Origin of the sequence: Pseudomonas sp. UM16, assembly GCF_050312595.1 — a bacterium.
Lineage (GTDB): Bacteria > Pseudomonadota > Gammaproteobacteria > Pseudomonadales > Pseudomonadaceae > Aquipseudomonas.
In genome coordinates this window covers 276,241-333,911 of record NZ_JBNPJT010000004.1, presented here as the reverse complement: position 1 = coordinate 333,911, position 57,671 = coordinate 276,241, and the positions used below count along the sequence as shown (strand labels likewise).

General features: G+C 60.0%; 46 protein-coding genes (2 of these 46 only partly in view). 29 read left to right on the top strand and 17 right to left on the bottom strand.

Annotated features, from left to right (window positions below; translation table 11 throughout):
- The 3 genes from ACQRAX_RS06915 to ACQRAX_RS06905 form a co-directional block, all read right to left on the bottom strand.
- Window positions 1–579: the 5' portion of a peptidoglycan DD-metalloendopeptidase family protein gene (locus ACQRAX_RS06915; RefSeq protein ID WP_412037834.1), read on the bottom strand. The gene continues 246 nt to the left of window position 1, outside the view; only the first 579 of its 825 coding nucleotides appear in the window; the start codon lies at window positions 577–579; its stop codon lies off the left edge, out of view.
- A gap of 3 nt (window positions 580–582) precedes the next feature.
- The gene (gene xseA / locus ACQRAX_RS06910) at window positions 583–1,962 is read right to left on the bottom strand and encodes an exodeoxyribonuclease VII large subunit (RefSeq protein ID WP_412037835.1); all 1,380 of its coding nucleotides are present in this window, start codon (window positions 1,960–1,962) and stop codon (window positions 583–585) included.
- Between the two features lie 65 nt (window positions 1,963–2,027).
- On the bottom strand, window positions 2,028–2,948 hold the full coding sequence (locus ACQRAX_RS06905; protein WP_412037836.1) for a LysR family transcriptional regulator: 921 nt from the start codon (window positions 2,946–2,948) through the stop codon (window positions 2,028–2,030).
- Window positions 2,949–3,067: 119 nt separating this feature from the next.
- Here ACQRAX_RS06905 and ACQRAX_RS06900 point away from each other — a divergent pair, with 119 nt between their 5' ends.
- From ACQRAX_RS06900 to guaA, 4 genes are all read left to right on the top strand, one after another.
- Complete coding sequence (locus ACQRAX_RS06900) at window positions 3,068–3,838, top strand: TSUP family transporter (RefSeq protein ID WP_412038421.1); 771 nt, start codon at window positions 3,068–3,070, stop codon at window positions 3,836–3,838.
- An 18-nt stretch (window positions 3,839–3,856) separates the two neighbouring features.
- Entirely contained in the window at window positions 3,857–4,414 is a 558-nt protein-coding gene (locus ACQRAX_RS06895; protein ID WP_412037837.1) for a sugar ABC transporter ATPase, read from the top strand.
- Between the two features lie 84 nt (window positions 4,415–4,498).
- Window positions 4,499–5,968 (top strand): IMP dehydrogenase, encoded by a 1,470-nt coding sequence (gene guaB / locus ACQRAX_RS06890; RefSeq protein WP_412037838.1) that lies wholly within the window; start codon window positions 4,499–4,501, stop codon window positions 5,966–5,968.
- Window positions 5,969–6,047: 79 nt separating this feature from the next.
- Window positions 6,048–7,625: a glutamine-hydrolyzing GMP synthase gene (guaA, locus tag ACQRAX_RS06885; protein WP_412037839.1), complete on the top strand. Its 1,578-nt coding sequence runs from the start codon at window positions 6,048–6,050 to the stop codon at window positions 7,623–7,625.
- 64 nt (window positions 7,626–7,689) lie between these two features.
- Here guaA and ACQRAX_RS06880 read toward each other — a convergent pair whose 3' ends face one another.
- Window positions 7,690–10,365 (bottom strand): dermonecrotic toxin domain-containing protein, encoded by a 2,676-nt coding sequence (locus ACQRAX_RS06880; RefSeq protein ID WP_427867731.1) that lies wholly within the window; start codon window positions 10,363–10,365, stop codon window positions 7,690–7,692.
- Between the two features lie 249 nt (window positions 10,366–10,614).
- Between ACQRAX_RS06880 and ACQRAX_RS06875 the strand changes: the two genes are divergently transcribed.
- Together ACQRAX_RS06875 and tadA are read left to right on the top strand one after the other, a co-directional pair.
- Window positions 10,615–11,994 (top strand): multicopper oxidase family protein, encoded by a 1,380-nt coding sequence (locus ACQRAX_RS06875; protein WP_412037841.1) that lies wholly within the window; start codon window positions 10,615–10,617, stop codon window positions 11,992–11,994.
- The gene (gene tadA, locus ACQRAX_RS06870; RefSeq protein WP_038614197.1) at window positions 11,994–12,476 is read left to right on the top strand and encodes a tRNA adenosine(34) deaminase TadA; all 483 of its coding nucleotides are present in this window, start codon (window positions 11,994–11,996) and stop codon (window positions 12,474–12,476) included. Before ACQRAX_RS06875 ends, tadA begins: the two co-directional genes overlap by 1 nt.
- Before the next feature lie 23 nt (window positions 12,477–12,499).
- Here tadA and mltF read toward each other — a convergent pair whose 3' ends face one another.
- A complete protein-coding gene (gene mltF, locus ACQRAX_RS06865) occupies window positions 12,500–13,960 on the bottom strand; it encodes a membrane-bound lytic murein transglycosylase MltF (protein ID WP_412037842.1) in 1,461 nt (486 codons plus the stop codon).
- A gap of 232 nt (window positions 13,961–14,192) precedes the next feature.
- Between mltF and purL the strand changes: the two genes are divergently transcribed.
- A complete protein-coding gene (gene purL, locus ACQRAX_RS06860; RefSeq protein WP_412037843.1) occupies window positions 14,193–18,092 on the top strand; it encodes a phosphoribosylformylglycinamidine synthase in 3,900 nt (1,299 codons plus the stop codon).
- A gap of 2 nt (window positions 18,093–18,094) precedes the next feature.
- Entirely contained in the window at window positions 18,095–18,406 is a 312-nt protein-coding gene (locus tag ACQRAX_RS06855) for an NGG1p interacting factor NIF3 (protein WP_412037844.1), read from the top strand.
- 98 nt (window positions 18,407–18,504) lie between these two features.
- On the opposite strand, the gene ACQRAX_RS06850 is transcribed toward ACQRAX_RS06855, so the two are convergent.
- From ACQRAX_RS06850 to ACQRAX_RS06835, 4 genes are all read right to left on the bottom strand, one after another.
- Window positions 18,505–23,064: a hemagglutinin repeat-containing protein gene (locus ACQRAX_RS06850; protein ID WP_412037845.1), complete on the bottom strand. Its 4,560-nt coding sequence runs from the start codon at window positions 23,062–23,064 to the stop codon at window positions 18,505–18,507.
- Window positions 23,065–23,130: 66 nt separating this feature from the next.
- On the bottom strand, window positions 23,131–24,846 hold the full coding sequence (locus ACQRAX_RS06845; RefSeq protein WP_412037846.1) for a ShlB/FhaC/HecB family hemolysin secretion/activation protein: 1,716 nt from the start codon (window positions 24,844–24,846) through the stop codon (window positions 23,131–23,133).
- A 178-nt stretch (window positions 24,847–25,024) separates the two neighbouring features.
- Window positions 25,025–25,582: a L,D-transpeptidase family protein gene (locus ACQRAX_RS06840; protein ID WP_412037847.1), complete on the bottom strand. Its 558-nt coding sequence runs from the start codon at window positions 25,580–25,582 to the stop codon at window positions 25,025–25,027.
- Window positions 25,583–25,601: 19 nt separating this feature from the next.
- Entirely contained in the window at window positions 25,602–26,156 is a 555-nt protein-coding gene (locus ACQRAX_RS06835; protein WP_412037848.1) for an NUDIX hydrolase, read from the bottom strand.
- 132 nt (window positions 26,157–26,288) lie between these two features.
- Between ACQRAX_RS06835 and ACQRAX_RS06830 the strand changes: the two genes are divergently transcribed.
- The 5 genes from ACQRAX_RS06830 to purT all read left to right on the top strand — a co-directional run bounded on the left by ACQRAX_RS06830 (window position 26,289) and on the right by purT (window position 29,465).
- Window positions 26,289–26,888: a CoA pyrophosphatase gene (locus ACQRAX_RS06830; RefSeq protein WP_412037849.1), complete on the top strand. Its 600-nt coding sequence runs from the start codon at window positions 26,289–26,291 to the stop codon at window positions 26,886–26,888.
- A 43-nt stretch (window positions 26,889–26,931) separates the two neighbouring features.
- Complete coding sequence (locus ACQRAX_RS06825; RefSeq protein WP_412037850.1) at window positions 26,932–27,456, top strand: gamma carbonic anhydrase family protein; 525 nt, start codon at window positions 26,932–26,934, stop codon at window positions 27,454–27,456.
- The gene (locus tag ACQRAX_RS06820; RefSeq protein WP_412037851.1) at window positions 27,456–27,656 is read left to right on the top strand and encodes a DUF1289 domain-containing protein; all 201 of its coding nucleotides are present in this window, start codon (window positions 27,456–27,458) and stop codon (window positions 27,654–27,656) included. The genes ACQRAX_RS06825 and ACQRAX_RS06820 overlap by 1 nt, the downstream gene beginning before the upstream one ends.
- A 63-nt stretch (window positions 27,657–27,719) precedes the next feature.
- Window positions 27,720–28,187 (top strand): VUT family protein, encoded by a 468-nt coding sequence (locus ACQRAX_RS06815; RefSeq protein WP_412037852.1) that lies wholly within the window; start codon window positions 27,720–27,722, stop codon window positions 28,185–28,187.
- 96 nt (window positions 28,188–28,283) lie between these two features.
- Entirely contained in the window at window positions 28,284–29,465 is a 1,182-nt protein-coding gene (gene purT, locus ACQRAX_RS06810) for a formate-dependent phosphoribosylglycinamide formyltransferase (protein WP_412037853.1), read from the top strand.
- A gap of 55 nt (window positions 29,466–29,520) precedes the next feature.
- Here purT and ACQRAX_RS06805 read toward each other — a convergent pair whose 3' ends face one another.
- The 3 genes from ACQRAX_RS06805 to ACQRAX_RS06795 all read right to left on the bottom strand — a co-directional run bounded on the left by ACQRAX_RS06805 (window position 29,521) and on the right by ACQRAX_RS06795 (window position 33,129).
- On the bottom strand, window positions 29,521–30,825 hold the full coding sequence (locus ACQRAX_RS06805) for an MFS transporter (RefSeq protein ID WP_412037854.1): 1,305 nt from the start codon (window positions 30,823–30,825) through the stop codon (window positions 29,521–29,523).
- 266 nt (window positions 30,826–31,091) lie between these two features.
- The gene (locus tag ACQRAX_RS06800) at window positions 31,092–32,303 is read right to left on the bottom strand and encodes a transporter associated domain-containing protein (RefSeq protein WP_412037855.1); all 1,212 of its coding nucleotides are present in this window, start codon (window positions 32,301–32,303) and stop codon (window positions 31,092–31,094) included.
- A 13-nt stretch (window positions 32,304–32,316) separates the two neighbouring features.
- Entirely contained in the window at window positions 32,317–33,129 is an 813-nt protein-coding gene (locus ACQRAX_RS06795; protein WP_412037856.1) for a cytochrome C assembly family protein, read from the bottom strand.
- Window positions 33,130–33,325: 196 nt separating this feature from the next.
- Between ACQRAX_RS06795 and ffh the strand changes: the two genes are divergently transcribed.
- The 6 genes from ffh to ACQRAX_RS06765 all read left to right on the top strand — a co-directional run bounded on the left by ffh (window position 33,326) and on the right by ACQRAX_RS06765 (window position 37,382).
- On the top strand, window positions 33,326–34,702 hold the full coding sequence (ffh, locus tag ACQRAX_RS06790; RefSeq protein WP_412037857.1) for a signal recognition particle protein: 1,377 nt from the start codon (window positions 33,326–33,328) through the stop codon (window positions 34,700–34,702).
- A gap of 236 nt (window positions 34,703–34,938) precedes the next feature.
- Window positions 34,939–35,190 (top strand): 30S ribosomal protein S16, encoded by a 252-nt coding sequence (gene rpsP / locus ACQRAX_RS06785; RefSeq protein ID WP_045189508.1) that lies wholly within the window; start codon window positions 34,939–34,941, stop codon window positions 35,188–35,190.
- A gap of 5 nt (window positions 35,191–35,195) precedes the next feature.
- A complete protein-coding gene (gene rimM, locus ACQRAX_RS06780; protein ID WP_412037858.1) occupies window positions 35,196–35,732 on the top strand; it encodes a ribosome maturation factor RimM in 537 nt (178 codons plus the stop codon).
- A 3-nt stretch (window positions 35,733–35,735) separates the two neighbouring features.
- The gene (gene trmD, locus ACQRAX_RS06775; protein ID WP_045189511.1) at window positions 35,736–36,488 is read left to right on the top strand and encodes a tRNA (guanosine(37)-N1)-methyltransferase TrmD; all 753 of its coding nucleotides are present in this window, start codon (window positions 35,736–35,738) and stop codon (window positions 36,486–36,488) included.
- A gap of 42 nt (window positions 36,489–36,530) precedes the next feature.
- Complete coding sequence (rplS, locus tag ACQRAX_RS06770; RefSeq protein ID WP_128322500.1) at window positions 36,531–36,881, top strand: 50S ribosomal protein L19; 351 nt, start codon at window positions 36,531–36,533, stop codon at window positions 36,879–36,881.
- Between the two features lie 93 nt (window positions 36,882–36,974).
- Window positions 36,975–37,382: an acyl-CoA thioesterase gene (locus ACQRAX_RS06765; RefSeq protein WP_412037859.1), complete on the top strand. Its 408-nt coding sequence runs from the start codon at window positions 36,975–36,977 to the stop codon at window positions 37,380–37,382.
- A gap of 15 nt (window positions 37,383–37,397) precedes the next feature.
- Here the strand turns inward: ACQRAX_RS06765 and ACQRAX_RS06760 are convergent, their stop codons facing one another.
- On the bottom strand, window positions 37,398–39,200 hold the full coding sequence (locus ACQRAX_RS06760) for a cation:proton antiporter (RefSeq protein ID WP_412037860.1): 1,803 nt from the start codon (window positions 39,198–39,200) through the stop codon (window positions 37,398–37,400).
- Window positions 39,201–39,276: 76 nt separating this feature from the next.
- On the opposite strand from ACQRAX_RS06760, the gene xerD reads away from it, so the two are divergent.
- The 6 genes from xerD to ACQRAX_RS06730 all read left to right on the top strand — a co-directional run bounded on the left by xerD (window position 39,277) and on the right by ACQRAX_RS06730 (window position 49,066).
- Window positions 39,277–40,173 carry a site-specific tyrosine recombinase XerD gene (gene xerD, locus ACQRAX_RS06755; protein ID WP_412037861.1) on the top strand — a complete coding sequence of 299 codons (897 nt, stop codon included), beginning with the start codon at window positions 39,277–39,279 and terminating at the stop codon, window positions 40,171–40,173.
- A 137-nt stretch (window positions 40,174–40,310) separates the two neighbouring features.
- A complete protein-coding gene (gene dsbC, locus ACQRAX_RS06750; protein WP_045189520.1) occupies window positions 40,311–41,045 on the top strand; it encodes a bifunctional protein-disulfide isomerase/oxidoreductase DsbC in 735 nt (244 codons plus the stop codon).
- 81 nt (window positions 41,046–41,126) lie between these two features.
- Window positions 41,127–42,431, top strand: a complete 1,305-nt coding sequence (locus ACQRAX_RS06745) for a homoserine dehydrogenase (RefSeq protein WP_412037862.1) — start codon at window positions 41,127–41,129, stop codon at window positions 42,429–42,431.
- 105 nt (window positions 42,432–42,536) lie between these two features.
- Window positions 42,537–43,946, top strand: coding sequence for a threonine synthase (gene thrC, locus ACQRAX_RS06740; RefSeq protein WP_412037863.1), 1,410 nt, complete (start codon window positions 42,537–42,539; stop codon window positions 43,944–43,946).
- A 211-nt stretch (window positions 43,947–44,157) separates the two neighbouring features.
- Window positions 44,158–47,760 carry an ATP-binding protein gene (locus tag ACQRAX_RS06735; protein WP_412037864.1) on the top strand — a complete coding sequence of 1,201 codons (3,603 nt, stop codon included), beginning with the start codon at window positions 44,158–44,160 and terminating at the stop codon, window positions 47,758–47,760.
- Between the two features lie 85 nt (window positions 47,761–47,845).
- Window positions 47,846–49,066 (top strand): EAL domain-containing response regulator, encoded by a 1,221-nt coding sequence (locus ACQRAX_RS06730; RefSeq protein ID WP_412037865.1) that lies wholly within the window; start codon window positions 47,846–47,848, stop codon window positions 49,064–49,066.
- A gap of 8 nt (window positions 49,067–49,074) precedes the next feature.
- On the opposite strand, the gene ACQRAX_RS06725 is transcribed toward ACQRAX_RS06730, so the two are convergent.
- A complete protein-coding gene (locus tag ACQRAX_RS06725) occupies window positions 49,075–49,737 on the bottom strand; it encodes a response regulator (protein WP_412037866.1) in 663 nt (220 codons plus the stop codon).
- A 154-nt stretch (window positions 49,738–49,891) separates the two neighbouring features.
- Between ACQRAX_RS06725 and ACQRAX_RS06720 the strand changes: the two genes are divergently transcribed.
- Entirely contained in the window at window positions 49,892–50,179 is a 288-nt protein-coding gene (locus ACQRAX_RS06720) for a DUF3509 domain-containing protein (protein WP_412038422.1), read from the top strand.
- Between the two features lie 150 nt (window positions 50,180–50,329).
- Here the strand turns inward: ACQRAX_RS06720 and ACQRAX_RS06715 are convergent, their stop codons facing one another.
- Entirely contained in the window at window positions 50,330–51,217 is an 888-nt protein-coding gene (locus ACQRAX_RS06715) for a TIGR02285 family protein (protein ID WP_412037867.1), read from the bottom strand.
- Between the two features lie 47 nt (window positions 51,218–51,264).
- Entirely contained in the window at window positions 51,265–52,464 is a 1,200-nt protein-coding gene (locus ACQRAX_RS06710; protein ID WP_412037868.1) for a CaiB/BaiF CoA transferase family protein, read from the bottom strand.
- 130 nt (window positions 52,465–52,594) lie between these two features.
- Between ACQRAX_RS06710 and ACQRAX_RS06705 the strand changes: the two genes are divergently transcribed.
- From ACQRAX_RS06705 to ACQRAX_RS06695, 3 genes are all read left to right on the top strand, one after another.
- Complete coding sequence (locus ACQRAX_RS06705) at window positions 52,595–53,137, top strand: YaeQ family protein (RefSeq protein ID WP_412037869.1); 543 nt, start codon at window positions 52,595–52,597, stop codon at window positions 53,135–53,137.
- A 54-nt stretch (window positions 53,138–53,191) separates the two neighbouring features.
- The gene (gene recJ, locus ACQRAX_RS06700; protein WP_412037870.1) at window positions 53,192–54,901 is read left to right on the top strand and encodes a single-stranded-DNA-specific exonuclease RecJ; all 1,710 of its coding nucleotides are present in this window, start codon (window positions 53,192–53,194) and stop codon (window positions 54,899–54,901) included.
- A 117-nt stretch (window positions 54,902–55,018) separates the two neighbouring features.
- Complete coding sequence (locus ACQRAX_RS06695; RefSeq protein ID WP_412037871.1) at window positions 55,019–56,125, top strand: NADH:flavin oxidoreductase/NADH oxidase; 1,107 nt, start codon at window positions 55,019–55,021, stop codon at window positions 56,123–56,125.
- Window positions 56,126–56,265: 140 nt separating this feature from the next.
- On the opposite strand, the gene ACQRAX_RS06690 is transcribed toward ACQRAX_RS06695, so the two are convergent.
- On the bottom strand, window positions 56,266–57,671 hold the 3' portion of the coding sequence (locus ACQRAX_RS06690; RefSeq protein ID WP_412037872.1) for a gamma-aminobutyraldehyde dehydrogenase. The gene runs 19 nt beyond the window's last position; the window shows 1,406 of its 1,425 coding nt (coding positions 20–1,425); the start codon falls outside the window, past its right edge — the gene reads right to left on this strand; it ends in the stop codon at window positions 56,266–56,268.

The following is a 57,671-nucleotide window of genomic DNA, read 5'->3' as shown; positions in this document are numbered from 1 at the left end:
CACTTTGCCGTTGGCCGGGGTCTTGATCGGCGTGCCGGCAGGCACAGCGAAATCCAGGCCGGCATGCGGGTTACGTTCTTCGCCATTGAAGAAGCGGCGTACGCCGAACTTGCTCGACAGCGGGCCGCTGACCGGTTTGTCGAGGATCAGGTTGCTCGGCAGGTTGGGGCTGAAGCTGCGGTAAGCGCTGATCTGCTCGGCAAGCTCGGCATCGATACGCTTGAGATCCGCCGGGTTGGGGTTGACCTGGCGCTTGTTCTTCAGGGTGATGCGCTGCTCCGGGTATTTCTTGCTGCCGACATTGAAGGTCAGCGTGCGCGTGCCCTGGGTGAGCTGCGCCTGGCCAGGCTTCTGGGTCAGCGGCAGGCCGACAATGGCCAGCCAGTTGTCTTGCTCCTTGACCACCAGCACCGGCTTGCCGTCAAAGCGGGCGCTTGGTGCCTGGGTAGCAGGGCCGAGATTGATGACGGCAACGCCGCCAGGGACGGGCTTGTTCAGTTGGCGGGTGATGTAGCTGGCCTGGGCGCTGCTGGCGAACATCAGGCACAGCAGCAACAGCGGGGCAAACAGACGGGGCATGGTTCAATCCAGTAATGAAAGCGTGACCGGGGTCAGGTGGTTGTCTTCAACGCGTACTTGCAGCTCGCCTTCGCCCAGGCGGGCAGTCAGGCGCTGGCCATTTTGTGTCTGGGTGGCGCTACGGATGGCCTGGCCGCGTTCGTCGAGGAGGATGCTGTAGCCTCGCCCCAGGGTCGCTAGCGGGCTGACCACATGCAGGGTCTGCACTTGGGTCAGCAGGCGTTGGCGGCGGTCTTTGAGGGTTTCACGCATGGCCCGCGGCAAGCGCTCGGCCAGGCTGTCGAGGCGCTGCTTGAGCAGCATCAGGGTGCGTCCCGGATGTTGCGCGGCCAGGCGCGTGTCGAGGCGTGCGAGGCGCTCACGGCGCTGGTTCAGGCGTTGTTCGAAGGCGCGGCGCAGGCGCATGTCGAGGTCGTCGAGGCGCTGGGCCTGTTGGCGTAGACGCTCGCCAGGGTGACGTAAGCGTCGGGTCAAACTATCCAGGCGCAGGCGATCGTGGCTGAGGCGGCTCTGGATGCGCAGCAGCAGGCGGCGCTTGAGGCTGTCGATACGCCGCTGCAAGTCGCTGCTGTCCGGAGCCAGCAGTTCGGCGGCGGCAGACGGCGTTGGCGCGCGCACGTCAGCGACAAAGTCACTGATCGAAACATCGGTCTCATGGCCGACAGCACTGACGATTGGCGTGACGCAGGCGGCGATGGCGCGGGCCACCGCTTCTTCGTTGAAGCACCAGAGGTCTTCCAGCGAACCACCGCCACGGGCCAGGATCAATGCATCAAAACCACGGCTGTCGGCCAGTTGCAGGGCGCGGACGATCTGATTGATCGCTTCGCGACCCTGTACAGCAGTTGGGATCAGCGTCAGCTCGACCTGTGGCGCACGGCGGCGGAACACGCTGATGATGTCGCGGATCACCGCGCCGGTGGGCGAACTGATGATACCGATACGCTGCGGGTGGGCGGGCAAGGCAATCTTGTGTTCGGCGCTGAACAGGCCTTCGGCGCCGAGCTTTTCCTTGAGCGCTTCGAACGCCAGGCGCAGGGCACCGTCGCCGGCCGGCTCGACGGTGTCGAGGATCAGTTGATAGTCACCACGCCCCTCGAACAGCGAGACCTTGCCGCGCACTTTGACCGCCAGGCCATCGCGCAAGGCCTGGCGCACGCGCACGGCGTTCTGCCGGAACAATGCGCAACGCACCTGAGCACCGCTGTCTTTGAGGGTGAAATAGACATGCCCGGAGGCTGGGCGGGCGAGGTTGGAAATCTCGCCTTCAACCCAGACATTGCGGAACACGTCTTCGAGCAGCACCCGGGCGCGGCCGTTGAGCTGGCTGACGGTGAGGACTTCGCGGTCCAGACCGAGTCTTTCGAAGGGGTCTTTGATCATGGGCTGCATCATAAAGGATTGTGGTGCCGGGGTGGCAAGACCAGCCACTGGCTCCGGCGCATGCACTACCTGTAGGCGCCGGCCTTACCGGCGATGGGCTGCACTGCAGCCCGCATATGCGTGATGAAGGTCTCCACCAAAGGCCCTGCATCGCGGCGAAAGGCCAATGCTACCGTGCTACTACAGCCCTCATCGGCCAACGCGATGAACTTCAGCGACGCAGGTGCGATGTCCTGCATGCACTGCGGCAACAAGGCCAGCCCAAATCCGGCTTGAATCAGCTGCATCTGCGTGGTTTTGCGCGACATCACCCGCGCCGCTCTGGGAAAGAACCCGGCCCTCATACACAGCTCGGCGGACAGGTAACTCAAGCCACCGCGCTGGCGATGGGGAATGGAGATAAAAGGCTCGTCACGCAACTGGGCCAAACAGACGCTGGTTTCCCCGGCCAATGGATGATCCTCGGCGACCGCCAGTAATAAAGGCTCTTCGAACAGCGGTTGCACCCAAAGCCCTTCATGTTGACGCAGCACCGGCAGGCGCAACAGGCCGACTTCCAGGCGTCCATGTGCCAGCGCTTCAAGCTGCGCCTCAGACGACTGCTGAGCGATCTCCATGGAAATGCCGGGATGATCGTGCAGGTATCCACTGAGGCGCTTCAGCAGTTGGCCAGTCAACGGCACCGTACTGGAATGATTGAGGCGCAGGTTGCCGCGCACACCCTGGCCGACTTCCCGGGCCAGGCATTGGGCTTTTTCCAGGTCGACCAGCAAGGTTCGCGCCCGTGGCAGAAAGGCCTGGCCGGCAGCACTCAGGCGCGGCTGGCGAGCAGTACGTTCGAACAACAGGGTATCGAGGTGTTGTTCCAGCTCCTTGATCTGTCGACTCAAGGCGGACTGAGCGATATGCAACTGTTCGGCGGCAGCGCTGAAGCTGCCGCTTTCGGCGATTTCAACGAAGTAGCGCAACTGTCGGAGAGAGATCATTGGTGCTATGCCGTTTTGAGATGACTGTTAGCGAAATTGCATATTAGTCGGCATGGCTGGTGACTGGCTAAGGTTTCCATATTCCTCTCTGACGGCCATCATTCGCCATGCTCTCAACCTTGTTTGCCGAATTACCCTTTAGCACCCTCGACTGGTTGCCGATCCTGCTCGGCATTGGCGTGGCTTATATCGTCTTCGGCATCGCGGGCTTCGGCACCGCATTGGTGGCCGGGCCGGTGCTGATCAACTTCATGCCCTTGTCTCGGATCATTCCCTTGCTCGTGTTGCTGGATTTTGTCGCGGCCTTTGGCAACTGGCTGCCGGCACGCAAGGCGGTGGCACGCGCTGAGCTGTTGCGGCTGTTGCCGTGCATGGCGGTGGGGTGCACCCTCGGCGTGGTGTTCTTGCTCAACCTTAAGTCAGACCTGCTGCTGTTGTTGATGGGCCTTTTTATCAGTGCCTATGCCCTGTACAGCCTGGCAGTGAAGGTCAAGCCCGCTCGGTTGGGCGCTGGCTGGTCGGTGCCGATGGGGACAGTGGGCGGGCTGTTTGGCGCGTTGTTCGGCAGTGGTGGCTTTCTTTATGCGATTTACCTCAGCGCCCGCCTGCCGTCCAAGGAGCAGGCGCGGGCGACCCAGGGCGCGTTGATCAGTTGCAGTACCGTTGTCCGCCTGAGCTTGTTCCTGTTGGCCGGAGTCTATGCCGACTTACCTTTGTTGTTACTGGCGCTGTGTCTGTTGCCAATGATGGTCGCGGGCTTGTACCTGGGGCGGCGCCTGACCCTGAACATGTCCAGAGAGGCTTTTGTGCGTCTGGTCAGCTGGCTGGTCCTGGCCAGTGGCATTGCCCTGATCGGTCGCTACCTGAGTGAGGTAAACTGGCAGTTTTGAGCATGTTTGGCTGCCGTCATGATTACCCAGAGCATCATTGTCCCGAAGATCTCCACTGTTCCTGTGCATGAACCGCGTGCGCGGGCGATCCTGCGCTGGTTGGTGCGCGAGAAGGTCATTGAGGAACAATTGAGCACCTGCGGCAGCACCGGTAACCGCATGGCCTATGCCATTGGCGAAGGCGCGCGCAAGGTCGCGGAGCGACCTGAGTTGTTGCCGTACGGTCAGTCGGTCAACGGCCTGGAAGTGATTACTAAGCGCTGCATCTATACCCCGCTCGAGGATTTTCACGAAGAAGCGGGCTGCGCCGAATGCCGTCGTGAAGTGGGCGTGGCGCTGTTCGAAAGCCTGGAGGAGTGGATGCCCGGGCAGACCGACAATTTTATTTGCCCGTTGTGTGGTCACGAAGACGATATCAACGGTTTTCTGTTCCTGCAGCCGTGCGCCTTTTCCAACCTGGGTTTCATCTTCAACAACTGGGGCGCAGCGGGTTTCAAGCAGCGTTTTCTCGATGACTTCGCTGACTGGCTGGATCAGCCGGTGGCTGTGGTGCAGGTAACCCGCGCAGGTAACTGACCGAAGGCCCATCTTTGCATTGAGTGAAGGGCTCAGGATGAGTATAATGGCGCGCTTCCATTTTCCCGCCCGGGAGCCCCCGCGATGCTGCGTATCAGCCAAGAAGCCCTGACCTTCGACGACATTCTCCTAGTGCCTGGTTATTCAGAGGTACTACCCAATGAAGTCAGTCTCAAGACCCGTTTGACCCGTGGCATCGAGCTGAATATTCCGTTGGTTTCCGCCGCCATGGATACCGTGACCGAAGCCCGCCTGGCCATTGCCATGGCTCAGGAAGGCGGCATTGGCATCATCCACAAGAACATGACCATCGAGCAGCAAGCTGCCGAAGTGCGCAAGGTCAAGAAGTTCGAAGCCGGCGTGGTCAAGGATCCGATCACCATCGAGGCTGACGCCACGGTCCGTGAACTGTTCGAGCTGACTCAGCAGAACAACATCTCCGGTGTTCCGGTGCTGCACAATGGCGACCTGGTCGGCATCGTCACCTCCCGCGACATCCGCTTCGAAAGCCGTCTGGATGCCTCCGTCCGTGAAGTGATGACGCCTAAAGAGCGCCTGGTCACGGTAATGGAAGGCGCCGACAAGAACGAAGCGCGTGAACTGCTGCACAAGCACCGCATCGAGCGCGTGCTGATCGTCGACGACAAATTTGCCCTCAAAGGCATGATGACCGTCAATGACATCGAGAAGGCCAAGGCCTACCCGCTGGCCAGCAAGGACGACCAGGGTCGTCTGCGCGTTGGCGCTGCAGTCGGTACCGGCAAAGACACCGGTGAGCGCGTTTCCGCACTGGTTGCCGCTGGCGTTGACGTGGTGGTGGTCGACACCGCTCACGGTCACTCCAAAGGTGTGATCGATCGCGTTCGCTGGGTCAAAGAGAACTTCCCGCAGGTTCAGGTCATCGGTGGCAACATCGCCACTGGCGCCGCTGCCAAGGCCCTGGCCGAAGCCGGTGCTGACGCGGTCAAGGTCGGTATCGGCCCGGGCTCGATCTGCACCACCCGTATCGTTGCTGGTGTTGGCGTGCCGCAAATCAGCGCCATCGCCAATGTTGCCGCTGCCCTCGAAGGCACCGGTATCCCGCTGATCGCCGACGGTGGCATCCGCTTCTCCGGTGATCTGTCCAAGGCTATCGTTGCCGGTGCCTCGGCAGTGATGATGGGTTCGATGTTTGCCGGTACTGAAGAAGCACCAGGCGAGATCGAGCTGTTTCAGGGTCGCTCCTACAAGGCTTACCGTGGCATGGGCTCGCTGGGTGCCATGTCTCAGGCCCAGGGTTCCTCGGACCGCTACTTCCAGGACTCCTCGGCCGGTGCCGAGAAGCTGGTGCCGGAAGGTATCGAAGGTCGTGTGCCGTACAAGGGCACCCTGACCGCGATCATCCACCAACTGATGGGTGGCCTGCGTTCCTCGATGGGTTACACCGGCAGCGCCAACATCGAAGAGATGCGCACCAAGCCTGAGTTCGTGCGTATCACCGGTGCCGGCATGGCCGAGTCCCACGTGCATGACGTACAGATCACCAAAGAAGCGCCAAACTACCGCGTAGGTTGATGCTTCTGGCAACACTTGCTAGCGGGGCTGTTATCGACAGCCCCGCGTCGTTTCCGATTTCCACTGACGAGATTGAGTCATGGCCCTCGACATTCACGCTCACCGAATCCTGATCCTCGACTTCGGTTCCCAGTACACCCAGCTGATCGCTCGCCGCGTGCGCGAAATCGGTGTGTACTGCGAACTGCACCCGTTCGACATGGACGACGAAGCGATTCGCGAATTCGCCCCGCGCGGCATCATCCTGGCTGGCGGCCCTGAGTCTGTTCACGAAGCCGACAGCCCGCGCGCACCACAAGCCGTCTGGGACCTGGGCGTACCGGTATTCGGTATCTGCTACGGCATGCAGACTATGGCCGAGCAACTGGGCGGCAAGGTTGAAGGCTCCGAACTGCGCGAGTTCGGCTATGCCCGTGTTGATGTAGTCGGCAAGAGCCGCCTGCTCGATGGCATTGAAGACCACGTCGATGCTGATGGCGTATTGGGCCTGGACGTGTGGATGAGCCACGGTGACAAGGTCACCCGCATTCCACAAGACTTCCACATCCTGGCCAGCACCCCGAGCTGCCCGATCGCCGGCATGGCCGACGACACCCGTGGCTACTACGGCGTGCAGTTCCACCCGGAAGTGACCCACACCAAGCAGGGCGGTCGCATCCTCTCGCGCTTCATCCTCGACATCTGCGGCTGTGAAGCGCTGTGGACCCCGTCGCACATCGCTGAAGACGCCATCGCCCAGATCCGCGCCCAGGTCGGTAGCGACAACGTTCTGCTCGGCCTGTCCGGTGGTGTTGACTCCTCGGTGGTTGCAGCCCTGCTGCACAAGGCCATCGGCGACCAGCTGACCTGCGTCTTCGTCGACAACGGTCTGCTGCGTTTGCACGAAGGCGAGCAAGTGATGGCCATGTTCGCCGAGAACATGGGCGTCAAGGTAATCCGCGCCAACGCCGAAGAGCAGTTCCTGAACAACCTGGCGGGCGAGTCGGACCCTGAGAAGAAGCGCAAGATCATCGGCCGCACTTTCATCGACGTGTTCGATGCCGAGTCGACCAAGCTGCACAACATCAAGTATCTGGCTCAGGGCACCATCTACCCTGACGTGATCGAGTCGGCTGGCGCCAAGAGCGGCAAGGCTCACGTGATCAAGTCGCACCACAACGTTGGTGGCCTGCCGGAAGAGATGAACCTCAAGCTGGTCGAGCCGCTGCGCGAGCTGTTCAAGGACGAGGTTCGTCGCCTCGGTCTGGAACTGGGCCTGCCGTACGACATGGTCTACCGTCACCCGTTCCCGGGCCCGGGCCTGGGTGTGCGCATCCTGGGTGAAGTGAAGAAAGAGTACGCCGACCTGCTGCGTCGCGCTGACCACATCTTCATCGAAGAGCTGCGCAAGGCCGACTGGTACCACAAGGTCAGCCAGGCGTTCGTGGTATTCCAGCCAGTGAAATCGGTCGGTGTGGTCGGTGACGGCCGTCGTTACGCCTGGGTCGTGGCCCTGCGTGCGGTGGAAACCATCGACTTCATGACTGCACGTTGGGCACACCTGCCTTACGAGCTGCTGGAGACGGTCAGCGGCCGTATCATCAATGAGATCGAAGGCATCTCTCGTGTCACCTACGACGTGTCGAGCAAGCCGCCTGCTACTATCGAGTGGGAGTGAGTTGAACAACCAGGGCGCCTACGGGCGCCCTGGTTGTATCTGCGTTGTGCTCAGGGGCGCCTCTCTACATCCAAGGGCGGGAGATCGCCACTTGCAGGAGCAGGTCGTTCCTGACGAAGAAGTGCTCACCGTCCACTTCGTCCCAGAAGCCGGAGTCGGCGCCAATGCTGCCAGCTTGGCCAATTTCGATATCTTCAATTCGCAGGCCGATGGCGCCTTGCAACTCACTCAAACCTGGTACGCGGTTAAAGGTATTGACGTGAGAGTTGCCGACCAACGCAACCCATCGCCCCGCGCCGCGTCGCACTTTATCGGCCTCAATAATCCGCTGAGCAAAGAAGTTCATCATTTCCTGGCGGATGGTGGGTGAGGGCTTTTCGTACCAGGCCTGGCGGTATGAGGCCAGGCAATCGATAGCTTGTATGCGTACGTTTTGCTTGTATGCCTCATGCAGCACTTTCTTCATGGTGTAGGGTGTCTGTTCGCCAAGCGTGGCGATGTAATCATGATTGTCGACATAGGCTTTGAGCCCATTGGGTAGGGTCCCGGTTCGATTGAACAGATCCAGATCGGCTTGATGGAAGTCCGTCATGAAATGTTCCATGTAGAGCACATCAACGCCCTGTTTTTTGAGCTGGCGCATCGTGCTTATCAAGAACTGCTTGGCGCTTTTTTGGGTGTGTGACTCGCCGATCACCAGGCCTTCGCTTTGTTCATAGAGGCTGCGCAGAATTTCTTTGGGGCTGGCGGTGCTGGAAATTTCCGGGATCACTGGGCGAGCTGGTGGCACGACAGCAGCGTAAAACTGCTGTGCGTCAGTGGCCAGTTGGTCGCGTAACTGCCGATACAGTGAGTAGGGGGCACCGTTATAGGGGTCGCTCAGTGCCCTGTCTTCTTTGCCGTACGCTGCGCTCTGCAAGGGCTCGCGCTCGGCTTGCGGGACTTCATAGGGGCTAGGCTCTAATGCGGGTATGGCTGGCCTTGGGGCCAGCCTGCCCCAGGCCTTGAGCAGAAATCGGGGGGTTCCGCCCCTGAGCCCCAGACGTTCGGTGAACTGCCAGTTACCGTCGCCGTCCGCAACGATGGGAACATTGCGGGCAAACGAGTAGGGGTTATCCGGGTCAATAATGACCCATGTCTTTAACTCCCTCACGTAGCGCACCTGATAGGTGTCCTCGCCGACCATTGCGTATTGCTTCCCGTCTTGAAAAAGAATGCCGGTGAAGCGACCGCTGTCAGGAACGTTCCTGAGAATATCGTTGCTTTCCAATGACTCTAGCAACGGCGCCAGCTCGCTTGGCTGGAACGGTTTTGGGACCCAGGCCTCTATTTCGACCGAGGTGGCCGGTTCTAGCTCCTCGCCTGTCGGTTGGCTTTCTTCGCCTGGTTCGAACGGGTTCTCGCCACCGGTAGTGGCTTCACCGATTTCTCCGGCGGCATTCACGCCACTCGCGTACAACAGGGCCACGTTGAACAAGGTGTTGACCCCGGCCAGTATGGCCCCCGTGACACCTGCCTGGCGCTCGGCGGTAGTATGACCATTGATGGCCTGGTCGATGTTCAGGCCGGTCTCGGCCAGGCCCGCTCCCACCACCGCCAAGGCCACTGGCCAATCGACAGCGGCCATGGGGCCAAACACTTTGGCGAAGGTTGCGAGGTAGCCGATCCACAGCTGTTTGCGCAGGTCTGCATTGGAGCGCAGGGCAAAGTGGGCGTCGTCGAGCATGCGCTGGCGTGTTACATCGCGAAGGTAGCTGAAGGCGTCTACCTGCAGGGTTCTGTCCAGTGTATTGAGGCCTACAGGGTGCGCGCAGTCCCATTGCGTCTTCAGGACGTCGAGTAGGTGGCCGAGCCCCACGCTGGTGTCATTCTCTGCTTGGCTGTTGAGCGCGAAGTGACTCATGAATCGTGCCCGATCTTCTGCTGTGCCGGTTTGTGCCAATACCCACGTATTCAGCGCCCTAGCATCGCTGAACAGTTGCAGCGCATCCACTTCGCCAGGAAGGTAGAGCAACTGGTAGCCATCCTCCATCACCACTCTGAAGATCGAGCTGGCGATGTGGCCACCTATGTCGAAGGTGCACAGGCGAAACCCTTGTGCCGGGCTGATCTCTTGCTGTAGCTGTTGTAGGGTCGGCGGCCAGGTCCGTTCACCGGTTAAGGCCTCAGCCACCTGGCGGGCGCGCTTGGCCAGGGTGCTGCTGCCTTTTTGTGCGATGACCTCCAGGACTTTGCTGAGGAATGTGGACTTGGCCAAGGTGCGATAGGCGTCTGAGTCTTCTGACCAGAATTGCTCAAGGTGCTGATGGAAGTCCGCGCTGAAATCGACTTCCCAGAAAAATTCAAGCGCCTCTTTAGGCGCAAGAGGGATCTCATTGCTCTCGTCGTAGCCATCCTTACCGGGCCCAGCACTATAGAAGCCAGTGTAGTTGGCAAGCTCGTCGCTGTAGTTCTGGTCGTCGACAGAGAAGCGGTGCATGACCAGCTGCGGCAAGGTCAATGATTGGTAAGGGGGGCTGTAATGCTGCCAGCCGCTGAAGGTGCGCGGGCTGCTTGAGGCTGAGTGGAAGCGGTGAAAGTAGACCTGGTCAGGGTCATGGCTAGACAGGTTGTGCCGGGCGAGCAGTTGTTTGGCGATACTGCGGGCCATCTGCCGGATGTCCGGGCAATGTGTGCTCACCTGAGTGGCTAACTGTCTCAAGGTTTGAAGGTCGCTGCTTTGCTGGGCGTTAAGAGGCATGAGGTGTCTCGCAATAGTGGGCGAGCGGGCAGGATGAGGCAGGCGGTTGGGGTAAAGGTGGTAACTAATACTGCGCTCGTTCGCTATCTGCGCTGTCAGGTGCGACATCATGCGCAGGAGCTAAAACAAGACTTCACTTAATCTTTCGCAAATGCAGGTGTATCGTATTCGCCCTTCATCGCCGCGGCTTTGGCTCTTTTTGGGCAAGCTGTCGGCATGGTGTTCTTGGCAATACGAGGTACCTGCGGCATGGCTTTTACCCGGCGACAAATACTCGGTGGCCTGACCGGCCTGGTGGCAATCGGTCTGGGGGCCGGTGGCGCATCCCGTTATTGGTTGGGGCGCAGCGACCCGAAAGCTGGGCATGACTACGAGCTGATTGCCGCACCACTGGATGTTGAGCTGGTATCCGGTCATACGACCGAGGCCTGGGCGTTTGGCCCCTCGGCGCCGGGTACCGAGCTGCGGGCACGCCAGGGTGACTGGCTGCGCGTACGCTTCATCAACCACCTGCCGGTAGCCACCACCATCCACTGGCACGGTATCCGTCTGCCGCTGGAGATGGATGGCGTGCCGTACGTCTCGCAGTTGCCGGTCTTGCCAGGCGAGTTTTTTGATTACAAGTTCCGCGTGCCGGATGCTGGCAGTTACTGGTACCACCCTCATGTGAACAGCTCCGAAGAGCTTGGCAAAGGCTTGGTCGGCCCGCTGATCGTCGAGGAGCGCGAGCCCACCGGCTTCAAGCATGAGCGCACCCTGAGCCTGAAAAACTGGCATGTGGACGAGGAGGGGGCTTACTTACCGTTCAGCATCCCCCGTGAAGCCGCCCGTGGTGGTACCGCCGGGCGCCTGATCACCATCAATGGCCAGCCCAATGCTGTCGTGGAAATGCCCGCAGGGCAGATTGTCCGGGTTCGCCTGCTGAACCTGGATAACACCCTGACCTATCGCATCAACCTCAAGGGTAACTTCGAAGCGAAGATCTATGCCCTCGACGGCAACCCGATCACTCCGCGACCGTTGGGCAAGGATTACTGGCTTGGGCCCGGCATGCGTATTTGCCTGGCAATCAAGATGCCGCCTGCCGGTGAAGAGCTGTCGCTGCGCGATGGTTCAGTACGTCTGGGGACCTTGCGTTCAGTGGCCAGCAGTGACGCTCCAGGGGACTGGCCACCGGCGTTGCCGGCCAACCCGATAGCCGAGCCGGACCTGGCCAATGCCGAGAAGCTCAACTTCAATTTCGAGTGGGTCGGTTCAGTCTCGGTAGATACGGACAACGGCCGGCCGCCGAGCCTTTGGCAAATCAACGGCAAGGCCTGGGACATCACTGACAAGACCTGCGCCGACCGCCCGATTGCAACGCTACAGAAGGGCAAGAGCTATATTTTCGAGCTCAAGAACATGACTCAGTATCAGCACCCGATTCATTTGCATGGCATGAGCTTCAAGGTGCTCAGTTCGAACCGTCACAAGATCCAGGAGCAGTACTTCACCGACACCTACCTGTTGGGCAAGAACGAGCGCGCGCAAGTGGCGCTGGTCGCTGATAATCCAGGTACCTGGATGTTCCATTGCCATGTGATCGACCACATGGAAACCGGTCTGATGGCCGCTATCGAGGTTGCCTGATGCGTCAGCCGCAAATCATTGATCGCAGTCGCGATCAGGAATTCATGCGTCAGGCTCTGGAACTGGCGGCGCAAGGTGCTGCCATGGGCGAAGTGCCGGTGGGAGCAGTGCTGGTGCAACATGGTCAGGTCATTGGCCGTGGCTTCAATTGCCCGATCAGCGGCAGTGACCCCAGTGCCCACGCCGAAATGGTCGCCATTCGTGCTGCTGCTCAGGCAGCCAGCAACTATCGCCTGCCAGGTAGCACCCTGTACGTGACGTTGGAACCTTGCAGTATGTGCGCCGGACTGATCGTCCATTCACGCATCGCGCGTGTGGTGTACGGCGCGCTAGAGCCCAAGGCGGGTATCGTGCAAAGTCAGGGGCAGTTTTTTACCCAGGGCTTTCTCAATCACCGGGTACTTTTTGAGGGTGGGGTGTTGGCCGAGGAGTGCGGGACAATTCTGTCTGAGTTCTTTAAGGCGCGCCGGGCCAAGGCGTAGCCTTGCGGCAGCGGTTACGGGGATCACAACGGCGGGGTCTGCTCGGTCGGCTTAGTCTTGTCGACGCCCGGCACATGCAAGTTGCCATCGGCCACCTGACTGCCTTCGAGCTGCGGCTGGGTCACCCAAGTGAGGATGTCGTAGTAACGGCGGATGTTGGCGACGAAATGCACTGGCTCGCCGCCGCGGGCATAACCGTAGCGGGTCTTGCTGTACCACTGCTTCTGCGCCAGGCGCGGGAGCATTTTCTTCACGTCCAGCCACTTGTTCGGGTTCAAGCCCTCGCGCTTGGCCAGTTTGCGCGCATCGTCCAGGTGCCCGCCGCCGACGTTATAGGCCGCCAGGGCAAACCAGGTGCGGTCTGGCTCCTTGATATCGTCGTCCAGCAGGGATTTGACGTACATAAAGTACTTGGCGCCGCCACGGATGCTTTGCACCGGATCCAGGCGGTTGGACACGCCCATGGCCTGGGCGGTGCGCTGGGTCAGCATCATCAGGCCGCGCACACCGGTCTTGGAGGTGACTTCAGCCTGCCACATCGACTCCTGATAGCCGATGGCCGCCAGTAGGCGCCAGTCGACCTGTTCTTTCTTGGCTGAGGCCTTGAAGTGCTTTTCATAACGCGGCAAACGCTGTTGCAGGTGCTGGGCAAAGGTGTAGGCACCGACATAGCCGAGTACATCGACATGGCCGTAATAGCGGTCTTTGAGGCGTTGCAAGGTGCCATTTTTCTGCACTTTGTCGAGAAATTCGTTGATCTCGTTAAGCAGGCTGTTGTCGTCACCCGCTGCCACCGCCCAGCGTTGGTCGCGCGAGTCGCCGAGGTCGAAGGCTACCCGTACTTTGGGGAAGTAAACCTGATTCATCGCGAGCTCATTGGAGTCGACCAGGGTCAGATCGATCTGACCTTCATCAACCATACGCAGTAGGTCAACGACCTCTACCGCGTCAGACTCTTCGTATTCGAGCGTCGGATACTGCTTTTTCAGCTCGGCCAACTGCTCGGCATGGGTACTGCCTTTGAGCACCATGATCTTTTTGCCGACCAGACCCTTGGCATCGGTGGGCCGTGAGCGCCCGTTGCGGTAAATGATCTGTGGGGTTACTTCCAGGTAAGGGTGAGAAAAGCGTACCTGTGACTTGCGCCGCTCGCTGCTGACCAGGCCCGCAGCCGCCAATACCGGGCCGGACGGCTGGCCGAGCTGGCTGTACAGTTCGTCGAGGTTGTCGGCGGTCTCGATCTTCAGTTCCACCCCAAGGTCATCGGCGAAGCGCTTGACCAGCTCATACTCGAAGCCGGTTTCACCGTTGCGGTCCTCGAAGTAGGTGGCGGGGCTGTTGCGGGTGATCACGCGCAGCACACCGTCCTCCTTGACGCGCTCCAAGGTGCTGGGTTTTTCAACACAGGCACCGAGCATCAGGAAGAGTCCGGTTGCGATGAGCCATCTGGCGCAGCGCTGGCGCAAAGCAGTTTGGGCGAACATAGGTTGCAGTATACGCAAAGGACTGGTCGCGCCATATCTCGACAACGTTTTGCTTGTCTGCTAGCACGCTTGGCGCCGGGCGAGAAATTCTGCCACAGATCGATCGTTTTTTTGACCTCGAAGTCCGGTTTGTACCGCCGACATAATGCGCGCTTACGGGTGCCGAAAGCGTCGGATTTAGGCTAGAATGCACGGCCTCTAAGCACACCCCCTTCCTGAGGCTGTCCCGACGATGTTGATCCTGCGCGGCGCTCCTGCCCTTTCTGCCTTTCGCCACGGTAAATTACTCGAGCAATTGAGCCAGAAAGTCCCCGCTGTTAGTGGTTTGTACGCTGAATTCGCTCATTTCGCCGAGGTTGACGGCGATCTGACCGCCGACCAACAGCAGGTGCTTGCGCGTCTGCTCAAGTACGGCCCGAGCGTACCGGTACAGGAGCCAACTGGTCGCCTGTTCCTGGTAATGCCACGGTTCGGCACCATCTCGCCCTGGTCGAGCAAGGCCAGCGACATCGCCCACAACTGCGGCCTGGAAAGCGTTCAGCGCCTGGAGCGCGGTATCGCCTACTACGTCAGCGGTGAGCTGAGCGAAGCCGATGCCGCCCTCGTCGCCGAGGTGCTGCACGATCGCATGACCCAAATGGTCCTGAGCAAGCTGGAAGAGGCCGCCGGCCTGTTCAGCCATGCCCAGCCCAAACCAATGACTTCCGTGGACATCCTCGACGGCGGCCGTGCGGCGCTGGCGCAAGCCAACGCCGACTTGGGCCTGGCCCTGGCCGAAGACGAGATCGACTACCTGGTCGACGCCTTCCAGGGCCTCAAACGCAACCCGAACGACATCGAACTGATGATGTTCGCCCAGGCCAACTCCGAGCATTGCCGTCACAAGATCTTCAACGCCAGTTGGGATATCGACGGCCAGAGCCAGGAAAAAAGCCTGTTTGGCATGATCAAGAACACCTACCAGATGCACAGCGAAGGCGTGCTGTCCGCTTACAAGGACAACGCCTCGGTGATCGTCGGTAACGTTGCCGGTCGCTTCTTTCCGAACCCTGAAACCCGCCAGTACGGCGCGGTGCAGGAGCCGGTACACATCCTGATGAAGGTCGAGACCCATAACCACCCGACCGCCATCTCGCCGTTCTCCGGCGCGTCCACCGGTTCCGGTGGCGAGATTCGCGACGAAGGCGCAACCGGCCGCGGTGCCAAGCCAAAAGCTGGCCTGACCGGTTTTACCGTGTCCAACCTGCAGATTCCGGGCTTTGAACAGCCATGGGAGAAGGCTTACGGCAAGCCTGAGCGCATCGTCAACGCCCTGGACATCATGATTGAAGGCCCGCTCGGTGGCGCGGCGTTCAACAACGAGTTTGGTCGTCCGGCGCTGACCGGTTACTTCCGTACCTTCGAGCAATCGATCAACACCCCGCACGGTGAAGAAGTGCGGGGCTATCACAAGCCGATCATGCTCGCTGGCGGTATGGGTAACATCCGTGAAGATCACGTCCAGAAGGCCGAGATTACTGTCGGTGCCAAGCTGATCGTCCTCGGCGGCCCGGCCATGCTGATCGGCCTGGGCGGCGGCGCGGCTTCCTCGGTTGCCACCGGCTCCAGCTCAGCCGATCTTGATTTCGCCTCGGTGCAGCGTGAAAACCCGGAAATGGAGCGCCGCTGCCAGGAGGTCATCGACCGTTGCTGGCAGCTGGGCGACAACAACCCGATCGCTTTCATCCACGACGTGGGTGCGGGCGGTATCTCCAATGCCTTCCCTGAGCTGGTCAACGACGGTGGCCGCGGTGGCCGCTTCGAGCTGCGCAACGTGCCTAACGACGAGCCGGGCATGGCCCCGCACGAGATCTGGAGCAACGAATCCCAGGAACGTTACGTACTGGCGGTCGACGCGGCCGATTTCGAGCGATTCAAGGCCATTTGCGAGCGTGAGCGTTGCCCGTTCGCAGTGGTTGGCGAAGCGACTGCCGAGCCGCACCTGACCGTCACCGACAGCCACTTTGGCAACAGCCCGGTGGACATGCCGCTGGACGTGCTGCTTGGCAAGCCGCCGCGCATGCACCGTTCGGTTACCCGTGAGGCTGAACTGGGCGATGATTTCGACCCGAGCACCCTGCAGCTCCAGGATTCGGTCGAGCGCGTCCTGCGTCACCCAGCCGTAGCCAGCAAGAGCTTCCTGATCACCATCGGCGACCGTACCATCACCGGTTTGGTTGCCCGTGACCAGATGGTTGGCCCTTGGCAGGTGCCGGTGGCCGACGTAGCCGTCACGGCCACCAGCTTCGACGTCTATACCGGTGAAGCCATGGCCATGGGTGAGCGTACGCCGCTGGCCTTGCTCGACGCCCCGGCTTCCGGGCGCATGGCGATCGGCGAGACGCTGACCAACATGGCCGCCTCGCGCATCGACAAGCTGTCCGACATCAAACTGTCGGCCAACTGGATGTCCGCAGCCGGTCACCCGGGTGAAGACGCGCGTCTGTACGACACCGTCAAGGCCGTCGGTATGGAGCTGTGCCCTGAGCTGGGCCTGACCATTCCAGTGGGCAAGGACTCAATGTCCATGAAAACCCGCTGGGAAGATGAAGGCCGCGAGAAGAGCGTAACTTCGCCACTGTCGCTGATCGTTACCGGTTTTGCACCGGTTACCGACATCCGCAAGACGTTGACGCCTGAGCTGCGCATGGACAAAGGCGAGACCGATCTGATCCTGATCGACCTTGGCCGTGGTCAGAATCGTATGGGCGCCTCGATTCTCGCCCAGACCCATGGCAAGCTCGGCAACCAGGCCCCGGACGTCGACGACGCCGAAGACCTGAAAGCCTTCTTTGCAGTGATCCAGGGCCTGAACGCCGATGGTCACCTGCTGGCCTACCATGACCGTTCCGACGGCGGCCTGATGACCACCGTGCTGGAAATGGCCTTCGCTGGTCATTGCGGTTTGAGCCTGGAGCTGGACACCCTCACCAGCAAGCGTGAAAAGATCGCCGCCATCCTCTTCAACGAAGAGCTCGGTGCGGTGATCCAGGTACACCAGGACGCCACCCCGGATGTGCTGGCGCAGTTCAGTGCTGCCGGCCTGGGTGAAGACTGCGTCGCCGTGATCGGTCAACCGGTCAACAACGGCGAAGTCGAAATCCACCACTTGGGCGAAGAGCTGTTCCGCGGTGACCGTCGCCTGTTGCAGCGTCAGTGGGCCGAAACCAGCTACCAGATCCAGCGTCTGCGTGATAACGCCGACTGCGCCGATCAGGAGTTCGACGGCCTGCTCGAAGAAGACAACCCGGGCCTGAGCGTCAAGCTCGGCTTCGACGTCAACCACGACATCGCTGCACCGTACATCAAGAAGGGCATCCGTCCTCAAGTGGCGGTACTGCGTGAGCAGGGCGTCAACGGCCAGGTAGAGATGGCAGCTGCTTTCGATCGCGCTGGTTTCAACGCTATCGACGTGCACATGAGCGATATCCTCGCCGGTCGCATCGACCTGAATGCGTTCAAGGGGCTGGTCGCCTGCGGCGGCTTCTCCTACGGCGACGTTCTCGGTGCCGGTGAAGGCTGGGCCAAGTCGGCACTGTTCAACAGCCGTGCCCGTGAGGCATTCCAGCAGTACTTCGAGCGTACCGACAGCTTCACCCTGGGCGTGTGCAACGGTTGCCAGATGATGTCCAACCTGCACGAGTTGATCCCGGGCACCGAGTTCTGGCCGCACTTCGTGCGTAACCGTTCCGAGCAGTTCGAAGCCCGCGTGGCAATGGTCCAGGTCCAGGAGTCGAATTCGATCTTCCTGCAGGGCATGGCCGGTTCGCGTATGCCGATCGCCATCGCTCACGGTGAAGGTCATGCCGAATTCGAAAGCGAAGAAGCACTGCTTGAGGCGGACCTGTCCGGTTGTGTGGCACTGCGCTTTGTCGACAACCATGGCAAGGTCACCGAAAGCTACCCGGCCAATCCGAACGGCTCGCCGCGCGGGATCACTGGCCTGACCAGCCGCGACGGTCGCGTCACCATCATGATGCCGCACCCTGAGCGGGTCTTCCGTGCCGTGCAGAACTCCTGGCGTCCGGATGACTGGAACGAAGACGCAGCGTGGATGCGTATGTTCCGCAATGCGCGGGCCTGGGTGAACTAAGAGTGTACAAGCTCGCCTTTTTCGTCCCGCCGAGCCATGTCGAAGTAGTTAAGGCTGCTGTGTTCGCCGCTGGCGGCGGACGCATCGGCAGCTACGACTGCTGTGCCTGGCAGGTGTTGGGCCAGGGCCAGTTCCGCCCGCTGGATGGTAGTCAGCCGTTTATCGGGCAGAGCGGGGTGGTCGAGCAAGTTGAAGAGTGGCGAGTGGAGTTGGTGGTGGCCGATGGGCTGATTCAGTCGGTGGTCGCTGCGCTCAAGCACAGTCATCCTTACGAAACACCGGCTTATGAGGTCTGGCAGTTGTCGGACTTCTGAGGGCTGATGAAAAAAGCCGCGACTGCTTGCAGATCGCGGCTTTTTTTGTCTGCATTGCGGGAAAGTTAGGCCCGCGAAAGCAATCAGGGCTGCTGCGGTTACTGGTGAACACCGCCTTGAGTGATACCTGATGCCAACGTGGTCGAACGATCATGCCCACTGGTGCGAATCAGGCCAAGATCGACAGGGTTTTCTTCCCTGCCTGCCTTGGCTGCACTGTAGGCATCGATTAACCCCCCGATCAGGTCAACGGGGGCGTTGGAAGCATTGATGCCCACCTCACGGCGGTAATCACGACCGTTCAGGGTTTCCTTCGTCACGGGCCCGCTACCCAGTTCAACCTGGCCATTGCCTGATTGCAGGCGGGCAGCGCTGAGCTCGGTCGCACCGCCGACCCCCAGGGCGATGCCGTCACGGCCACTAAGCAGACTTTGACGGCTAACGCTGTCGCGCTGAGTACGCTCGATCTTGAAGTTGAACGTTGGCGACAGCCCTGGTTCAACTTTCTGCACGGCTGAACCAAGCTGATCGCCAACCTTGTTGGCCAGTGGCCCGGCCAAGGCGTTAGCTGCATTGCGCAGCCCCTGTGGGTTTTTTTCCTGGCTCAGGCGTGCATCGACTTCCACTGTCAGGCTGTTGATTCGGTCCTGCAGGCTAGCGACGTGCAGGTCACCACCGATTTGGCCCTTGATACCTTCGGCTTGCAATTCCATGCCTTGCAGGTGAGTGTCGGCCAGGCTGTCCAAGGTGATCTGCCCGGCACGCCACTGACTGTTGTCATAGGTGAGGTTGTCGCGTCGATCGATGTTGACCTGCGCTCGGGCGTGCAGCCCTCGCGTGGCCAGATCGTCTGTTGCGCCGGGGGCGGCATTGACGCCTGCGCCTGCCGACACTTCCAGGTTGTTGCGCAGGTCGGTGCTGCTGGCAGCCTCAACCAGGATTGCGCCGTGACTGGCGCTGATGTCGACCTGTGCTGCCGAGCCATTCACGCCTTGCAGGTGTACGGCATTTGCCTGTGAGTCGGCACTGCTGATTGTCAACCTGTCTGTGGCGAACCACTGTGCGGCACTGGCAGTGCTGCTGTTTTCGTCGGTACGGCCGATCTTGACGTGGCCTCCCAGGCCACCACCTTTGCCATTGTTGGTGCTTTTTGCCTGCAGTTCCAGGCCGCCACCGAGCGCTTTGCCTTGAGCGGTATGGGTGTCGGTGGCGGCTTTGGCGTGAAGCGCTCCATTACTTTGCAGGCTAATGTTGCGGACCTTGGCGCTGCTGCTGCCTATGTGGCTACCGACCAGTTCGAGTGCACCGCCTGCTTGCAGGTGCACATCACCTTTGGTGTCGATAGTGGCAACTCGAGCCTGGGTGTCGACTGTGTCGAGGGTGGTATGGTCCAGATAGCCACGCAGCTCCAGAGCGCTGTCCAATGGGTTGTTGCCGCCCTTGGCCCAGGCATTGCCTTCGAGCTGTTTCAGCGTGCTTTGTTGTTTGTCGTTGGCCTGAGTCAGGCTCAAGTCGCCACCAGCCTGCAGTTGCAGCGAACCCTCTGCGGCATCGAAACGGGTGCCTTCATAGACGCCGTTGCTACCCAGTTGGATCTGGATGCCGGTTTGCCCATAGAGGCTGCCAGGGTGTGCGCTCATCTTGAGGTCGCCCTTTTGCAACGAGCCACCCTTACCGGAGAGACGCAGGTTGATGTCACTGCCCGTGCTGGTGTCGAGGCGCAGGCCGGTTTCGACATCCAGGCGCTGGACCGTGCTGGCGTTGCTGTCTTGAGCGGCGGCGAAGTGGTGTGAATCGGCCTGGATCGCTAGCGGCCCCTGTTCGGCGCGGTATTGGGTACCGGTATCGTCAATGGTCTTGGCGATAACACTGATGCTCGCCGCTTGAAGTTTGGCCACTTGGGCAGTGCTGGACTGATCCGTTGTCTCGCGGTTCAGGTGCTTGAATTCAAGCTCGCCGCCTGCTGTTGGAGGTGCCAGGCTGTCTTCGAGGGAAACCTGCTGAAATCGACTGCCGTCGATGCGCTTGATCAGGTTTTCAATGGGCCGGGTCAGCCCCTGGTAGGCAACGCTGGCGCCGAGGCTGGCCTGCCAGTTCTTTTCTGTCTGCCTGGAGGTCTGCTTATCATCTACCGAGCGGTTCTGCAGGCTGTCGGCGCTCACTGTCAGCGCCTGGCCGGCGCTCAGGCTGGCCGCTTCGTTGATCAATGTGCCGGTGCTGACACGCACATTGCCAGTAGCAGCGAGGCTGCTGCGTTGCGCCTGGGTTGAGCGCTCTTCAAGGGTTTTTTGTTGATGGTAACCCTCGAGGGCAGTGCCGAGCTTGTCGATACCACCACTGACCCTCAGGCCGCCACCGCTATGGCTGGTATCGGTTTGTTGTGACTGCTCGTCATGCTGCGCGGTGAGGTTGACGTTTCGCGCATCAATTTCCAGGTCGCCAGCCGTCGCGCTGACACTTGAACCCCTGATATTGACATCATGCTGGCTTTCGAGCTGTACCTGGCTGCCCGTGAGAACACTGGCCACCTGCGTTTTTTCGCTTTGCGCAGTATCGACCTGATTGACGTTGTAGCCCGCCGAGGCAGTGTACTGATGCGAGTCGGGCTTGCCGTCCTCGGCATCCTGAGTCTGGCTGGCGCTGGCGGTGAAACCTTTGTCTTGCTGGTGGGTGGTTACGCTGCGCGACTGTTCGGCGGTGCTGACGGTGATGTTTTTGCTGGCCTGCAGTTGCAAGTATTGCCCGGCACTGAGCTTGGCCCCCAGCACTTGCAGTTCATCGGCACTTGCCAGGCGCAGATTGCTCTGCGAGGCCAGATCGCTGATTAGCACATCCTGGTGCTGCTCTTGGCTTTCGGTACGTGTTGAGATCAGACCAAACAGCTTGCTGTCATTGTCGCTGTGGTTGAGGGTGGATTGGCTCTGCGCCGCTTCGACGCTCAGTAGTCCTTTTTCACTCAGTAGCAGAGCATCGCCTTGGCTGTTGACCTTGGAACCTTTGATGCGTACCTCATCAGCCACTACCGTCAGTGCGCCACCAGTCTCGATCAGGCTGCCGCTGGCGGTGTGACCGTCGCTGTCGGAGCGTGCATTTTTCCCAAAGAAAGCACCCGAGGCCAGGTCACCTCGATAGCCATTGGTGGCTTTTGTGTCCTTCAGGGATACCTCGGCGACCTCCAGGGTGCCGGCCTTGAGGGTGATATCACCGCTACTGCTCAAGGTGCTGCCGACAATTTGCGTGCGCCCCCCAGATGCCAGGGCGATCTGCTCGGCGGACAGGACGCTGGCCTTGGCGCGTTCCTGGTAGTGGCTGCTGTCCTCATCACCGCGCCAGAGATGTTTGCGCTGGCGAATTTGTTCATCGGCCTGGTGGCTGTCGATTGCAGCAATGATGGTCAACCCATCGCCGGCTTGAACGCTAAGGGCGCCTCCGGCCTCGAGGGTAGCGCCAAGCAGATTGATATCGTTGCCCGCTTGCAGGCTGATGTTCTGGTTCGCCTGCAGTTGGCTGCCGAGATGCTCGCGGTCGCTCCGAGTGCTTTCGCGGTCGTAGGTCTCAGTGGTAACGAACCACCACTTCTTTTCACGATGTTCACGTTCGCGATTCAGCGCTTCGCGCATCTGGGTATCGAGGGTCAGGTTTTTTCCGGCGTTGGCCTGGATGTGTTGACCTTTGATTGCAATCGCAGTCAGTCGAAGGTCATCAGCGGCGTTGACGGTCACAGCGCCTTGCTCGCTGTGCAATAGGCTGCGCTGTTGCGCGGTACCGCTGATTTCGATCGTGCCCTGAGCGTCGATGGCAATACCTTCGCGAGCGTGTATCGGGCTTGCGCCCATATGTACCCCGGCACCTTCAGCGCTGCTGAGAATCCTGATGCGCCCCGCCTGCATGGCGCCGAACAGGCTGGCGTCGACGCTGCCAATGGGGGCTGCGAGGTGATCAATCACCTGTCGATCGGTGCTGCGGACAAGATTGCGTCCAACGGTCAGGTTCAGGTCGTCCCGGGCGGTGAGTGGGCCCTGGCTGTCGATGCGTGGGGCAATCAACTCGAGGGCGCCGTCGAGGTTGCTTAGGCCACCCTCGAGAATCTGCAGGGTGCCGGTGGCATTGCGGCTGTCGAGGTGTTTGATGCGTTGTTCATCAAGCTCGGGGCTGCCGACCAGAAAACCCGCGCGGGTGGTGTTGATGAAGCCGCCACCGTTGAGGGTAATGCCGTTGGGGTTAGCCAATATGTAATCGGCCGGTCGGCCGAAGATTTCCTGGCTTCCCTCGATGCGTGAGGCATTGCGGCTGATAACTTCGTTGAGGATGGTCGAGGCCGCCTGGCCGTGAAACTGCGGGTTGGCTTCCAACGCTCCGGCCAGCTGTGATTGCCCAGCTTGTAGCGCATTGTTGAGGACTACGCCGGGCTTGTTGACGTTGTAGTCGAGGAACTGATTGTGCGACAACCCGCTGGCATTGGGGGCGACAATATCAATGACGGGTACGCCATGTTGATTGTTGATCAACGGCATGCCGCCTGCACCGCTGGCAGGCTGCAGACCGTTGTCGGCCAGGCTGGCATACGGCGTCAGCAGGCTCAGGCTAATCAACCAGGGCAGGTGGTTGCGGCGCAGGCGTTGGAGGTTAGGGGGAGGACATTGGGTTTTTGTGGACATCGCAGTCTTCTCTCGTTGTTGTTGCTGTTGTTGTTGTTGTTGTTGTTGTTGTTGTTGTTGTGGACATCAGATGTTCAGTACCCACTCCAGCAGCCAGTAGCCCGTTTCCAGCGTCTGGCGCTGTGCGGCGCTGGCATGCAGTGCACGCTGATAATCGAGGTTCAGGCGGCTGTTGGTCAGGTTCAGTTCCACGCCGACATGGCTGCCGACCAGGCGTTGTGGCGCACGGCCATGGTCGAATTTGCTCCAGCCCAGATCGATGCCCACTTGCGGACGCAGGACCAGCCCCGCAGGCAGATCCAACGCCAGGGGCTGGCTCAACGTGTTACGCCAGACCGCGCCGCTGGCGCCAGCAATCAGTAGCTGACGAAATCCGCGCACGGCGCTGTTGTCGCTCAGCTGTTGTTGTTCAACTGCCGGTAGGGCATCGGGGCTGTATTGCAGGTTCAGTTCGCTCTGCCAGCGCCACGGCCAGTTCGGGTCGCGACCTTGGCGCAGGTGCAAGAGGCTGGCGCGGTACTTGCGAAACATCGGTTGTGGCGCGTTACTGCGAAGCGGTGCGCGGTCGGCACCGAACCAATCCAGGCCCTGGCTCAAGCCCAGGTAACCACTCCATAGGCCGCCATCAAGCCAGAGCAGGTTGAGGCCAACCTCAAGGCTGGTAAGCGTGGGGCTTTGCAGCTGCAGGCGTTGCTCGGCCAGCCGATTGTCCAGGCGTTTTTGTTCCAGGCGCAGGCTGGAGCTGAACATGCCCTGTTGATTACGCCACAGGCTGCGCTCAAGGCCCAGGCTGTAATAGTCGCTTTGGCCGCTGGTGTGCAGGCGGCGACCGGGGAGCTGGGCCTGGTAGTGCAATTGATTGAAACTCAGGGCGTAGGTCCAGGCCCCATAGGGGATGTTGTAATACAGACCATATCCGCGGCTGTAGCTGGAGCCGCGTTCGAGCGTGGAGTTGACTGACAGTTGCACGAAGTCGTTGAGCTGCAGGGGGCTGTCCAGGCTGACGTTAAGACCTAGCCGCTCGCGTCCGGTCTGTTCACTGCCCCGATTGTCAAAGGTGCTTCCAAGGTGCCAGCGGCTATTGATCTGTCTGGGCACAATCAGCACGCGGGTCGCACCTTGGCTGCTGCCGGGCAGGAGGTCGGCGCTGAGATCGAACGCCTTGAGTCGATTCAACTGGTCCATGCCCTGTTCCAGATCAGGCAGGTGCAGGGGCTGACCTAGCAGCGCGGGAAATGCGCTGTTCAAAGAGAGCGGCAGATCTGGGGCAGACAGCTCGATCGATTCGACAAAGCCTTCGACAATGACGATGTCCAATGTGCCCCCGGCCACAGGGCGGGTGGCGAGGTAAGGTCGGCTGGCCAGGTAACCGGCCTTAACATACTGCTCAGTGATGGCTTTGAGCAGTAGGTTGATCTGGGCTGGGCTCATGCAAGGCTTGAGCAGTGGTCGCAGGGCGTCAGTCAATTCGGCTGATGACAGTTGCCGGTTACCTGCCAGGCGTAGCCCGCGAAGCGGCCAGCACAGGCCGCTGTTTATACTGGCCGCTTGCTCTTCGACGGCAGGCGGTGGCTCATCGGCGCGCTGTAGGGCTCGCAGGCGTTGCTGTTGTTCAAGCTGTTCGCGCTGCAGGCGCTGATCCTGGAGTTGCTGTACGGCCGGATGGCTGTCAGCTGCAACTGATTGCGCGCTCCATAGAAATACCTCCATTATGCCCAGAGCCAGGCAGGTTAACGGCCAGCGGTAAGGGCGGGTGGCCGCACGGTTCAAGGAATGAGGCATGGCGTCGCGTCCAAAACGGTGAGTGCTGAGCACACACTCAGTTATCCGGTTGGACGGATTCTATGGACGTGACTATTCGTATGGATGCGCTACGGGGACGACAGCCCTGTAGGAGGGAGGCTTCAAATGCGTAGGGGGTTTCCGGCGCGACGCGCCGGAAGGAAGGTGTAATCAGGCGTCAGGGGCGAATTTCGATCATCGTACCGTCGGGCACCAGATTCCAGACCTCGCGCATGTCGCTGTTGGTCATGGCGATGCAGCCTTCGGTCCAGTCCAGGGTATGGAACACCTCTTCCGGGTACTCTTCATCCAGAGGCGTGCCGTGAATCATGATCATGCCGCCAGGTGGCACGCCCTCGCGTCGAGCCCGCGCCGAGTCGCTGATGTTGGGGTAGGACACATGCATGGCCAGGTTGTAGCGATCACTCTGCTTACGCCAGTCGATCCAGTACAAACCTTCGGGGGTACGCTTGTCACCCTCGCGCAGCTTGGCGCCCTTGGGCTGTTTGCCCAAGGAAATACGGTAGGTTTTCAGTGGCGTGCCACCACTGATCAATTGCAGGCGTCGCTCAGACTTGATCACCAGAATTTTTTCGATCGCTGAGGCTTGTTGCCGTTTAAGCTGCAGAGGTGAAGGCGCAGCCTTTTCAATAGGTCTGGTCACGATCGTTTCGGTAAACGCTGCCTGGGACACCGAAGTCATACCGAGGCAGAAAAGGGCAAACAACCAGCGCATGAAACAATATCCCTGAAAGCTAGGTGTTGAGTGACGAGGCGAGCAAAGGTGGCAAACACTCGTTGCCAATCGGGTAGTGCTGCTCGATGCGGTCACGATAATAGCATTCTAGGGTACGAGTGACGGTCCGGAAAGCCAGCTCATCCCACGGGATTTCACTTTCATCGAAAAGTTTCACTTCCAGGCTCTCGACCCCAACGGCGAAGTCGAGGTCGGCAAGCTCGGCGCGAAAGAACACATGCACCTGGTTGATGTGCGGTAAATCGAACAATTGGTACAGGCTCATCTGCCCGACGCGGGCACAGGCTTCTTCGACCGTTTCACGACGGGCGGCCTGTTCCAGGGTCTCGCCGTTCTCCATGAAACCGGCAGGCAGGGTCCAGTAGCCCCGGCGTGGCTCGATGGCTCGGCGGCACAACAAGACCTGACTGCCCCAGGTCGGCAGCACTCCGGCGACTATATTGGGGTTCTGGTAATGAATGGCCTGACAATGGTCACAGACATAGCGCAGGCGCGTGTCGCCCTCGGGGATACGCTGATTTACCGGATTACCGCACGCGCTGCAGAATTTCATGCTTTTATTCCTATAGGTTGCATCTATCTTGGCGCGACTTTCATCGCCGCTGCAAGCCGGTTCACCTCAGGGCTTGGGCGGCTCGCGGCTTTGGTGCATCATGCAGGTCGGTCTTTGAATCGAGAGAGAGCAATGCTGGACGAGCTACTTCGCCGCGTGAGCAGTCATACGCCGGGCACCCTGGAAACCGATCGTCGTTTCCCCGAGGCCGCAGTGTTATTGCCGATCACCCGCAGCGAAGCGCCTGAGCTGGTATTGACCTTGCGCGCCAAAGGTTTGTCGACCCACGGTGGCGAAGTGGCCTTCCCTGGTGGTAGGCGCGACCCGGATGATCCCGATCTGGTGTTCACTGCCCTGCGCGAGGCTGAAGAGGAAATTGGCCTGCCGCCGGGGCTGGTCGAGGTCATCGGCCCGCTGAGCCCGCTGATTTCGTTGCATGGGCTAAAGGTGACGCCGTTCGTCGGCTTGATTCCCGATTATGTCGAGTACCAGGCCAACGACGCTGAAATCGCTGCAGTGTTCACTGTGCCGCTGGAGTTCTTCCGCCAAGACCCGCGTGATCACACGCACCGCATCGATTACCAGGGGCGCAGCTGGTATGTGCCCAGCTACCGCTTCGGCGAATACAAGATCTGGGGGCTGTCGGCGATCATGATCGTCGAGTTGGTCAACTTGCTTTACGATGCCGATATCAATCTGCACAAACCGCCTGAACGCTTCATTCCAATTTGAGCGGGCGCACCCGCCACCCTTGTCGTACCGTGAGGAACCACGCATGAAATACCGATTGGGCGACCAGCGAGTCGAAACCCATCCACGCAGCTGGGCGGCGCCCACTGCCACACTGATTGGCAAAGTCCGTCTGCAGGCGGGGGCCAGTGTCTGGTTTGGCGCGGTGTTGCGTGGTGACAACGAGCTGATCGACATCGGTGAGAACAGTAACGTCCAGGACGGTACCGTGATGCATACCGACATGGGCTCACCACTGACCTTGGGTAAGGGCGTGACTATCGGTCATAACGCCATGCTCCATGGTTGCAGTGTCGATGACTACAGCCTGGTCGGTATCAATGCGGTGATTCTCAACGGTGCCCGTATCGGCAAGTACTGCATCATTGGCGCCAACACACTGATTCCCGAGGGCAAGGAGATTCCAGACGGCTCGCTAGTGATGGGCTCGCCGGGCAAGGTGGTGCGCGAACTGACCGACGCACAAAAGAAAATGCTCGAAGCCAGTGCTGCGCATTACGTGCATAACGCCGAGCGCTATGCTCGCGATCTTGCACCGCAGGAGGACTGATGAGCAGCAGTGAGCGTCCGGTCGCTTCGCCTTGCGTGCATATCTGTGCTTTGGACGAGGCCGACATTTGCACTGGTTGTCAGCGCAGCGCCGCAGAAATAACGCGCTGGGGCCGAATGGACAACACCGAGCGTCGTCAGGTGCTGAAACTGTGCCACGAGCGGGCAGTGGCAGCGGGTCTGATCTTCAGCGTCAGTTGATCTGGCGCTTGGCCACAGGCGGCCGCTGAAGTACCCTGTAGGGCTTGTCCAGCGGTCGATTCCATGCCTTTTCTGATTGCTTACATCAGCAGCGTTGTGCTGATCAACTACGCCTTTTCCAGCGCCCCCCACCTGGATGTCATCTGGTCCGCCTGGGGTGGGCTGGTGTTTATCCTGCGCGACATGGTGCAGACCCGCTTTGGTCACGGTGCCTTGGTCGCGATGCTGGTGGCACTGGTGCTGTCTTATGTCACTTCCGAACCTGCCATTGCCTTGGCCAGCGCTACTGCGTTCGCTGTCTCAGAGCTGATTGACTGGCTGGTCTTCAGCATCACCAAGCGCCCCCTGCATGACCGTCTGTGGTTGAGTTCGGCGCTGAGCATTCCTATTGATACCTTGATCTTCTTCGGCATGATTGGTGCCTTGACCCCGGCAGTGGTCGGCACTGCGCTGGCCTCCAAGTTTGTCGGGGTAACAGCGGTGTGGCTGATCATGGCCTGGCGTTTGCGCAAGCCTGCCATTGCCGGCTAAGGCCCATTGGCTCGGTTCATGTAAAATGGCGCCGCTTTTCACTGGATCGCTCCGTGTAGGGGGCGGCCCTGGATTCCTTCCCTCTGAGGACCTGAAATGACCCGTATCGGAACCCCATTGTCGCCAACAGCGACCCGCGTACTGCTCTGTGGCTGCGGTGAGCTGGGCAAGGAAGTGGTGATCGAACTGCAGCGCCTAGGCGTTGAGGTGATTGCCGTGGACCGCTACGCCAATGCTCCGGCCATGCAGGTCGCCCATCGCAGCCATGTGATCAACATGCTCGACGGCGCCGCCCTGCGCGCAGTGATCGAAGCGGAGAAGCCGCACTACATCGTGCCGGAGATCGAAGCTATCGCCACCGCGACCCTGGTCGAGCTGGAAAACGAAGGCTTCACTGTGGTGCCAACGGCACGCGCTGCGCAGTTGACCATGAACCGCGAAGGCATTCGTCGTCTGGCTGCCGAAGAGCTGGACTTGCCGACTTCGCCGTATCACTTTGCCGATACTTTCGAAGAATACAGCAAGGCGGTCGAAGACCTCGGCTTCCCGTGCGTGGTCAAGCCGGTGATGAGTTCCTCGGGCAAGGGCCAGAGCCTGCTGCGCAGTGTTGACGATGTACAGCAAGCCTGGGACTACGCGCAGGAAGGCGGGCGTGCCGGCAAGGGCCGGGTGATCATCGAAGGGTTCATCGATTTCGATTATGAAATCACCTTGCTGACCGTTCGGCATGTTGGCGGTACTACCTTCTGCGCACCAGTCGGGCATCGTCAGGAGAAGGGTGATTACCAGGAGTCCTGGCAGCCGCAGGCCATGAGTCCGGTAGCCCTGGCTGAATCCGAGCGCGTAGCCAAGGCGGTCACCGAAGCCCTAGGTGGGCGTGGCCTGTTTGGTGTGGAGCTATTCGTCAAAGGTGATCAGGTGTGGTTCAGCGAAGTTTCGCCGCGCCCGCATGACACCGGCCTGGTGACCCTGATCTCGCAGGACCTGTCGCAGTTCGCTTTGCATGCGCGTGCGATTCTTGGCCTGCCGATTCCGCTGATCCGCCAGTTCGGTCCGTCCGCTTCGGCGGTGATTCTAGTTGAAGGTCAGTCGCAACAGACCGCTTTCGCCAATCTCGGCGCTGCCTTGAGCGAGCCAGACACCGCCATTCGGCTGTTTGGCAAACCGGAGGTCAACGGTCAACGGCGCATGGGTGTGTGCCTGGCACGTGACGAGTCGATCGAGGCCGCACGGGCCAAGGCGACCCGCGCCTCGCAGGCAGTCAAGGTAGAAATCTGATAGCGGTTAGCTGCAAGCTACAAGCAAATAGGTGTTAGCTTGTAGCTTGTAGCTTTCAGAGCTCCAAATGACGAGTCTCTTTCAGGAACAGCACGGCAATCAGGCTGAGCAACGCCGCCGCCGAGACATACCCGCCAACCCAGCTCAAGCCCCCCATCGCCACCAGTTTCTGGGCAAAGAACGGTGCCGCTGAGGCCCCGACAATGCCGCCCAGGTTATACGCCGCTGACGCGCCGGTATAACGCACGTGGGTCGGGAACAGCTCAGGCAACAGCGCACCCATCGGGGCGAAGGTCACCCCCATCAAGAACAACTCGATGGCCAGGAACAGCGCCACGCCGGCCGTCGAACCCGAGGTCAGCAAGGGCTGCATGGTGAAGCCCGAGAGGATCGCCAGCACCGCGCCAACGATCAGCACTGGCTTGCGCCCGTAACGGTCGCTGAGCCAAGCCGACAGGGGTGTGGCCAACGCCATGAACAGCACCGCGAAGCACAGCAGGCCGAGGAAGGTTTCGCGGCTGTAGCCCAGGGTCGATACGCCATAACTGAGCGAGAATACCGTGGAGATGTAGAACAGTGCATAGCACACCACCATCGCGGCGGCGCCCAGCAATACCGGCATCCAGTACTGCGAGAAGAGTTCGACCACCGGCATTTTCACCCGCTCGTGGCGAGCCATGGCTTTGGCAAACACCGGGGTCTCTTCCAGCTTGAGGCGTACATACAGGCCAACCATCACCAAGGCGGCGCTGAGCAGGAACGGGATGCGCCAACCCCACTCACGGAACTGTTCGTCGCTGAGCATCATGGCCAAGGTCAGGAACAGTCCATTGGCAGCGAGAAAGCCAATCGAGGGGCCCAACTGCGGGAACATGCCGAACCAGGCGCGTTTGCCCTTGGGGGCGTTTTCGGTGGCCAGCAGTGCCGCGCCGCCCCATTCACCGCCAAGCCCCAGGCCTTGGCCGAAACGCAGTACGCAGAGCAGAACCGGTGCCCAGGCGCCAATGCTGTCATAGCCCGGTAGGACGCCGATCAGTGTGGTGCACACCCCCATCAGCAGCAGCGAGGCGACCAGGGTCGATTTGCGCCCGATGCGGTCACCGAAGTGGCCGAACAGTGCCGAACCCAGCGGTCGGGCGAGGAAGGCGATACCGAAGGTGAGAAACGCCGAGAGCATCTGCGCAGTACCGGAGGTCTGCGGGAAGAACACCGGACCGATCACTAGCGCTGCGGCGGTGGCATAGACGTAAAAGTCGTAGAACTCGATGGCAGTGCCAATAAAACTGGCGGTGGCCACTCGCGCCGGCGAATTGCCGGGGCTGGTCTGTTCCGTATCGGAGTAGGTGCTGCTGGTTGTCATGCGATGATCCCTGACAGTCGAGTGCTCCATGGGCATTGCTGCTGTCCTTTACGGGCAGGCATCAGCAAGCAGGTGCCGAAGCGTATTGTTGTTGGTCGCGTGACTGAGCATACGCCCGTTGGGGATAGGGGCGGCGCGGGCAATGTTCGGGGTGTGAAACAGTGCAGGTTGTGCGCGCAGTATTCAGTGGTGCGGACTGGCCGTGGAGCGCTGGGTGCGGGTAGCGGGCGTGACGGCTGGGCTGGGTAAGCGTGACCTGAGTATAGCTAGCGAGTCACGGTCCAGACCAGTATGCGGCTGGCACAATTGTCTTCTGTTTCGAGGATTTCCAGGCGATAACGACCGATTTTCAGGCATACCGCACTGGCTGGAATACTTTCCAGCGCTTCGGTGACCAGGCCATTGAGAGTCTTGGGGCCGTCGCTGGGCAGGTGCCAGCCGAGGCTGCGGTTGAGTTCGCGAATCGACACATTGCCCTCGATGACGAAGCGACCATCGGCTTGAGGGTGGATGTGCGGGTTGTCGAGGCTGTGTTCGTCTTCGAATTCGCCGACGATCTCTTCGAGAATGTCTTCCAGGGTGACGATGCCTAGCACTTCGCCGTATTCGTCGACCACCACGCCGAGGCGTCGTTGCTGTTTGTGAAAGTTCAGCAGTTGCAACTGCAGTGGCGTGCTTTCCGGAACAAAGTAAGGGTCGTAGCAAGCTGCCTGTAGCGTTGCGCGGGTCAACTCGGCCTTGGGTAGCAGGTGGCTGATCAGTTTGGTGTTGAGGATCGCTTCGACTTGATTGATGTCGCTGTGATAGACCGGCAGGCGAGTGTGGCGGCTGATGATCAGTTGCTCGATGATCTGTTCGATCGAATCGTCAAGGTTGATGCCGTCGACGTCGCTGCGCGGCACCAGGATGTCATTGACGGTGATCTTGTCCAGGGCCAGCAGGCTCTCCGGCAGGTTCAGGCGGTGGTCGGCCTGGTGATCATCGTTATCGTCTTCGCTGCCATCCAGTTCGTGCAGGGTCACGGCATGTGGCTGAGCGCGGAACGGACGTAGTAGCACGCGGGCGCAGCCATCGAGCAGCCAGGCCAGTGGCTGGAGCAACTTCAGCGGTGCTTTGAGCAGGCTGTTGCCCAAGCCAATGAATGTTTGCGGGTTGCGTCGGGCCAATTGTCGCGGCAGGTATTCAGTCAGCACCAGCAGTAGGGTAGCCGCACCAAGCCCGGCGAGCCAAAAGCCCTGTTCGCCGTTGTAGCGCAGGCCGAGCAGGCATGCCAACGCCAGCACCAACAATTTACCCAGGGTCGAGCACAGCACCAGTGACTGTGGCGCTACCGCCAGTTCCGGGTGTTCGTCAGTGAGACCGTTGCGCCGTGCGCCATTGAGTTGTTGCTGGGCGACGTCTACGGCGGTGAACAGCGCCGACCAGAGCAGGGCCAGTGCCAGAATACCAAGCAAGGGTCCTAACGGCAGTGCGTCCATTTACCTGTGCCCGTCAGATGTGCAGGATGAATTCGCGCACCAGCTTGCTGCCGAAGTAGGCCAGCATCAGCAGGCAGAAACCGGCAAGGGTCCAGCGAATCGCCTTGTGGCCACGCCAGCCCAGACGCGTGCGGCCCCACAGCAGCACGCTGAACACGACCCAGGCCACGCAGGCGAGCAAGGTTTTGTGCACCAGGTGCTGGGCAAACAGGTTGTCGAGGAACAGCCAGCCGGAAATCAGCGACAGCGACAGCAGCCCCCAGCCAGCCCAGAGAAAACCGAACAACAGGCTTTCCATGGTCTGCAGCGGTGGGAAGTTGCGGATCAGGCCGGAGGGGTGCTTGTGCTTGAGTTGATGATCCTGCACCAGCAACAGCAAGGACTGGAACACGGCAATGGTGAACAGCCCATAAGCCAGGATCGACAGCAGGATATGCGCCAGAATGCCCGGTTCTTCGTTGATCAGCGGTACCGTGCCTGATGGTGCGAATTGCGCGATCAGCGCTGTGGCTGCGCCCAGCGGGAACAGCAGCAGCAAGAGGTTTTCCACCGGAATGCGCAGGCAGGCCAGCAGGGTTAGGGCAATCACTGCCGTGGCGATCAGGCTGGCGGCGCTGAAAAAGTCCAGGCTCAGGCCCAGGGGCGTGAGCAGTTGCCAGCACAACGCGGTGCCCTGGGCGATGACCGCAAGCGCGCCCAGCAGCCCGAGCAGGCGTTTGTCGGCCTTGGCGCCTTGCGCCAGCCGGGAGCCGTGATAGAGGGTCGCGGCGGCGTACAGGCAGGCGGCGATCAGGTTGGGTAGCAAGCTGGGTGACAAAGGGAGCATAAGTCCTGTTAGGCAAGCCCGAAAAGAACTGAGTTTGGCATAGAACGCGCCTGCCAAGGAAGACTGCTAACCGACGGCGAGGTGTGCGCTGGCTCGAGTCTTCGTTATAATCGCCGGTCTGCCCCTGCCCAAGGCCCGTCGAACACGCCAGAGGCAGCTGATAAACCTCGGTTCTACAGAGCCTGAAAGGATCACCATGTTTGAAAACCTGACCGACCGTCTGTCACAGACGCTGCGCCATGTCACCGGCAAGGCCAAGCTGACCGAAGACAACATCAAAGACACCCTGCGTGAAGTGCGCATGGCGTTGCTCGAGGCTGACGTCGCCCTGCCGGTGGTCAAGGATTTCGTCAACAAGATCAAAGAGCGTGCGGTCGGTACCGAGGTGTCACGTAGCCTGACCCCGGGCCAGGCGTTCGTGAAGATCGTCCAGGCCGAACTCGAAGGCCTGATGGGCGCGGCCAACGAAGACCTGGCGCTCAATGCCGCGCCACCTGCGGTGGTACTGATGGCCGGTCTGCAGGGGGCGGGTAAGACCACCACTGCCGGCAAGCTCGCGCGTTTCCTTAAAGAGCGCAAGAAGAAGTCGGTGATGGTGGTGTCGGCTGACGTCTACCGTCCGGCGGCAATCAAGCAGTTGGAAACCCTGGCGGGTGATATCGGCGTTACCTTCTTTCCTTCCGATATCAGCCAGAAGCCAGTAGCGATTGCCGAAGCGGCGATTCGCGAAGCCAAGCTGAAATTCATCGACGTGGTTATCGTCGATACCGCCGGTCGTCTGCACATCGACGCCGAGATGATGACCGAGATCAAAGACCTGCACGCTGCGGTCAAGCCGATCGAGACGCTGTTCGTGGTCGACGCCATGACCGGCCAGGACGCCGCCAACACCGCCAAGGCGTTTGGTGATGCGCTGCCGCTGACCGGTGTGATTCTGACCAAGGTCGACGGTGATGCTCGTGGTGGTGCCGCCCTGTCGGTGCGCGCAATTACCGGAAAACCGATCAAGTTCATCGGTATGGGCGAGAAGAGCGAAGCGCTGGAGCCGTTCCATCCCGACCGTATCGCGTCGCGAATCCTCGGCATGGGCGATGTGCTCAGCCTGATCGAGCAGGCCGAACAGACCCTTGACAAGGAAAAGGCCGACAAACTGGCCAAGAAGCTGAAGAAGGGCAAGGGGTTCGACCTTGAAGACTTCCGTGATCAGCTGCAACAGATGAAAAACATGGGCGGCCTCGGCGGCCTGATGGACAAGCTGCCCAACATGGGCGGTGTCAACCTGGCGCAGATGGGTAATGCCCAAGGTGCAGCCGAGAAGCAGTTCAAGCAGATGGAAGCGATCATCAACTCCATGACCCCGGCCGAGCGCCGCGACCCTGATCTGATCAGCGGTTCGCGCAAGCGCCGGATCGCCATGGGTTCCGGCACCCAGGTGCAGGACATCGGTCGCTTGATCAAACAGCACAAGCAGATGCAGAAGATGATGAAGAAGTTTTCTGCCAAAGGCGGCATGGCAAAAATGATGCGCGGCCTGGGTGGCATGATGCCCGGCGGCGGCATGCCCAAGCTGTAACCCTATTCGGATCGTCGGCACGAATTTGCGCCGACAATCGGAACCCCGCCGTTGGCGGGACACTGTTGCCTTATATAAGGCAGCGTTATTCGCAAATCAGCAGGCAGGCCTTTTAGCATCAGGTAAAAAGGCATTTGCAAAAGTCCGGATATTCCTTGAGAATATGCGGCCTTTCGGGCACCCGTGTGCCCGCTGTGCATTATGATTTGCAGCACCGACTACAGGAACGATGTTCAATGCTAACCATCCGTCTTGCCCGTGGTGGCTCTAAAAAGCGCCCATTTTACACCCTGACCGTGACCGACTCGCGTAACCCGGTTACCGGTTCGCACATCGAGCAGGTTGGTTTCTTCAACCCTATCGCTCGTGGTCAGGAAGTTCGTCTGTCCGTTAAAGAAGACCGCGTTGCTCACTGGCTGAGCGTTGGCGCACAGCCTTCTGATCGTGTTGCCCAACTGCTGAAGCAAGCTGCCAAGGCTGCTGCCTGAGCAATATGAACGCGACGCCAGAAAGTGCTGACGATTTGATTGTTGTCGGCAAGATTTTCTCGGTTCACGGCGTTCGCGGCGAGGTGAAGGTCTTTTCCTTTACCGATCCGATTGAAAACCTGTTGGATTACCCTAACTGGACGCTTCGGCACGAAGGGAAGGTAAAACAGGTAGAGCTGGTCAGTGGCCGTTCCACTCAAAAGGATCTGGTCGCCAAGCTCAAAGGCCTCGACGATCGTGATGAAGCCCGTCTTCTGAGCGGTTATGAGATTTGTATCTCGCGAAGCCTTCTGCCCAACCTGCCTAGCGACGAGTACTACTGGTACCAGTTGGTAGGTCTGAAAGTCATCAACCAGGACGAACAGCTGTTCGGCAAGGTTGATCACCTGTTGGAGACCGGCGCGAACGATGTATTGGTGGTAAAGCCCTGCGCGGGCAGTCTGGATGATCGTGAACGCCTGTTGCCTTATACAGAGCAATGCGTGTTGAAGATCGACCTGGTTGCAGGCGAGATGAGGGTGGAATGGGACGCGGACTTCTAAGCAATGGCCAGCCTGCGCGTAGACGTCATCACGCTGTTCCCCGAGATGTTCTCGGCCATCAGTGAGTACGGCATTACCAGCCGAGCGGTGCGACAGGGGTTGCTGCAATTGACCTGCTGGAACCCGCGGGACTACACCACAGATCGTCACCATACGGTGGATGATCGGCCGTTTGGCGGTGGTCCGGGCATGGTGATGAAGATCAAGCCTCTGGAAGATGCCCTGGTAGCTGCCAGGCAGGCAACCGGAGAGGCGGCGAAGGTGATTTACCTGAGCCCGCAAGGCCGCAAGCTGAATCAGTCGGCGGTCAAAGACTTGGCGAGGCATGAATCGTTGATTCTGATAGCCGGTCGTTATGAAGGCATTGACGAGCGCTTTATTGAGGCTCATGTCGATGAAGAGTGGTCGATTGGGGATTATGTCCTGTCCGGTGGTGAGCTACCGGCGATGGTCCTGATTGATGCGGTTACGCGACTGCTGCCCGGAGCTTTAGGGCATGCGGACTCGGCGGAGGAAGACTCCTTCACCGATGGTCTGCTTGATTGCCCGCACTACACCCGACCGGAGGTGTATGCGGATCAGCGTGTTCCCGACGTGTTGCTTAGTGGCAACCATGCACACATCCGGCGATGGCGTTTACAGCAGTCCCTTGGGCGGACCTATGAACGACGCGCCGATCTTCTGGAAAGTCGCTCACTTTCTGGAGAAGAGAAGAAGCTGCTCACGGAGTATCTCCGAGAGCGGGACGATAGTTAACGTATCGATGGTAGATCCGACGATTTACCTTAGGAGCACAGCATGACCAACAAAATCATTCAGCAGATCGAAGCTGAGCAGATGTCCAAAGAGATCCCGACCTTTGCCCCGGGCGACACCGTTGTCGTTCAGGTGAAAGTGAAGGAAGGCGATCGTTCGCGTCTGCAGGCTTTCGAAGGCGTTGTCATCGCCAAGCGTAACCGTGGTCTGAACAGCGCTTTCACTGTTCGCAAGATCTCCAACGGTGTTGGTGTTGAGCGTACTTTCCAGACCTACAGCCCGCAAATCGACAGCCTGGCCGTGAAACGTCGTGGTGACGTGCGTAAAGCCAAGCTGTACTACCTGCGCGACCTGTCCGGTAAAGCCGCTCGCATCAAGGAAAAACTGTCCTGATGACAGTTTGACCGGTGGCTGCGGCCGCCATGCGAAAAAAGCAGCCTTCGGGCTGCTTTTTTGTTGTCTGTAATTTGTCCCTAATGTGAGTTTATGAGCCCCAGAGAGCAGGAAATCGAACGCCGTACCGAACTGTCGGTGACCCGCGTTACCAAGGCGGTATTCCCGTCCACCACCAATCATCACAACACCTTGTTCGGTGGTACCGCCTTGGCCTGGATGGATGAAGTGTCGTTCATTGCCGCCACGCGCTTTTGTCGTTTGCCGTTGGTAACCGTGTCCACTGACCGGATCGACTTCAAGCACCCGATTGCCGCCGGTTCTATTGTCGAGCTGGTAGGGCGGGTGGCCACCGTGGGTAACACCAGCCTCAAAGTTGAAGTTGAAGTGTTTGTCGAAAGCATGAGTTGCGACAGCCGCGAAAAGGCCATCCATGGCCTGTTCAGCTTCGTTGCCATCGATGCAGACAAACGCCCGGTGCCGGTTCTGCCGGGGTTCTGAATAACGCCGGTGGGGTTAGCTTTGCTCCGGTTGTATCAGCGCCACCACCGTCCACCCGGCACCAGGCTTGAGTACGCTATCAGGCCCGAACACATGCACCCAGTCGCTGCTGTCACGGGCAAACAGCAGGGTTGCCCGCTCGCCATGCAGGGCCTGATAGTCTTCCCAGCCAAAGGTCTCCGTCAGATTGGTGCTGTACAGCTCTGCGCCTTGGTGTAGCTGATTAGCCAATTGAACATAGGTCAGCGCCTGGCTGCCCAGTACATGCCCGCGATGCTCGTCACTGGCGCGGTGTTTGTCACTACGGCGGGTTTCCAACCCGCTGGCCAGTACGAACAGCCGCGCATGACCAAAGTCATGGCGAAAGCGTGCGCAAGCCAGGGTATTGAGTTCCCCCGAAGGGGACAGGCCAAGCAAGTGCCCCAGACCCACCAGGTCCAAATGGGCGTCGGCATGCTGTGAGGCCGGATTGCCGAAGTAAGTCGGCAGCCCCTCCATACGCGCCGCACGGATGTTTTCCCAGCTCGAATCGGTGAGCAAAACCCGGCAGTCCAGTTGCTGCAGGGCTTTGCCAATGGCTCGTGCTGGCGGGTTGGCGCCGACGATGAGAAATCCGCTAGGCGCAGGTTCCGCAACGTTCAGCAGGCGCGCCAACGGCCGCGCCGTGGCGCTTTGCAACACCACGGTGCCGATAATCACGGCAAAGGTCAGTGGCACTAGCAACAAGGCGCCTTCATGCCCTGCTTCATGCAGGCGAATGGCGAAAATCGCCGACACCGCTGCCGCCACGATTCCGCGTGGGGCAATCCAGCCTAGCAAGGCGCGCTCACGCCAGTTCAAGTTTGACCCCCAGGTCGACAGCGCGACGTTCAGTGGGCGGGCGATCAACTGGATGATCAGCAGCAATGCCAGCACCGCAGGGCCAAGGCCGAGCAGGGCGTTGAGGTCCAGGCGTGCTGCGAGCAGGATGAACAGCCCGGAGATTAACAAGACACTGAGGTTTTCCTTGAAGTGCAAGATCTGCCGGACGTCCACCCCTTTCATGTTGGCCAGCCACATGCCCATGATGGTCACCGCCAGCAACCCGGACTCGTGTGTCACCTGATTGGAGGCGATAAAGATGCCCAGCACTGCAGCCAGCGATGCCAGGTTGTGCAGGTACTCGGGCAGCCACTGCTGGCGCATGACCTGGCCGAGTATCCAGCCTCCGGCAGCGCCGAATGCGCTGCCGCACAGAATCACCCCGGCAAAGGTCAGCAGACTCTGACTCAGACCGTTGCCAGCAGCGCTGGCGATGATAAAGCTGTACACCACTACCGCTAACAGCGCGCCGATCGGGTCGATGACGATACCTTCCCAACGCAGGATGTTGGCGATGGTCGACTTCGGTCGCACCACCCGCAACATCGGCACGATGACCGTAGGGCCGGTGACCAGGGTCAAGGTGCCGAACAGGGTTGCCAGCAGCCAATCAAAGCCCAGCAGCCAATGGGTGGCCAAGGTGATGATCACCCAGGTCGACAGCGCACCGATGGTGACCATGCGATGCACCACCGTGCCGATCTCGCGCCATTGCGACAAATGCAGTGTCAGGCTGCCTTCGAACAGGATCAGCGCCACTGCTAGTGAAACCAGCGGCATCAGCAGTGGGCCGAACATTTCTTGCGGATCCAGCCAGCCGAGGATGGGGCCGGCGAGAATGCCGCTAAGCAGGAGAAAGAGAATCGCCGGTAGCTTCAGGCGCCAGGCCAGCCATTGGCAAGCGAGGGCGGCAGCGCCAATGCCACCAAAGGTCAGCAATATCTGTTGTTCGTTCATTCGGACTCCCTATGCCGACCATGTTGTGGAAGACTAGCGGCAATTCTGCGCTTTCGTCACCTGCTTCCGAGTTGTCATGCCTGCCATCGAACATCCCCTGATTGACCAGTTTCTCGACGCCCTGTGGTTGGAAAAAGGCCTGGCGGACAATACCCGCGAGTCTTATCGCAGTGACCTGGCGTTGTTCAATGGCTGGCTTGCGGAGCACCACGTGGCTTTGCCCGACGCCGGACGCGAGCTGATTCTCGATCACTTGGCCTGGCGCCTGGATCAAGGCTACAAGCCGCGATCGACCGCGCGCTTTCTTTCTGGTGTCCGTGGCTTTTATCGCTATTTGCTGCGAGAAAAGCTGATCGGCATCGACCCGACATTGCAAGTCGAGATGCCGCAATTGGGGCGGCCGTTGCCCAAGTCTTTGTCCGAAGAGGACGTGGAAGCGTTGCTGCAGGCGCCGGATCTTGGCGAGCCTATCGGCCAGCGCGATCGTGCCATGCTCGAAGTCCTCTATGCCTGCGGCCTGCGGGTCACTGAATTGGTCAGCCTGACGCTGGATCAGATCAACCTGCGCCAGGGCGTGTTGCGGGTCATGGGCAAGGGCAGCAAGGAGCGCCTGGTGCCGATGGGGGAAGAGGCGGTGGTATGGCTGGAGCGCTATCTGCGCGATGGCCGCAATGAGCTACTCAACGGGCGCCCAAGTGACGTGCTGTTTCCCAGCCTGCGCGGCGAGCAGATGACCCGCCAGACCTTCTGGCACCGGATCAAGCATCAGGCTCAGGTCGCCGGCATCAGCAAAAGTCTGTCGCCGCATACCTTGCGCCATGCCTTTGCCACGCATTTGCTCAACCACGGTGCTGACTTGCGCGTAGTGCAGATGTTACTGGGGCACAGCGACTTGTCGACCACACAGATCTACACCCATGTTGCCCGCGCACGCTTGCAGGAGTTGCACGCGCGCCATCACCCACGCGGCTGATCAGGGTATCGGCTGGGGGCGGTCTGCGCGGACATGATGTGATAGGCTTGGACGGTTTGCATCAAGGGCCATCCGCGCACTGTCATTTCAGCACGTGCCTCGCTGGAATGGCCCTTTGCCCGCCTTCAGGAGTTCCCATGCGCGTGACCCAGATTATCGCCACCGCCACCCTGGCGTTGGTCAGCACTTTTGCCGCTGCCGCCGACAACGCCGAGCAGGCAATCCGCAAGACCCTGCAAACCCTGGAGCTGGGGCTGCCGGTCGAAAGTGTAGCCTCAAGCCCATTGAACGGTTTGTACGAAGTCAAGCTTCAGGGCGGTCGCGTTCTGTATGCCAGCCCCGATGGCCAGTTCGTCATGCAGGGCTATCTGTATCAGATCCAGGACGGCAAGCCGGTCAACTTGACAGAAAAAACCGAGCGTCAGGCCATCGCCAAGAGCATCAATGCTATTCCAGCGGCCGAGATGGTGGTTTATCCTGCCAAGGGCGAAACCAAATCGCACATCACTGTGTTTACCGACACGACCTGCCCGTACTGCCACAAGCTGCACGCCGAAGTTCCTGAGCTCAACCGTCGCGGTATCGAAGTGCGCTACGTAGCCTTCCCGCGCCAGGGCCTCGGCTCCCCGGGCGACGAACAACTGCAAGCCGTCTGGTGCTCCAGCGACCGCAAGGGCGCTCTGGACAAGATGATCGACGGTAAAGAAATCAAGGCGGCCAAATGCGCCAACCCGGTCAGCAAGCAATTCCAGCTGGGCCAGTCGATTGGTGTCAACGGTACCCCGGCCATCGTCCTTGAGGACGGCCAGGTAATCCCGGGTTATCAACCGGCGCCACAGGTTGCCAAGCTGGCACTGGCTGGCAGTAAGTAAATCAACAAGCAAGCCGTCACCATGGGGAGGCGGCTGTTTTCACGGACGGCTGCATGCCGTTCGTTCAATGGGGAGTTCACAGTGAAACCGGTCAAAGTAGGCATCTGTGGGTTGGGGACCGTCGGTGGCGGTACCTTCAATGTACTTCAGCGAAACGCCGAGGAGATCGCCCGTCGTGCCGGGCGTGGTATCGAAGTGGCACAGATTGCCATGCGTTCGCCAAACCCGAATTGCCAGATTACCGGTACCCCCATTACCGCTGATGTATTCGAGGTCGCAACGAACCCGGAAATCGACATTGTCATCGAGCTGATTGGCGGCTACACCATTGCCCGTGATCTGGTGCTCAAGGCGATCGACAATGGCAAACACGTGGTCACCGCTAACAAGGCGTTGATCGCCGTGCACGGCAACGAGATTTTTGCCAAGGCACGCGAGAAGGGCGTGATCGTCGCCTTCGAGGCGGCCGTGGCAGGCGGTATTCCGGTAATCAAGGCCATCCGTGAAGGCCTCTCGGCCAACCGCATCAACTGGGTTGCCGGGATCATCAACGGCACCGGCAACTTCATCCTCACTGAAATGCGTGAGAAAGGCCGCACCTTCCCCGATGTGCTGGCCGAAGCTCAAGCCCTGGGTTATGCCGAAGCCGATCCGACCTTCGACGTTGAAGGCATCGATGCGGCGCACAAGCTGACCATCCTGGCCTCCATCGCCTTTGGTATCCCGCTGCAATTCGACAAGGCTTACACCGAAGGCATCACGCAGTTGACCACCGCCGACGTTAACTACGCCGAGGCGTTGGGCTACCGGATCAAGCACCTGGGCGTGGCGCGCAGTACTGCCAACGGCATCGAGCTGCGGGTCCACCCGACGCTGATCCCGGCCGACCGGCTGATTGCCAATGTCAACGGCGTGATGAACGCGGTCATGGTCAACGGTGATGCGGCTGGTTCCACCCTGTTCTACGGTGCGGGCGCTGGCATGGAACCAACGGCTTCTTCAGTCGTGGCCGACCTGGTCGATGTGGTCCGGGCGATGACTTCCGACCCGGAAAACCGTGTGCCGCACCTGGCCTTCCAGCCGGATTCGCTGTCGGCACATCCGATCCTGCCGATCGAGGCTTGCGAAAGCGCCTACTACCTGCGCATCCAGGCCAAAGATCACCCAGGGGTGTTGGCTCAGGTAGCGAGCATCCTCTCCGAGCGGGGCATCAACATCGAATCGATCATGCAGAAGGAAGTCGAGGAACAGGACGGCCTGGTGCCAATGATCCTGCTCACCCATCGGGTGCTCGAACAACGCATGAACGACGCCATCACTGCCCTGGAAGCATTGCAGGATGTGGTCGGCAATGTCGTGCGTATCCGCGTCGAACAGCTCAGTTAACTTCAGCGGCAAGTGGCAAGCTGCAAGTTGCAAGTATGGCGTCACCTGGCGCTTACTTGTCGCTTGAAGCTAGACGCTTGAAGCCCAAACCAAAGGTTTGTACCTATGCGTTACATCAGTACCCGCGGCCAGGCACCGGCCCTGAATTTCGAAGACGTCCTGCTCGCCGGTCTGGCCAGCGACGGCGGCTTGTACGTACCGGAAAACCTGCCGCGTTTCACCCAGGAGGAGATTGCTTCCTGGGCTGGCCTGCCGTACCACGAGCTGGCTTTCCGGGTGATGCGCCCATTCGTCACCGGCAGCATTGCCGATGCCGATTTCAAGAAGATTCTCGAAGAAACCTACGGCGAGTTCGCTCACGCTGCGGTCGCCCCGTTGCGTCAGCTGAACAGCAACGAATGGGTGCTGGAGCTGTTCCACGGCCCAACCCTGGCGTTCAAGGACTTTGCCCTGCAATTGCTTGGTCGCCTGCTGGACCACGTCCTGGCCAAGCGTGGCGAGCGCGTCGTGATCATCGGTGCTACCAGTGGTGACACCGGTTCTGCCGCCATCGAAGGTTGCCGCCGCTGCGACAACGTCGACATCTTCATCCTGCACCCACACCAGCGTGTCTCGGAAGTACAGCGCCGGCAGATGACCACGATCTTCGGCGAGAACATTCACAACATCGCCATCGAAGGCAACTTCGACGACTGCCAGGAAATGGTCAAGGCCAGCTTCGCTGACCAGGGCTTCCTCAAGGGCACTCGTCTGGTGGCAGTCAACTCGATCAACTGGGCGCGGATCATGGCCCAGATCGTTTACTACTTCCACGCTGCCCTGCAGTTGGGTGGCCCGGCGCGTTCGATCGCGTTCTCGGTGCCGACCGGTAACTTTGGCGACATCTTCGCCGGCTACCTGGCACGCAACATGGGCCTGCCGATCAGCCAGTTGATCGTTGCCACCAACCGCAATGACATCCTGCACCGCTTCATGAGCGGCAACCAGTACGTCAAGGAAACCCTGCACGCGACCCTGTCGCCGTCGATGGACATCATGGTCTCGTCCAACTTCGAGCGCCTGCTGTTCGACCTGCACGGTCGCAACGGCGCGGCGATTGCCGGGTTGATGGACAACTTCAAGCAGGGCGGTGGTTTCAGCGTCGATCAGGATCGCTGGACCGAAGCCCGCAAGCTGTTCGATTCGCTGGCCGTCGATGATGCGCAAACCTGCGAAACCATCGCTGAGGTCTACGCTCAGACCGGTGAAGTGCTCGACCCGCACACCGCGATTGGGGTAAAAGCCGCTCGTGAATGCCGTCGCAGCCTGGATACGCCGATGGTGGTGTTGGGCACTGCGCATCCGGTCAAATTCCCGGAAGCGGTTGAGAAGGCCGGTGTCGGCAAGCCTCTGGAGCTGCCAGCGCACCTGAGCGACCTGTTCGCGCGGGAGGAGCGTTGCACGGTTCTGGCCAATGACCTGAAGGCGGTGCAAGCGTTCGTCAGTCAGCATGGTAATCGCGGCAAGCCAATTTGACCGATTGATAGGCCCACAAAAAGCCCGTCTTTGACGGGCTTTTTGTATTATCGGGGATGATGTTGAGGCTAGATGTTTAGAGGGGCGAGTTGATGCTACCTCGATTGGATAAGCTTTTGCCCTCAGCCCGACCCAGTGCCCAATGCGGGAGACCGTGAAGAGCCTTTTTTATTTCTACACTGCCAGAGTCAGAAGTAGCGATGGAGTATCAATGAGCAAAGGACCCCGTCGAACAGCGGTACTGCTGTTGACCTGCCTGTTGTGGCTCTGTACGGCTGGCTGGGTGCAGGCCGCACAGCTGCCGTTTACCCTGGCGCCGCCGTTCATCGACCTTGAACCGATGCCGTTGAGCCATGCCGAACAGCAATGGCTCGGCTCCGCTCGCGTACTGCGGGTGGGCATTTCCATTGCCGACTATGAACCGGTTGATATCACTATCGACCGCAACCGCTACCAAGGTATCAGCGCCGATTACCTGAGCCTGGTTGCCGACCGCCTTGGGGTCAAGACCCAGGTACTGGCATTCGCCAAGCGTGAAGAAGCCATCGAAGCGCTGCACCAGGGAACGATTGATGTACTGACCAGCGCCAATGGTTTCGAACGCAGCGTGCCGGGCCTGGTGTTTACCGAAGACTACATCCCTGACCGCTCCATGGTGGTAGTCCGCGGCGGTGCGCCGTTGCCCGCCGAGTCCCTGGCCGGAAAGAAAATTGTCCTGCTCGACGGCTATGCCGATACCCAGGTAATGCATCGGGTCTACCCGCAGAGCCAGGTGATCCTGGCCCCCAACCTCAGTAGCGCCCTGGAAGCACTCAACCAGGGTGAGGTTGATGTCTTTATCGGCAACGAGATCATCATTCGCGCCTTCAACGCCTTGCGCCCATATCTGGGATTACAGGTAGTCGGCCCCAGCGCCTTGCCACCCATTGGCTTCGCCTTTGCCATACGGGCCGAAGATCGGCCGTTGCAGGCCTTGTTCAACCGTGCGCTGGGCAGTCTCGATGATGCCGTGCGCCGGGAAATTCTTGGTCGTTGGACCTCCGGGCTGGGCGCGGATGTGGCCCATCACCGCGTCGAATTAACTGCCAAGGAGCGGCAATGGATCGCCAGCCATCCGAAGGTGACGGTGGTCGGTAGTCAGTATCCACCGTACCTGTTTCGCAATCGTCAGGGCGATTGGACCGGGCTCAACAGCGACGTATTGGCCACCGTCGCGCAGCTGACGGGGCTGCAGTTCGCCTATGCACCTTCCGAATCCATCGCCCAGAGTCTGCACTTGCTCAAGAGCGGCCAGGCAGACATGAGCACCACATTGAGCGAAACGCCCGAGCGTCGGCAGTTTCTCACCTTCACCCACTCGTTAGGTGGGCAGAGCTGGGTGTTCATTGTTCGACCCGCGAACCTGGGCCTGGCATCGCTGGAGGAACTGGCCGGCGAAACCCTGGCCTTGCCCGCCCAGCATGCACTGGAGAGCAGTGTCCGCCAAAAGCACCCCGGCATTCGTCTGCTGCTGGTGGACTCTCTGCAGCAAGCGCGGGAAAAGGTACGCAACGGCGAGGCGTTGGCGACCATCGACAGCGAGATCGGTGCCTACAGCGCGCTCAGCAATGATCCGCAGCTCCAGGTTGGACGCGGGGTCGAAGGCAAATGGGCGCCGGACCGGTTTTCCGTACGCCGCACTGCGCCGGAGCTGGAGAGCATTCTGAACAAGGCACTGGAAGCCTTCCCGGTCGCTGAGCTACGTGCGGTGCGTATGAAGTGGTTGGGCGCACTGGCACCACCGGCGCCGGCCTGGCAGCAGATTGCACCGTGGATGTACTGGAGCGCGGCGGGCCTTGTGCTGTTCGGCTTGGCTTCGCTGCTCTGGAGCAGTCGCTTGCGGGCGCAGATCAACCAGCGGGAAAAGGCCGAAGAAGCGCTCAATGACCAATTGGCCTTCAAGCGCGCGTTGCTCGACGGTATCCCCATCCCGATTTATGTGCGTGATCTGGAGGGGCGCCTGATCACCTGCAACAAGAGTTACGAGCAGGTGTTTTCGTTACGTCTGGAGGATGTCAAAGGGCGCCGCCTGACCGATATCGAGGTGATCCCGCACGAGCTGGCAACGCAACTGCATGCTGATTATTTGAGCTTGCTGCAGAACCCCAAGCCAGTGTTTGTCGACCGCAGTATTGAGCACCAAGGTCAGCGCACCGACGCCTACCAGTGGACGGTGCCGTTCTATCGCGCCGATGGTCAGTTACAAGGTCTGCTCGGCGGCTGGATCGATATCACCGAACGCAAGCAGCTGGAGGCTGACCTGGTAGAAGCGCGCCAGCAGGCGGAGCAGGCCAACCAGGCGAAAAGTGTCTTCCTGGCGACCATGAGTCATGAGATCCGCACACCCATGGCGGTGATCATCGGCTTGCTGGAGCTGGAGCGCGAAACCGCCCTGGCTAACGGGCAGGTGCCTTCACCGGGGTTGGAGACGGCCCACCGGTCGGCTGGAGAGCTCATGGCTTTGATCGGTGACAGCCTGGATTTGGCCCGTATCGAAGCCGGCAGCCTGCAGCTGGCACCTCAGGCGACCGCGCTGAAGCCCTTTATCGAAGGCATTGTCAGCCAGTTTCGCAATCAGGCCCTGACACAAGGACTGGACCTGCACTTGCATGTGGCACAGGACGTTCAAGGGGCGTTCTGGTTTGATCCGCTGCGACTTCGGCAGGTGTTGGTCAATTTGCTCGGCAATGCCCTCAAGTTTACCCACTTGGGTCAGGTCAACGTTCGGGTCAGTCGCACCACGCAGGACACGCCAGCAGGTGTTGGCTTGCTGTTTTGTGTGCGTGACAGTGGCATCGGCATCAGTGCGCAGCAACAGAGCGAGCTGTTTACACCTTTTGCCCAGGCCAGTGCGCGCTTGGCCAGCGAGTACGGTGGGTCGGGGCTGGGCCTGAGTATCTGTCGGCAGTTGGTCGAACTGATGGGCGGCACAATCAACCTGCACAGTGCACCGGGCCAAGGCACCGAGGTACGGGTTGAGCTGTTCGTTGAGCCAGTTGTCCAAGCCCAGGAGCCATGCGGCCCAGAGGCTGTAAATCGTCAGGACAGTCCAGCACGACGGATTCTGGTGGTTGATGATCTGTCTGCCAATCGCCTGGTCCTCAGCCAGCAACTGGCGTTTCTCGGTCATCAGGTACTGGCCGTGGAAACGGGCCAGGCGGCATTGCAGGCGATGCAGAACGAACGCTTCGATCTGCTGTTGACCGACTGCAACATGCCGGTCATGAGTGGTTATGCCTTGGCGCGCGCTATTCGTCGGGTCGAAAGCCAAGCGCTGCGACCGGCTATCGCCATCGTTGGCTGTACCGCTAATGCCATGAAAGAAGAGCGTGAGCGTTGCCTGGCGGCGGGAATGGACGAACTACTGGTTAAACCGGTTTCCCTGGAGCGTTTGGCGGCGGTGATCGAGGCGCAGGCACCGCTATGCAGTTTCCGCATTCAGACCCTGCAGCAGATGACCCAGGCCAATCATCAGGTTATGCAGCGTATGCTCGAGGAGTTACAGAAGAACCTCGGTGAGGAACAGTTTCTGCTCGCAGATGCTGTATCGCGCCAGGCGCTGGACGCTATACGCGCGTCCTTGCATCGAATGGAGGGCGTTGCCTGCCTGATTGACGCTTTGCCCCTGGCCCAAGCGTGCGCTGCCTTAGGTCGCGCCTGCCGTGAGCGTGGCCCGGACGCGGTAAGCGCTGCCTGGCCTGCGTTGGAGCAAGCGATATTGCAGCTCAAGGCTGATATTGAAAGGGAGCTTCAGAAAATACCGCAAGCACTTTAGGACAAGTCCGATATGTTGTTCGGACGCGCTTGCCTAAAGTGGCGCCTGTGCTGTCGCACATGACTGCCACTGCGGGGTAAGGCTCATGCATTCACTCAAAGTTCTTATTCTCGAGGACCATCCCTTTCAACTCATGGCGTTGCATCAAATGCTCAACGCCAACGGCGTATTCGATGTCCTGACCGCCGAATCTGTCGAGTCTGCCTGTCAGACCCTGTCTCGTCGCGGTCGAGTCGATATTGCCATTTGCGACTTGCAGATGGAGGGCGCTGACGGCCTGGCGTTGATCCGTCATTTGGCTGAAAGTGGGTTGGCGGCCGCGGTCGTCATTCTCAGCGCTGCCGAACCCTGCGTAATCGACAGTGTGGGGGTGCTAGCCCGGCAACTGGGCCTGAACGTGCTGGGTTGTGTGCCAAAGCCCGCCACCAGCCTGGTTCTGCATCAGCTGTTGCGTCGTTACCTTGAGCAGGAGAATTCCACGCGTGCACCTGCCGAGCTGCCAGTCTATCCACAGTTGTTGAATCTGACGGCGTCGGAGCTGGCGCAATGCAAAGATCAGTGGGTGGTGCACTATCAACCCCAGGTAAACTGTGACGGTAAACTGGTGGGGACAGAAGCGTTGGTGCGCTGGCAGCATCCGACGTTGGGGCTGTTGACTCCGGCGCAGTTTTTTCCGCTGATTGAGCGTGCTGGTTTGTTCGATACCTTGACCTGGCATGTGCTGGACCAGGCTTTGGCGTTCAGTGCGCAGTTTCAAACGCGCACCGGCGCGGCATTGCCCGTGGCGGTAAACATCGCACCGCAACTGCTGCAGCGAGATGACTTTCACGATCAGGTCAAAGCGGCGCTGCAACGTCATGCTGTGCCCGCCAGCGCCTTGACCCTGGAAATGATTGAAACTGCGGGCAGTGCGCTGAACGAGGAGCAGCTCGAAGGTCTGCTACACCTGCGTATCCTCGGTTGCCAGCTGTCCATCGATGATTTCGGCACCGGCGTTTCCAATGTGCAGCGCCTGCTGGAGTTGCCGTTCAGCGAGTTGAAGCTGCCCAGCGAGTTTGTTCGCGGCATGGCTCAGGATGGCCGCAAGGCTGCAGTAGTGGCAGGGGCCCTGATCATGGCACGGCGAATGAACCTCAACGTGGTCGTCGAAGGGGTAGAAACGCTTGACGATCTGCTGGCCATCAAGGATTTGGGCCATCCAGTCATGCAGGGTTACTTCATCGCTCGCCCCATGCCGGGCGCGCAACTGCTGGACTGGATAGCGACGCGTACCAGTGCTGGTTTCAAGCAACTGGCCACTGCTTGAACGTGGGCTTACGCCAGCCCATGTTCCTGCAGGTAAAGATAGAGTGCGGCATCGTTGGCCACTCCCAGTTTGCGCATGGCGCTTACTTTTTGAGTGCTGACCGTCTGTTTGCTGCGGTTGAGCAGGGCGGCGATCTGGCTCACCGTATGCCCGGCCGCCAGCAGGCGGGTGACCTCCAGTTCTCTGGGTGAGAGGTTTTCCTGGACGCCAATCCTGTCCTCGCGGACCGCGCCATCCTGGAGCAACAGGCGCTGAACCGAGGCAGCTACGTACACCTTGCCTAGGGCCATGTAGCTGATGGCCTGGGGCAGTTCGTCAGCCAGGCTGGCCTTGCTCAACAGTCCGTTGATTCCCAGATTGAGCATCGCCCGGAACAGCCCGGCGTTGTTGAGCATGGTCACCACCAGAATCGGCAATTGTGGATAGTGCCGACGTATTTGCTCGAGCAGTTTCAAGCCGTCGTTCTGCTGCTCGACCGGCATCATGAAATCAGTCACCAGCACATCACATTGCTGCGCCTGCAGTTGCGCCAGCAGTTCCTTCGGACTTCCGGCTTGGGCGACGACCTTCACTGCGCTGATTTGATCAAGGACAGCCTGCAATCCGATACGAAAGATCGGATGGTCGTCCGCTAGGACAATGCGCAATGGGTGTAAAGGGGGTTTACTCAAAGCAGGCTCCGTTCGAGCAATGGAGGGTTTCAAACTGTCATTTTTGCCAGTCATGCTCGTTGAATCTGCAGTGGACCATGCCGACAGAACTTTCCTGCACGATTTGCGGTCATTGGTGTATCCCTTGGAAACAGGTAGGTGAGCAATGGACAGGATGAAATGTTTGGGCTCGTTGTTAAGTGAAGCATTGGCGCCGTACCAGGTTATGCTGCAACCACAAGGTTCAGTAAATCAATTCAATCTGCTGGTAGTCGATGAATCTAGTCAGACTATCCTGCGCCGCTCGGTGGCGCTCAGCGAACTGCAATCGCAATCCTTGCTGGTTGATCTGGTCGATGGCTTGCAGCGTGACCTGCGGATTGTCGAAGGACGCCTGCAACCGTCAATGATCGCGGTCATGCAGCAGGTGCAGCAACAGCGCGGCCAGTCGCTCAGCCTGTAAAGGAACCATTGCCGTGACGGGCAATCAGAAACTATAGGGACCGTTGATGGGTGTTTTGCTCCGATACCTGTCGACGGTCGCGAGAAGTCCTGCGGGACTTTTGCTTAACCCCGGCGGCTTCCCCAACGTCCGGGGTTTCTTTTTGCCTGTTCACGGCGTGTCGTCGAAAAACTGCTGACTGTCCTGCAGGTAGCGTTCGCGCAGCTCCGGGTCCAGCCACTGGGCATAGAGGTCTGGCAGGGTATCGCGGCGCAGGGCTTTGAGTAGTTGATCGATATGACTGACGGCCTCGCGCCCCAGGGGTGTGTTGGCGCAGCCGATGTGGATGAACTGATAGCGAGCCACACCCTGGATTGGATAGAACCGGTAGTTGTCTGCTGCCCACCCTTGTTGTTGTACCAGGTAGCGGACCTCCGGCCAGTAACCAAGCAACAACTGCAGGCGCTCGCGTTGCTGCATCTGCAGCAGATTGGTTACCGCATCATTGCCATAGTGACGGCTCAAGGTTTTCTCTGGCAGGGTCTTGAGCAAGGCGTCGACCGAAGGGCTGTAGCTGCGTTCAGCAACCACACCCAGCTTCATTGAGGTGCTGCCGAGCAACGTGTGCAGGTCGATTTCGTCTTTGTTCAAATAAGGTTTGAGCAGGGAATGGTCCTGCTGGCGCACCACCAGACCGCTGCTGAGAATACCCAGGCTGGGTTGGGAAAAGTGCACGTACCGGGCTCGCTCGGGTGTCCAAAGCAGGGTGGGGTCGCAGGTAAAACGCCCCTCCTGGAGCATCTGATTGCCGCGTGCACGATTGACTCGCAGGATGCTGTGATCGTATTCGGGCATTTTCTCGATGAGCATCGGTAGCAGCTGGTCGACCACACCCTGGCCTTTGTTCGGCCCCTCGAAGATCGTCAGCGGCGGCAGATCGCGCAGCAGCCAGAACAACCGTTCCTTGGCCAATGCAACGCCGGGCATGCTGGTGCCCAACAGGGTACAGAGCATTAATGCCAACAGCGTGTGGCAGCGCTGTCGCCTGCGTTTGGTCATATGCAAGTCTCCACCGTCGGGTCGGTCACCGGGTCAGGCGCGATGCGTTACACTGCACCCTGTTCACGCAGGCGGGCAATGCCAGGTGCGTCGTAGCCGAGCTCAGCAAGCAGTTGCTCGGTGTGTGCGCCCAGTTCCGGCCCGACCCATTCGCTGGAGCCCGGTGTCTCTGACAGTTTTGGCACGATCCCAGGCATCTTGAACGGCTTGCCGTCGGGAAGCTTGGCTTGCAGGAACATCTCCCGGGCCAGGAACTGTGGGTCGCTGAACATATCTTCGGCACTGAATATACGGCTGGCCGGAACCTGCGCATCGTTGAGCACCTGCATCAGCGCGTCCAGCGCTAGGCTGGCGGCCCAGCGGTCGATGACGCCGTACAGTTCGTCGCGGCGCAGGTCGCGGCCATCGTTACTGGCCAGTTGCGGATCGTTGGCCAGGTCCTGGCGGCCAATGGCCTGCATCAAGCGTTTGAAGATCGCGTCTCCGTTGGCGCCGATCTGTACATGCTTGCCGTCGGCGCTGGTGTGGATCGACGAAGGGGTGATGCCCGGCATGATGTTGCCGGTACGCTCGCGAATAAAACCGAACACATCAAATTCGGGCACCATGCTTTCCATCATCGCGAAGATCGCTTCGTACAAGGCCACATCCACTACTTGCCCTTCACCGCCATTGACCTCGCGATGACGCAAGGCCATCAAGGCGCCGATCACCCCCCACAGTGCTGCGATTGAATCGCCGATAGAGATGCCGGTACGCACCGGTGGCCGGTCCTCGAAGCCGGTGATGTAGCGCAGCCCGCCCATGGATTCACCCACCGCACCGAAGCCGGGCTGGTCTTTCATCGGCCCGGTCTGACCAAAGCCGGACAGACGCACCATCACCAACTTAGGGTTCAGGGCGTGCAAGGTGTCCCAGCCGAGGCCGAGCTTCTCCAGAACCCCAGGGCGGAAGTTCTCGATCAGGATATCGGCGTCGGCCAGCAGCTTTTTCAGAATCTCGATGCCTTCGGCATGTTTGAGGTTGAGCGTCAGCGACTGCTTGTTACGGGCCTGGACAAACCACCACAGCGAAGTGCCCTCATACAGTTTGCGCCATTTGCGTAGCGGGTCACCGCCATCGGGAGATTCGACCTTGATGACCTGGGCGCCAAATTCGGCACAGATACGCGAAGCAAAAGGGCCGGCAATCAGAGTGCCGAGTTCGATGACTTTGAGTCCGGCGAGGGGTTTGCTGGGCGTGGGCATGTGGCGTCCGTAGCGGCAGGTCAGAGCTCCCGTTTTTATCACAGGCAGACGCGCTCAGATACTGTCGCGGGGCAAGGATTGTACGGATCGGTTAGACTGGGCGACTTTTTCTTTGCGCAAGATGCCCGCCATGGCCCAGCCCTCCACGACCTACAAGTTTGAATTGAACCTCACCGATCTCGATCGCGGTGTGTACGAAAGCGTCAAGCAAACCATTGCCCGCCATCCTTCGGAAACCGAAGAACGTATGGCTGTTCGGTTGCTGGCCTACGCGCTGTGGTACAACGAGCAACTGACTTTCGGGCGTGGTCTGTCGGACGTGGATGAAGCTGCGCTGTGGGAAAAGAGTCTGGATGACCGCATCCTGCACTGGATCGAAGTCGGTCAACCAGATGCCGAGCGCCTGACCTGGTGCTCGCGCCGCACCGAACGCACCAGCCTGCTGGCCTATGGCAGCCTGCGCGTCTGGGAGACCAAGGTGGTACCCGCGGTCAAGAACCTGAAGAACGTGAACATTGCCGCCGTACCGCAAGAGGTCCTGGAGATTCTGGCCAAGGACATGCCACGCTCGATCAAGTGGGATGTGATGATCAGCGAAGGCACGATCTTCGTCACCGATGACCGTGGCCAGCATGAAGTTCAGCTGCAATGGCTGCTGGGTGAGCGCGGCTAAGGCCGCCTTGCGCACACTCCCTATTCCTGATTGACGAGAAGCCCACGTCCGCCCATGCGTATCGAACCACGCCCACTGCCTTCAACCTTGCCACTGCTCGGTGATTTGCCGCCGTTGCTGACTCGCCTGTACGCCGCCCGTGGCGTGCAGGCGGCCGAAGAGCTGGACAAAAGCCTGGCGCGCTTGTTGCCTTTTCAGCAACTCAAGGGTATTGACGCGGCGGTGGACCTGCTGGTCGAGGCCCTGGCTGAGCGTCAGCGCATTCTGATCGTCGGCGACTTTGACGCCGACGGTGCCACGGCCAGTACGGTGGGGGTGCTGGGCTTGCGCTTGCTGGGTGCGGCTCATGTCGATTACCTGGTGCCTAATCGCTTTGAATACGGATACGGCCTGACGCCAGAGATTGTCCAGGTTGCGCTGGAGCGCCAGCCCCAGCTGTTGATCACCGTCGACAACGGCATTTCCAGCGTTGAAGGTGTGGCCGCAGCGAAAGCGGCCGGGCTCAAAGTGCTGGTGACCGATCACCATTTGCCTGGCAATGAATTGCCTTTGGCGGACGCCATCGTCAACCCCAACCAGCCGGGTTGCACCTTTGCCAGCAAAGCGCTGGCCGGGGTAGGGGTGATCTTCTACGTGCTGATGGCGTTGCGCGCGCGCTTGCGTAGCCTTGGCCACTATGAAAACCGGCCACAACCGAACATTGGTGAATTGCTCGACCTGGTGGCGCTGGGCAGCGTCGCTGACGTAGTGCCGCTGGATGCCAACAACCGTATCCTCGTGCATCAGGGTTTGGAGCGCATCCGCGCTGGCCGCGCCCGTCCGGGGCTCAAGGCGATCCTGCAAGTGGCTCGGCGCGACCACGGGCGTATCACCTCCACTGACCTGGGCTTTATTCTCGGGCCACGGCTCAATGCCGCCGGTCGCCTCGATGACATGAGCCTGGGGATCGAGTGCCTGCTTAGCGATGATCCGAACCTGGCGCTAGAGATGGCCGGGCAGTTGGACGAATTGAACCAGGATCGCAAATCCATTGAACAGGGCATGCAGCGCGAAGCGCTGGCCCAGCTCAAAGACTTGCCGCTGGAGTCGATGCCCTTTGGCCTGTGCCTGTTCGAGCCGGACTGGCACCAGGGCGTGATCGGTATTCTTGCCTCACGCCTCAAGGAACGCTATCACCGGCCAACCATTGCCTTTGCCGATGCGGGCGATGGCATGCTCAAGGGCTCGGCCCGTTCGGTGCCTGGATTTCACATTCGTGACGCCCTGGACGCTGTGGCGGCGCGCCATCCGCAGTTGATCAGCAAGTTCGGTGGTCATGCCATGGCGGCTGGCTTATCGTTGCCTGCTGACAGCTTTCCAGCGTTTGCCCAGGCCTTCGACGAAGAAGTACGCCGGCAATTGCAGGAAGAGGACCTGACCGGCCGTCTGCTCACTGATGGCACCTTGTCTGTCGAAGAGTTTCACCTGGAGCTGGCGCGTGCCCTGCGCCATGCCGGCCCTTGGGGACAGCACTTTCCCGAGCCTTTGTTTCATGGAGTGTTCCAGCTGGTTGAGCAACGGGTGGTGGGTGAGCGCCACCTGAAGGTGGTGCTCAAGAGCGAGTGCGGCGCGGTAAAACTCGATGGCATCGCCTTTGGTGTCGATCGCGAAATCTGGCCCAACCCGACGGTGCGCTGGGTCGAGCTGGCCTACAAGCTTGACGTCAACGAGTTCCGTGGTCAGGAAAGCGTACAGCTGATGATCGCGCATATGGAGCCGCGCTGAACTCAGGGAGCAAAGTGGTCTAGGCTCAGAATGATTGGTCGAAGAACCTGCGGGGAAGATTCTGTGGTCGGCCGGTCAACCATCTGGAGCCTTACCACTTGATTTGAGAGGTGCCCCATGAGCCTGCTGCTTGACCCCTATACCTTGCGCCATCTGACCCTGCCCAACCGTATTGCGGTTTCACCCATGTGCCAGTACTCAAGTGTCGATGGCCTGGCCAACGATTGGCATCTGGTCCATCTGGGCAGCCGCGCGGTGGGCGGTGCCGGGTTGATTTTTACCGAAGCCACGGCGGTCACTGCTGATGGCCGAATCACTGCCCAGGACCTGGGGCTGTGGGATGATGCGCAGATCGCGCCGTTGCAACGCATCACTCGCTTTATTACCGCTCAGGGTGCGGTGCCTGGCATTCAGCTGGCACATGCCGGGCGAAAGGCCAGCACCTATCGGCCATGGTTGGGCAAACAGGGAAGCGTTAAGCCGCAAGAGGGCGGTTGGGTGCCGATCGGGCCGTCGAAGATTGCTTTCGATCCGCAGCACACCGCGCCCGTAGAAATGAGCAAAGCGCAGATTGACGAGGTAATCCAGGCCTTTGTCGACGCGGCTCAGCGTGCGTTGAAAGCCGGATTCAAAGTGGTTGAGGTGCATGCGGCGCATGGTTATTTGTTACATCAATTTCTTTCGCCGCTGAGCAATCAACGCCGTGATGAATACGGCAGCAGCTTCGACAATCGCATTCGTTTGACCTTGCAGGTGACTGAAGCGGTACGTGAGGTCTGGCCCGAGGAGTTGCCGGTGTTTGTCCGACTATCGGCTACCGATTGGGTCGAGGATGGTTGGAACCCGGATGAAACCGTCGAGCTGGCCAAGCGTTTGCGCAAGCTGGGTGTGGATTTGATTGATGTGTCCTCCGGGGGAACATCAGTGAATGCCGAGATCCCTACGGGGCCTGGTTACCAAACGCAATTTGCCGCGAAGGTGCGAGAGGAATCGGGGATTGCTACCGGTACGGTGGGGATGATTACCGACCCGATGCAAGCTGAAACCATCTTGCGCACGGCGCAGGCGGATATCATCTTTCTGGCCCGCGAGCTGTTGCGTGATCCTTACTGGCCCTTGCATGCCGATGATGATCTGGGCGGCAACAGGGCGACCTGGCCGGCGCAGTATCAACGGGCGACCAGTCGTGCGAATCCGATTCATGAGTCGGATTTGCGCGAATAACAACATTGGAAACCCTCTTTGCTCCGTTTGTGGGGGCTGGCTTTGTCAGCGATGCAGGCGCCGCGCAGCAACTGACACCGCGCCGATGCTATCGCCAGCAAGGCTGGTTCCTACAGCAATAGCCGGCACCCTTGCGGTCCTTAGTGCTTGAACATCACGTGCCGAATGCAGGTGTAGTCTTCCAGCCCGTACATGGACATATCCTTGCCATAGCCGGAAAGTTTCTGACCGCCATGGGGCATTTCGCTGACCAGCATAAAGTGCGTATTGACCCAGGTACAGCCGTACTGCAAGCGTGCCGAGAGGCGGTGGGCACGACCGACATCGCCAGTCCAGAGCGAGGAGGCGAGGCCATAGTCCGAGTCATTGGCCCACGCCAGTGCTTGGGCTTCATCGTCGAAGCGGGTGACGGAGACTACCGGGCCGAAGACTTCGCGGCGCACGATTTCGTCGTCCTGCTGGGCATCAGCCAGCACGGTTGGCTCGAAAAAGAAACCGTCGCCAGCCACGGCTTTGCCACCGGTGATCAGACGGATGTGCGGCTGGGCCACGGCACGCTCGACCATGGCTGCGACACGGTCACGGTGCTGGGCGGTGATCAGTGGTCCCAGCTCCGTGTCCGGATCGTTCTGCAGGCCATATTTGATGCTGGCCACAGCGTTGCCAAGTTTTTCCACGAAGTGGTCATAGATGCCGGCTTGGGCATAGATACGGCAGGCCGCCGTGCAGTCTTGGCCGGCGTTGTAGAAACCGAACGTGCGGATGCCTTCGACGGCGGCGTCGATGTCGGCGTCGTCAAAGATGATCACCGGGGCCTTGCCACCCAGTTCCATGTGCATGCGTTTTACGTTTTGCGCGGTGCTGGCAATGATGTTGGCACCCGTTGGAATCGAGCCAGTCAGCGACACCATACGAACTTTTGGGTGAGTGACCAGCGGCGTGCCAACGCTCGGCCCGCGGCCAAAGAGAATGTTGAGCACACCCTCGGGAAAAATATCGGCGGCCAGTTGTGCCAGGCGCAAGGCAGTGAGTGGCGTCTGTTCCGAAGGTTTGAGCACCACAGTGTTGCCGGCAGCCAAGGCCGGCGCGATTTTCCAGGCGACCATCATCAGCGGGTAGTTCCACGGCGCAATGGAGGCGACCACGCCGAGCGGGTCGCGGCGAACCATAGAGGTGTGCCCAGGCAGGTATTCGCCGGCAGCCGATCCGCCAAGGCAACGACTGGCGCCAGCGAAGAAACGCAATACATCGGCAATCGCCGGGATCTCGTCGTTGAGCGCTGCAGCGTAGGGTTTGCCGCAATTGTCAGATTCCAGGCGAGCCAGCTCCTGGCCATGGGCTTCGATGCTGTCCGCCAGTTTCAGTAAAAGCAGGGAGCGCTCCTTGGGTGTGGTCTGCGACCAGCTGTCGAAGGCGCGGTCGGCAGCGCGTACGGCGGCATCAACCTGCGCCTCGCTGGCCTCGTTGATCTCTACCAGCACGCTGCCCAGGGCTGGGTTGAGTACAGCCAGCGCATCGCCTTCACCGGCAACCAGTTGGCCATTGA

Coding starts and splice junctions, on each gene's coding strand:
- xseA (WP_412037835.1), bottom strand. CDS start 1,962: ATGATCAAAGACCCCTTCGAAAGACTCGGTCTGGACCGCGAAGTCCTC.
- ACQRAX_RS06905 (WP_412037836.1), bottom strand. CDS start 2,948: ATGATCTCTCTCCGACAGTTGCGCTACTTCGTTGAAATCGCCGAAAGC.
- ACQRAX_RS06895 (WP_412037837.1), top strand. CDS start 3,857: ATGATTACCCAGAGCATCATTGTCCCGAAGATCTCCACTGTTCCTGTG.
- guaB (WP_412037838.1), top strand. CDS start 4,499: ATGCTGCGTATCAGCCAAGAAGCCCTGACCTTCGACGACATTCTCCTA.
- guaA (WP_412037839.1), top strand. CDS start 6,048: ATGGCCCTCGACATTCACGCTCACCGAATCCTGATCCTCGACTTCGGT.
- ACQRAX_RS06880 (WP_427867731.1), bottom strand. CDS start 10,365: ATGCCTCTTAACGCCCAGCAAAGCAGCGACCTTCAAACCTTGAGACAG.
- ACQRAX_RS06875 (WP_412037841.1), top strand. CDS start 10,615: ATGGCTTTTACCCGGCGACAAATACTCGGTGGCCTGACCGGCCTGGTG.
- tadA (WP_038614197.1), top strand. CDS start 11,994: ATGCGTCAGCCGCAAATCATTGATCGCAGTCGCGATCAGGAATTCATG.
- mltF (WP_412037842.1), bottom strand. CDS start 13,960: ATGTTCGCCCAAACTGCTTTGCGCCAGCGCTGCGCCAGATGGCTCATC.
- purL (WP_412037843.1), top strand. CDS start 14,193: ATGTTGATCCTGCGCGGCGCTCCTGCCCTTTCTGCCTTTCGCCACGGT.
- ACQRAX_RS06850 (WP_412037845.1), bottom strand. CDS start 23,064: ATGTCCACAAAAACCCAATGTCCTCCCCCTAACCTCCAACGCCTGCGC.
- ACQRAX_RS06845 (WP_412037846.1), bottom strand. CDS start 24,846: ATGCCTCATTCCTTGAACCGTGCGGCCACCCGCCCTTACCGCTGGCCG.
- ACQRAX_RS06840 (WP_412037847.1), bottom strand. CDS start 25,582: ATGCGCTGGTTGTTTGCCCTTTTCTGCCTCGGTATGACTTCGGTGTCC.
- ACQRAX_RS06835 (WP_412037848.1), bottom strand. CDS start 26,156: ATGAAATTCTGCAGCGCGTGCGGTAATCCGGTAAATCAGCGTATCCCC.
- ACQRAX_RS06830 (WP_412037849.1), top strand. CDS start 26,289: ATGCTGGACGAGCTACTTCGCCGCGTGAGCAGTCATACGCCGGGCACC.
- ACQRAX_RS06825 (WP_412037850.1), top strand. CDS start 26,932: ATGAAATACCGATTGGGCGACCAGCGAGTCGAAACCCATCCACGCAGC.
- ACQRAX_RS06820 (WP_412037851.1), top strand. CDS start 27,456: ATGAGCAGCAGTGAGCGTCCGGTCGCTTCGCCTTGCGTGCATATCTGT.
- ACQRAX_RS06815 (WP_412037852.1), top strand. CDS start 27,720: ATGCCTTTTCTGATTGCTTACATCAGCAGCGTTGTGCTGATCAACTAC.
- purT (WP_412037853.1), top strand. CDS start 28,284: ATGACCCGTATCGGAACCCCATTGTCGCCAACAGCGACCCGCGTACTG.
- ACQRAX_RS06805 (WP_412037854.1), bottom strand. CDS start 30,825: ATGACAACCAGCAGCACCTACTCCGATACGGAACAGACCAGCCCCGGC.
- ACQRAX_RS06800 (WP_412037855.1), bottom strand. CDS start 32,303: ATGGACGCACTGCCGTTAGGACCCTTGCTTGGTATTCTGGCACTGGCC.
- ACQRAX_RS06795 (WP_412037856.1), bottom strand. CDS start 33,129: ATGCTCCCTTTGTCACCCAGCTTGCTACCCAACCTGATCGCCGCCTGC.
- ffh (WP_412037857.1), top strand. CDS start 33,326: ATGTTTGAAAACCTGACCGACCGTCTGTCACAGACGCTGCGCCATGTC.
- rpsP (WP_045189508.1), top strand. CDS start 34,939: ATGCTAACCATCCGTCTTGCCCGTGGTGGCTCTAAAAAGCGCCCATTT.
- rimM (WP_412037858.1), top strand. CDS start 35,196: ATGAACGCGACGCCAGAAAGTGCTGACGATTTGATTGTTGTCGGCAAG.
- trmD (WP_045189511.1), top strand. CDS start 35,736: ATGGCCAGCCTGCGCGTAGACGTCATCACGCTGTTCCCCGAGATGTTC.
- rplS (WP_128322500.1), top strand. CDS start 36,531: ATGACCAACAAAATCATTCAGCAGATCGAAGCTGAGCAGATGTCCAAA.
- ACQRAX_RS06765 (WP_412037859.1), top strand. CDS start 36,975: ATGAGCCCCAGAGAGCAGGAAATCGAACGCCGTACCGAACTGTCGGTG.
- ACQRAX_RS06760 (WP_412037860.1), bottom strand. CDS start 39,200: ATGAACGAACAACAGATATTGCTGACCTTTGGTGGCATTGGCGCTGCC.
- xerD (WP_412037861.1), top strand. CDS start 39,277: ATGCCTGCCATCGAACATCCCCTGATTGACCAGTTTCTCGACGCCCTG.
- dsbC (WP_045189520.1), top strand. CDS start 40,311: ATGCGCGTGACCCAGATTATCGCCACCGCCACCCTGGCGTTGGTCAGC.
- thrC (WP_412037863.1), top strand. CDS start 42,537: ATGCGTTACATCAGTACCCGCGGCCAGGCACCGGCCCTGAATTTCGAA.
- ACQRAX_RS06735 (WP_412037864.1), top strand. CDS start 44,158: ATGAGCAAAGGACCCCGTCGAACAGCGGTACTGCTGTTGACCTGCCTG.
- ACQRAX_RS06730 (WP_412037865.1), top strand. CDS start 47,846: ATGCATTCACTCAAAGTTCTTATTCTCGAGGACCATCCCTTTCAACTC.
- ACQRAX_RS06720 (WP_412038422.1), top strand. CDS start 49,892: ATGAAATGTTTGGGCTCGTTGTTAAGTGAAGCATTGGCGCCGTACCAG.
- ACQRAX_RS06715 (WP_412037867.1), bottom strand. CDS start 51,217: ATGACCAAACGCAGGCGACAGCGCTGCCACACGCTGTTGGCATTAATG.
- ACQRAX_RS06710 (WP_412037868.1), bottom strand. CDS start 52,464: ATGCCCACGCCCAGCAAACCCCTCGCCGGACTCAAAGTCATCGAACTC.
- ACQRAX_RS06705 (WP_412037869.1), top strand. CDS start 52,595: ATGGCCCAGCCCTCCACGACCTACAAGTTTGAATTGAACCTCACCGAT.
- recJ (WP_412037870.1), top strand. CDS start 53,192: ATGCGTATCGAACCACGCCCACTGCCTTCAACCTTGCCACTGCTCGGT.
- ACQRAX_RS06695 (WP_412037871.1), top strand. CDS start 55,019: ATGAGCCTGCTGCTTGACCCCTATACCTTGCGCCATCTGACCCTGCCC.